Raw genomic sequence first — 57,085 nt, forward strand, 5'->3', positions numbered from 1 at the left:
ATCGCGATTGGCGGCACGGCAATTCTCGCCCGGTTTTCGCGTTCAGCGATGATCGAGGTTCTGGGCCGCCCCTATATCCGCACAGCTTCGGCCAAGGGTGTAAGCTGGCATGATGTGGTGTGGAAACACGCCTTGCCTAACGCCTCTGTGCCCATTGTCACCATTGTGGGCTTCATGGTCGGCTCGCTGATTGCCGGTGCGGTTGTCGTGGAGACCATCTTTTCATGGCCGGGTGTTGGGCGTTTGCTCGTCGTCTCGGTTGCCAATCGTGACCTCGCAGTTGTGCAATGTCTTCTTCTGATGATCGCAAGCTGCATGGTTGTCTCCAATCTCATTGTCGATGTTCTCTACGGTGTTCTTGATCCGCGCCTGAGATCAAAGGCTGCGCATTAAGGGAGGTTGAGGATGACCGACACAGCTCTTCACAGCACGACCGCAATCCGGGCGCCGGGGCTTATTACCCGTCTGCGCAAGTCAGTACCGGCAAGCGTTGCATTCGCGATCCTCTGGCTTGCTTTGATGCTTTTTGTAGTGATTTTTGCCGATCTTCTCCGGCCCTATCCGATCACCAAAATGGATCTGATGGCGCGTCTTGTTCCACTTGGTACGCCCGGTCATTGGCTGGGCACGGACGAGCTTGGTCGCGATGTCTACTCGCGTCTTTTGCAGTCGATCCGTGTTTCCCTAATCATCGCATTTGGTGCGACGATCCTCTCAGCATTTTTTGGAACGCTGCTCGGCTTTCTGGCTGCACGCTTCCGCGGCTGGGTTGAGCAGGTGGTGCTGATGCTGGCCGATTTTCAGGCAGCACTTCCGTTCATGGTGCTGGCACTTGCCGTTCTGGCGTTCTTCGGCAACTCGATGACGCTGCTTATCTGTCTCATGGGGTTTTATGGCTGGGAGCGCTATGCACGCATCGCACGTGGTCTTGCGATTTCCGCCGGTGCCCAGGGTTATGCGAGTGCTGTCGTACAACTGGGGGCGACGCCTTTTCGCGTCTATTTTCACCATATCCTGCCCAATGTCGCCTCCACACTGATCGTGTCGATGACCCTGACGTTCCCGGAAATCATTCTGATGGAATCGGGCCTCTCATTTCTCGGCCTCGGCGTGCAGCCACCCGAAAGCTCACTCGGCAACATGGTTGGCTTTGCGCGTGAATATCTAACGCAGGCACCATGGATCATGCTGGCACCGGCGATGGTCATCGTGCTGACAACCCTCTCAATCTCCCTGCTCGGGGACTGGCTGCGCGACAAGCTGGACCCAACCGTTCAATAGGAATATCGCAATGAAAAAGATCATGGCACATCGCGGCGCACGCAATCTATGGGCTGAAAATTCGCTGACAGGTTTCAGAAATGTGCAGAAACTCGACGTCGATAGCGTCGAGTTCGACCTTCATCTGACAAGTGCCGGTCAGATTCTGGTAATCCATGACAGCACGCTCGAACGCACGACCGATGCGCAGGGCCATGTCCGCGAACTGGATGATGAGACCCGTCGGACCATTCATCTGAAAGACGAACAGGGCGTCATCACCGACGATCATATCCCGACCTTTGAAGAAGTGCTGGATGTGCTCGCAGCCAAGCCTCAACTCGATCTCTATGTTGAGCTGAAGTCTGGCTCAGACGGCAAGCCATATGAAGGACTGGTTGAGAAGGCTGTCGAAATCATCAAGGCACGCGGCATCGAAGAACGTGTCGTTCTGCACTCTTTCGACCGCAGTGTCGTTGAACGCTGTGCCGAAGTTGCTCCACAGATCAGACGTTTGATGTCACTCAACGCTGAATGGGTCGAGCGCAATGGTGGGCTGGAGCATTTCTTCACCAGTGTTGAACCTCTGGTCGATTATGTCGGCGTTCATCACGCGCTGTTTGAAGCCGAATTTGAGCGCATCACCTCGCTTTTCCCCAAGGAACGCCTTGGCGTCTGGACACTGAATGATCGCGCGCTGATTGATCGCTGGATGCAGAGAGACGTCGCTTACATCACGTCTGACAGTCCTGATCTGGTTGTCGCATCGCGACATGCCCTTGCTGAACAACCCGCCTGAAGATCTCAATTCCTCAAATCCATCCAGCCAAACGCAGGAAAAATCCCATGTCTGATCTGCCGCTGCTCGGCGCAGCCGTGCCTTTGTCCTATCTCGAAAACCATCTCGATTTTATCGTTTCTGAAAACCGCGATCTGGAAATCCAGGATTTCTTTGATGTCAGCCTGTTGAAGGGTGATTGGCAAACCCCTGCAAACCGCATCAAAACGCTTCTGGATGGCTATCAGGGACGCCTTGGCATCCATGGTCCGTTCTGGGGACTTAACATGTCGAACGCGGATGAAGACATTCGCAAGATTGTTCGCGAGCGCTACCTGCAGGGTCTCGAAGTCTGTGAATATATCGGCGCGACGCAGATGGTCGTACACAGCCCTTATAATTTCTGGTTCAACAATAATCGCGACAATGTGGCGGGCAGCGCTGAGGACATTGTTGACTATGCCCATGACACACTTGCTTCAGTCGTAAAACGTGCTGAAGAAGTTGGCTGCACGCTTGTGATCGAAAATATCGAAGATATCGATCCAGACCTGCGCCGTATTCTGGCTGATAGTTTCCAGTCGAAGTCTGTAGCCGTTTCCGTTGATACGGGGCACGCGCATTTTGCCTATGGCTCCATGGGCGCGCATCCGGTTGATTATTTCATCAGCCGCGCGGGAAATCGTCTTGAGCATGTTCATCTTCAGGACGCTGACGGCCATGCAGATCGCCATTGGGCGATCGGCGAAGGCACGATCCGCTGGCACGCTGTTTTTGCAGCTTTGTCGAAGCTGGAAAGCAATCCACGCCTTATTCTCGAATTGCGGGATAAGAACAAAATCCAGCAATCGGTTCAATATTTGTTAGCGGCAGGTTTGGCTCGCTAACCGCAACGATTCTGTCTTCTTTTGGCTGCTATGAATGGCAAATGCTTTGCCGCTCATGGCAGCTACTTTTTTATCCTGTCTGTTTTACGCGTCTCTTCAGTGGTTCGCCTATTTTTGATTTTCTGAAGAAAACATAATTAATTCAATGACTAATGAGCTTTGTAATCAACTGGAAAATCTTGTAAATTGCATATCTGATGTCTGATACATCAGATATTGACATATTTAATCAGCTGCTCCAAGATTGCGTAGTAATTTCGGATGACAAGCAGGTGCGCCCTTGCGTGACAGTGTTTCCCCATTTTCACCGATCAAGGTGAAGAGCCTTAGAGATCATGTGCATGACGATCTGCGGGAGGCGATCATTTCGGGTCGGCTGAAGTCCGGCGACAGATTGAATGAGCGACAGTTGGCTGCTGATCTGGGTATCAGCACCAGTCCTTTGAAAGAAGCGCTTCGCCAGTTGGAGGGTGAGGGGCTGGTACGCACGGAAGCGCGACGCGGTACGTTTGTTTCGTTCAATGCGCGACAGGCCGAAGAGATGACGCTGGCGCGTGCAGCGCTTGAAAGCATTATCGCGCGTCAGGCTGCAAAACACGGCGATGAAGAAGCTTTTGCCTTTCTTCGCGCAGTCATTGAGGAAATGCGGGCCGCTGTTGAATCCGGTGATGTGGATGCGCTGATCGAGCTCAATGAGAAATTTCATGATGCCATTCACGAGGCATCGGGATGCGAATATCTGCGACGGCTGCAAAATGCGCAGCGGATGTATGATCATGCGGCACGGGTAACGGTGCTGTCTCGCGAAGATGTGCGTCGACAATCATTTGGCGAACACGAAGCGATCATGCAGGCCATTACGGCCAGAAACGGGGATTTGGCCGAGCGATTGATGCGGGAGCATATCGTGAAAGCGGGGGATACACATATCGAACTGGTCTTCTGACCAGTACCTGGGAGGGTAATATGAATTTAGCGGAATACCGCGGGGTGCTGAGAGGCATCTCGGGCGTGCATGCGACTGCCTATAACACAGATGGCGAGATTGATGCCGCACTAACCACCGAAATTGTTGCACGTATCGCAAAAGCTGGCGTGCATAACATCGTCACCGGCGGCAATACCGGTGAGTTCTACAGCATGACTGTGGATGAAGTGATCCGCCTGCAGGCAATCGCAGTCAAAGCGGCTGATGGCAAAGCTGCGGTAACCGCCGCAGCCGGACGCTCGGTCCGCGATGCGATCAAGGTCTCAAAAGCCGCACAGGCTGAGGGTGCGAATGGCGTGATGATCCATCATCCGCTTGATCCCTTTGCTGCCCCTCATGCACAGGTCGATTACTTTATCGAGATTGCAGAAGCCACCGACCTTCCGATTGTTGCCTATATCCGCTCCGATCTGATCCCGTTGGACGAGATGGTCCGGCTTGCAACCCATCCGAAGGTTGCCGGTGTGAAATTCGCATCGCAGAACACGATGTTGTTCTTTGAATGCTGCCGTGCAACCAAGGGAACCGATGCGACCTGGATTTGCGGTCTCGCCGAAAGCTGGGCACTGCCGTTTTACGCATTAGGCGGACGGGGTTTCACATCCGGTCTCGTTAATGTGGCTCCTGACCGCTCGCTGGCTGTGTGGAACGCGCTGGAAGCTGGCGATTACGCCCGTGCTCGTGCCGTTGTTGAAAGCATCGCCGATTTTGAAACTATGCGGACCAAGTACCGCAATGGTGCAAACGTCACAGTGGTCAAGGAAGCACTGCAAATTCAGGGTCTTGCTGTCGGCGATGTGCGGCTACCGGGCCTGCCTAAACTTGAAACGGCTGACCGCAAGGCGCTCGAAAAGGTCGTTGCGGGTTGGGAGACCGATGCAATTGTCTGAAAAATAGAAAACCGGCGCGTACCGACAGGAGGAAGCGGTGTGTGCGGGACAAGTAAAAAAGGTGGAGGAGAACATGACCAAAGGAATTTCACGCCGCACATTCATGGCGGGGGCCGGACTTGCAACTGGCGCAGGACTTTTGCTGCCCAAGGGTGCTGCATGGGCACAATCGGCAAAGCTGCCATCATCGCCTGTCGCCCTGAATGTCATTGACGCGGCTGGCAATCTCGCGTTGACGCAGCCGATTTTCGACAATTTTGCTTCCGAACAAAAAGCGCTCGTTTCGCGCTTCACGTTCAACAAAGCACCAGCACCGGAACTGCCGGGCAAGATCAAGGCGCAACAGCGCGCCAACCGTATCGATATCGATCTGGTGATTATTGGCCCAGATGCGCTATCGGCAGGGCTTGCTGACGATATCTGGACCGATATCATTGCTCTTCCAGACAATGGCCTGCCAAAATTGCAGGATATCTATCTTGAGCCCGCGTGGCGTATGCAGGAAATGTCAAAGGGCAAAGGCGTTGTGGTTTCCTATTACCCGTCCGGTCCATTGCTTGAATATCACCCTGAGAAGGTCAAGACGCCGCCAAAGACGGCCGAAGAGCTTCTGGCCTGGACCAAGGAAAATCCAAACAAATTCATCTATGCACGCCCGGCAAATTCAGGCCCGGGCCGCACGTTCCTGATGGGCCTGCCTTACCTTCTTGGCGACAGCGATCCGAAAGATCCGGTCAAGGGCTGGGACAAGACCTGGGCCTATCTCAAGGAACTGCACAAGAATATCGAATATTATCCTGCCGGCACCGGAGCTCTGATGAAAGAGCTCGGCGAAGGCACGCGCTATATGACCGCAACTACGACCGGTTGGGATATCAATCCGCGTGCGTTGGGCGTTGTTCCAAAAGAAATGGCAGTCAGCAAACTGGAAGGTTTCCACTGGGTCTGTGACGCGCATTACTTCGCAATTCCGAAAGGCGTTTCCGAAGAAAAGGTCGCGGTCCTGATGGAGTTTATCAAGTTCGCGCTCAAGCCTGATCAGCAGGCCTATTCCTACGATGCGGGCTATTTCTATCCTGGTCCTGCGGTTAAGGATGTCACGATCGAGATGGCACCGAAGGAAAGCCAGGACGTGATTGCCGAGTTTGGTCGTCCGGAATATGCCGACTGGATTGCAAACAATCCGATTGAGTTGCCGCTTGAGCCGGAGGCTCTGGTAGCTGCTTTCCGGCGCTGGGACGAAGACGTCGCAGCCAGCTAAGGCTCCTCCAAAGCGTCAATGGCGGATCATACGGTCCGCCATTAGCCGCCTAAGATCACCACTCAATTTACGGTGCTTGCGTCAATGTCCTTTCAAGAACTTCGGCTTGATCGAATGAGCCGCTCATTTGGAACTTTCAATGCGCTGAGGGAAATCAACCTCACGATTGGAAAAGGTGAGTTCATTGCCCTTCTGGGCCCTTCAGGCTGCGGAAAATCCACGGCGCTTAACTGTATCGCAGGTCTTCTGGGTACGACCGGCGGCGGTATCTATATTGATGAAAAACGCGTCGATCAGCTTAAACCGGAAGATCGCGGTTTCGGCATGGTGTTTCAGAACTATGCCCTGTTTCCACATATGAACGTGCTGCAGAATGTTGGCTTTGGCCTCAAGATGCGCGGTCTTCCCAAAGCCGAAATAGACAAGCGGTCACGAGCAGCGCTGGCACTTGTCAGACTGCAGGGGCAGGAAGCAAAACTCCCCGGCCAGCTTTCTGGCGGGCAACAGCAACGTGTTGCCATTGCGCGCGCTATCGTGATTGAACCGCCTGTCGTGTTGATGGATGAGCCGCTCTCTAATCTTGATGCAAAGCTGCGACTTGAGATGCGCGCTGAGATCAGACGTATTCATAACCAGCTTGGTTCGACGACAATCTATGTGACCCATGATCAGGATGAGGCCTTGTCTCTCGCGGATCGTATTGTGGTGTTGCGTGATGGGGAAATCCGGCAGGTCGGCAAGCCGCATGAGCTTTATGAAGCCCCGCGCTTTCAGGATGTTGCAGCCTTCATGGGCTTCCGCAACGCTTTAAGTGGCAAGGTTGTGCGCGTCGAAGACGGACAGGCAACAATCGACGTATCGGGCAGCGAACTGACAGGGCGCGCGATGGATACGCTGCAGCCTGGAAGTAGCGCCATTATCATGGCGCGCGGAGATGATGTTGTGTCGGGTGAAAAAGGCCGCAACACAATTGCTGCCACTGTCGAGACGATTGAATATCGAGGCCGTGAATATGTCGGCATAGCGCGGACTGAAAGCGGTATGGAAATGGTCTTTCATGGACCGCAGGAAGTTGCGCCGGGCGCAAAGATCACGCTCGGCATCGATGCAGGCCATGCGCTGGTCTTTGCGAGCGAGGCTTAGGCCATGGCGGAAGAACGATTTTCCGAACAGGCTTTGAGCCCCGGCCTGCGTCAAAGGCTCGCCAATCGCGGTTTCGATGGGGTGACACTGCTCATTCTGCCGGCGCTGCTCTTCATTATCGGCGTTTTCATTTACCCGTTTCTCTATGGCCTCGTCCTGTCTTTCAACCCGCTTGATGGCGGCGGAGCACTGGCTAATTATCGCAAGTTCTTCTCTGATCCCTATCTCTATAAAACCATAGGCGCGACACTCTGGCTGGCTATTCCGGTGACGCTTATCAGTGTCCTGTTTGCCGTTCCAATTGCCATGCGCGTGCGGCTGATGCCGCGGCAACGTCTTCTGACGACAATCCTGGTTCTGCCAGTCACTCTGGGAACGGTTCTGATTGCCGAAGGGCTTTTGAATTATCTCGGACCGCAGGGCTGGTTCAGCCGCAGTCTGATTGCCTTTGGCCTGATCGATAATCCGTTGAAGCTCACCAATAATTACTGGGGTGTCTTTGCATCGCTCGTGATTACCGTGTTTCCATTCACTTTCCTGCTGACGCTTTCCTATATTTCCGGCATCGATCCGGCTCTGGAACGTGCGGCAGCAACGCATGGAGCAAACAGCTGGCAGCGCTTCCGCCATGTCATGTTACCGCTTCTGGTGCCGGGGCTTGTGGTGGCCGCATGTCTGACATTCGTGCAGGCTTTTGCGGTATTTCCTTCCGCTGTCCTTCTGGGGGCACCATCCGGCCCCACGCGTGTGATTTCCATTGCCGCGGCGCAGGCAGCTTTCGAGCAATATGATGACTCCATGGCATCATCCATCGCCATGATCATGGCCGCCGTACAGCTGCTTGTGGTGGGTGCTTTGCTCGGCCTTCGTTCGTTCTTCTATCGCGGTTCGACCGCTGGCGGGAAAGGATAGACCATGATCCGCGATACATCTGTCCTTTCAAAGCTCTGGATTACGGTTGTCTGGCTTGTAACGGGCTTCTTCGTTCTCAATGTACTGGCTGTCATTGCCGCGGTTGTCGTCTCGAGTTTTGGCACACGCTGGCTTGGCACATGGCTGCCCGATGCGCTCACAACACGCTGGTATGCCGCCGCATGGGCCGAATTCCAGCTTGATCAGGTGCTGCTGGTTACTTTCCAGGTCGTGTTTGCCGTCGTCATCCTTTCCGGATTTCTCGGGGTGACAGCAGCTTACGCCATGGCGCGTCGGGATTTTCCGGGCAAGAAAATCGTTCTGCTGATTTTCCTTCTGCCGCTTCTGGTTCCGCCCATTACATTTGGCATTCCGCTCGCGACAGTGCTCTACAAGTTTGGCGTTGGTGGAACTTTCTGGGGTGTGGTTCTGGCTAATCTTGTGCCGACGGTCCCCTTTGTCATCCTTGTGATGGTGCCGTTTATCGAACAGATCGATCCCAAGGTTGAAGCAGCAGCGCGGGTCTTTGGTGCGGGCACCTTCAAACTGTTTCTGCATGTTTTGCTGCCAATGCTCACCCCGGGCATTCTTGCAGCCATGCTGCTGGTGCTGGTGCGCACGGTTGCCATGTTCGAACTGACCTTCCTGACGGCTGGCCCGACATCGCAGACGCTGGTGGTCGCGCTTTATTATTCCGTCTTTGCGGCAGGTGTCCGCTCGGTTCAGTCCATTGATGCAATGGCCGTCATCTACATGGTGACATCACTAGTCTGGCTTCTGCTGGCACTGCGCTTTGTCAACCCAACACAGATTGTAGCGCGCAGCCGCCAGCCGTCTGCGCATTGATAGGGCCAAAGGCTTTTAGGCCAGAATTATTCGGAGTGCATGATGAAAATTACGGCCATTGAAACCGTACAACTGCCGCACCTCAACAATATTTTGTGGGTGCAGGTCCATACCGATGAGGGGATCATCGGCCTGGGCGAAACGTTCCGCGGGGCCAATGCGGTTGCTGCCTATATTCACAGCGACATCGCTCCGCAATTGGTGGGCCAGAACCCTCTGGAAATTGATCGCATTTCAAAATTGTTGCTAGAGCCTTATGTCGGCTTCCGTTCTTCGGGTGTGGAGATACGTGCGGCTTCGGCCATTGATATCGCGCTTTGGGATATTTTCGGGCAACTGACCAATCAGCCGATCCATCAGTTGCTTGGTGGTCTCTCTCGTCCCTCTATCCGTACCTATAATACCTGTGCGGGCTATACCTATAACAAGAGCGGCGCCCGTCGTTATATCGGCGATCAGGATGACGCAAAGGAAGGCCCTTACGAAGATCAGCTGGCGTTTCATCGTGATGCCGGAGCGCTTGCGCAAAGCCTGTTGTCGGAAGGTATTACGGCCATGAAAATCTGGCCGTTCGACCCCTTCGCGGTGAGCAGTGGCGGCAATTACATTCACGCCACCGATCTCGACAAGGCGCTGGTTCCATTTCGCCAGATTCGCGATGCGGTGGGCGATCAGATGGAAATCATGGTCGAGTTTCATTCGATGTGGGATCTGACATCGGCACTGACGATTGCGCGTGAACTCAAAGCCTTCAGGCCCTTCTGGTCGGAAGATCCTATCAAGATGATGAACCCGCAGGCGCTGGCCGTTTATGCGCGTCAATCCGGCATTCCCGTCTGCGCCAGTGAAACTATGGCAACTCGTGCGCAGTTTCTCGATGTGCTGCGTGCCGACGCATCCGATTATGTGATGCTTGACATTTCATGGTGCGGCGGGCTTTCCGAAGCAAAGAAGATTGCAACCATGGCCGAGGCGTTCCAGCGCCCCATAGCGCCGCATGATTGTACTGGTCCGGTGGTTTTCGCAGCCTCGATCCATCTTTCTCTCAATGCGCCCAATGCGATTTTTCAGGAATCTGTGCGCGCCTATTACACCTCATGGTATCGCGATCTGGTGACTGTGATGCCACGCATCGAAAAGGGTGTGATCTATCCGTTTGAAGGTGCCGGTCTGGGACTCAAACTCTCTGACTTTGTTCTTGATAACCCCGATGTCGTCCGTCGTAAAACGGGGACTGTGTAATGGCCCATTTTCGCTGCATAGCCGATCTGCGCGGACAACTCACTGAAAGCCCTGTCTGGGATGACAGACGTAAAACGCTGTTTGCATGCGATATCAACGGGCAGAAAGTTTATGAGATTGATTTCGATAAAGGGCCTCTGCGCGAATGGTCTTTCGAGACTGCAGTTCCTTGTCTCGGGCTTGCGGAAAGCGGCCGACTGGTCGTTTCGCTTGCGCGCGAGATTATCCTGTTTGATCCCGAAACATTGGAACGCCAGACTCTTTGGGATGGTTATGACGAACCGGAAACATCGCGCCTGAATGACGGCAAGATTGGACCGGACGGAGCCTTCTGGATCGGGAGCATGGATGCGCGTCCACAGCGTGAAGCCATTTCAAAACTCTATCGTGTGACTGCTGATGGCAAAGCCGAAATCAAGGCGGAAGGCTTTGAGATTTCCAACGGTCTTGCATGGACTGCCGATGCTGCAACGATGTTCCACACAGATTCCCGTGGGCCATGGATTGATCGCTATGATTTTGACGTCGAAACCGGATCGATAAGCAATCCCACCCGCATTGCTGATCTCGATGAAGAGACGGGACGTCCTGATGGTGGTGCCTGCGATAGTGATGGCCATTACTGGAGTGCCGGAGTTTCTGCCGGTGTCCTCAACCGCTTTGATCGCAATGGAAAGCTGCTCGATCGCATAGCGGCTCCTGTTCCTGCACCGACAATGCCATGTTTTTGCGGCCCGGATCTTACGCTTCTTGCCGTCACGTCTCATCGCCTAGGAGCATCTGAAACATTGGAAGCTGCACCGCAATCAGGTGGTATTCACCTCATGCAGGCGCCTGTTGCGGGTGCGAAAATTGCCAGAATGAAGGGAGTCTGAACGGATGAAACGTCTGCTTCTCACCGGCGCGTCAGGCAATCTGGGGCGTATGCTGGCTAAAAGACTGACACAGGCAGGCTATTGGCTGCGCTTGTCCGATATCGCACCGTTTCCCGATGTTATGCCGGAGAATGCCGAGTTCATTCAGGCCGATCTGATGGATGCCGGTGCCATTACCGAGCTTGTGCGCGGTACGGATGCGATTTTGCACTTTGGTGGCATCAGTGTGGAGCAGCCCTATGATGCGGTTGCCAAAGCCAATCTACTTGGTGTTACGCATGTTTTTGAAGCGGCAAGGGCTGAAAAGCAGCGCGTCATTTTCGCTAGCTCCAACCATACGATCGGCTTTTATCCTCGCGACAAGGCGCTTGGCGCGGATGAATCATATAGACCCGACGGCTATTACGGGCTTTCCAAGGCCTATGGTGAACTGCTCGGGCGCATGATGTTTGACAAGCACGGTATTGAAAGCGTGCATCTGCGTATCGGTTCCTGCGTGCCCGAGCCAACAGAAGCGCGGCATCTATCGACATGGCTTTCGCATGATGATCTGGTTCGGCTGCTGATAGCAGCTGTTGAAGCCCCAAAAACAGACGTTGCAATCGTCTGGGGCGTTTCCGCCAATGCCGCGCGCTGGTGGGAGAAGGATGATGCAGCGCTGATTGGTTATGTTCCGCAGGATGATGCTTCCCGCTACGGCGATCTGGCAGAAACCGGCGATGCTGTATCACGCAGATTTCAGGGCGGAACATTCACCGCCCATGACTACTCGCGTGAGGAATGAAGCTGTGGTGCCCATGGTTGTTGAACTCAACGCTTATAATTATCGTTTGAGGCTTGCCCCCCAATATGGTGCAGCTTTGCTTGAGGCAGAGTGGCACCACCCGGATGGCTCATGGGTAGAATTACTTGAGCCACTCGCAACACCCGAAGCGGGCCTGAAAGCGGGGTGTTTCGTGATGGCACCTTTTGCCAATCGTATAGATGGTGGGCGGTTCGCTTTTGAAGGAAAAACTGTTCAGCTGCGGATCAATGCGCCACAGGAAGGCATGGCTATTCATGGCTTTTCGAGGATGCATAGCTGGAAGGTGGTGGAGACCAGCGACAATCGGGTGCATGTGCGGGATGAGGTTCACAGTGACGACCATCCCTACTCATACAGGCTGGATCAAATCATCGATATTGCGCCTGATGGCTTTCGCATATCGCTGAGTATCCAGAATGAAGGCGACAGCGCTCTGCCATTCGGCATTGGCTTGCATCCGTGGTTTTCTAAAACCAACAAGGCAACGCTTGAATTTCAATCCAATGGCGCACCACAGCTTGATACACGCGGATTACCACAAGGTATCCCCGAAGCTATCGACTGGTTTACTCCGGGAAACACAATTGCTCTGTCAAAATTGTCGCTGGTGAATTGCTGTTTCACAGGCTGGAACCGTGAGGCGACAATACGCTGGCCGGAAACATCAACTGGCCTCCGGCTTAAAGGCGAGGGCGCGTTGCGGCATCTCCATGTTTTCAATCCACAGGATCGCGCAGTCTTTTGCGCTGAACCGGTAAGTCACCTGCCGGATGTTATCAATAGGCCAGCGCTTGGTGAGGATGCAGCCATGACAGTTCTCAATCCTGGAGAAGCGCTGACGGGTGCTCTCCTGTTCTCCGCTCATCTTTTGCCAGACAATGCACCTGGCATTTGCAGAAATTTGCGCAGCTCAAATACCGGGAAGGCCCTGAAATGACCAGAAAAGCATATGAAGATCTGCGTTCTGCGCGCTGGATGTTGCCAGATGATCAGCGTTCTTCCGGCCATCGTTCAAGAACCATGCAGATGGGGTATGATCCGGTGGATTGGGAGGGCAAACCAATCATCGCAATCATCAATACCTGGTCGGATGCACAACCTTGTCATGCGCATTTCAAGGATCGTGTTGAGTGGGTGAAGCGCGGCATTCTGCAAGCAGGCGGTTTTCCGCTTGAGCTTCCCGCATTGTCGCTTTCTGAAAGCTATGTGAAGCCAACAACCATGCTCTACCGCAACATGCTGGCGATGGAGACGGAAGAGCTTTTGCGTTCTCATCCGGTTGATGGTGCTGTCCTGATGGGCGGCTGTGACAAGACCACACCGGCACTCATTATGGGCGCCACCAGTGCTGGCTATCCCTTCATCTTCCTGCCTGCAGGCCCCATGCTTCGTGGCAACTATGCTGGAAAGACGCTTGGATCTGGCACGGATATGTTCAAGTTCTGGGATGAACGTCGCGCAGGCACCATTGGTAAGGAAGAATGGCAGGGCATTGAAGGTGGCATTGCCCGCAGCTACGGCCATTGCATGACGATGGGTACGGCATCCACCATGACAGTGATTGCAGAAGCCATGGGGCTGTCGCTGCCTGGTTCATCATCAATTCCTGCGGCTGATGCCAATCATCAGCGCATGTCGACGCAATGCGGTCGCCGCATTGTCGAGATGGTATGGGACGATCTGACGCCAGACCAGATTATCACACCGGCAGCGGTGAAGAATTCGGTTATTGTTGCAATGGCGACCGGTTGTTCCACCAATGCAATCATTCATCTGATTGCGATGGCGCGACGTGCAGGCGTTCCGCTTGAACTGGATGACCTTGATCGTATCGGACGAACAACACCTGTCATCGCCAATATCCGCCCCTCCGGTTCCACCTATCTGATGGAGGATTTTTATTATGCCGGTGGCATTCGCGCGCTGATGCGTCAGCTCGGCGACAAGCTCGATCCTTCAGCCATTACCATTACCGGAAAACCGCTGACCGAGGGGCTGGAAAAAGCGCAGATCTATAATGAGGATGTTATCAGGCCGTTGTCCAATCCGGTGTACCATGAAGGGTCACTGGCCGTCTTGAAGGGCAATCTCTGCCCGGATGGCGCAGTGATCAAGCCCGCTGCCTGCGATCCCAAATTTCATCGGCATACAGGCCCCGCGCTGGTCGCAGACAGCTATCCTGAGCTGAAGAAAATTATCGATGATCCTGATTATCCGCTGACGCCGGACACGGTTCTTGTGCTGCGTAATGCCGGTCCGCAGGGCGGGCCCGGAATGCCCGAATGGGGCATGATCCCGATGCCGAAAGCTCTGCTGAAGCTTGGTCTCAGGGATATGGTGCGAATTTCAGACGCGCGTATGTCAGGGACAAGCTTCGGTGCCTGTGTGCTGCATGTGGCACCAGAATCCTTTATCGGTGGACCGCTGGCCTTGCTGAAAACCGGCGATATGGTCGAGCTCGATATTTCGGCGCGCAGTCTCAACATGCTTGTTTCTGAAGATGAACTGGCTGCCCGCCGTGCAGCTTGGGAAACGCCGGAACCCAAATATGAGCGTGGCTATGGCTTCGTCTTTTCCAAGCATGTCGAGCAGGCCGACAAGGGCTGCGATTTTGATTTCCTGAAAACCGATTTTGGTCGTCCGGTTGACGAGCCGGTCATTTATTAAGAGGCAGACCGATGTCAGACTATATTCTCACCGACGAAACACGCGCAAAATTGAAGAAGGTTTCAACTGCATCTGTTGCCACCGCTCTCTATAAGCGCGGACTGCGCAACCAGTTCATTCAGGGCTCGTTTCAGGTCGCACGTAAACCGGAAAACATGGTCGGTCAGGCTTTTACGCTGCGCTATATTCCAGCGCGCGAAGACCGCAATCCGATCACTGTTTTCCGTAATCCCGATCACAAGCAGCGTGTGGCCATCGAAACCTGTCCTCCGGGCTATGTTCTGGTGATGGATGCGCGCAAGGATGCGCGTGCTGCGACCGCAGGTTCCATTCTGGTGACGCGCCTTGCTTTGCGGGGCGCTGCAGGGATTGTCTCGGATGGCGGTTTTCGTGATGTGACGGGCATTGGTGAACTTGATATGCCCGCTTACTGCGCCAAAGCATCGGCCCCGACAAACCTCACACTACATGAAGCTATCGACATCAATGTTCCGATTTCCTGCGGAGATGCTGCGGTATTTCCGGGTGATGTGCTGGTGGGCGATGCTGACGGTGTCATGGTAATTCCGGCGCATCTTTGCGATGAAATTGCCGATGAATGCGTTGGCATGGAAGTCTTTGAAGATTTCGTTCTGGAAGAAGTGAACAACGGCGCGGCAATTATCGGCCTCTATCCTTGCACCAAGGATGAGTGGGCTAAGAAATTTGAGGGCTGGAAAAACGAAAACAATCGTTAGAGCGCATCTCGAAAAGTGCGAAGCGGTTTTCGAAAAAAGATGCGCGTAAAAATAAACGGATAGAGCATTTCCAATCACTCAATCAAAACAGGAAATGCTCTAGAGCGCCGTGCGCCCTCCTGGGCGCATAAAGGTCGCTCTAACACTCTATATTTACAGCATAATTTTACCTTAAACTGATTCAAGTTTAAGGAATTATGCTGTAGAGCGCATTCATGCCGTGATAAGAAAACACCGCCTCAAACGGGCGGTGTTCCATTGTCGCGGAGAACTTCGCCCGCAAGATAAAGTGAGCCACCGATCAGAATGCGTGGCGGCGCTTCATCATCGAGCCAGCTGTCATGCAAAATCTTGAGTGCGTTCTCGACCGAATGAACAGGCTCAGCCGAAAGCCCGGCCTTCTGTGCACTGATCGCCAGCTCATTATTCGGGATACCCGCATCACTTGATGGGATCGGCACGGTAAAGACATGGCGTGCCATGCCCGTAAAGGCCTCAAAATAGCCGACAGGGTCCTTTGTGTTGATCATGCCGGTGATGAGAAACAACGGTCGTGTAGAGCGTTCCTCGAGATCGCCAAAGGCTTCTGCAATGACAACGCCTGCGCCGGGATTATGTCCGCCATCAAGCCAGATTTCCGATGCAGCAGGCGCGAGATCGAAAAGCTTGCCATGGGTGAGGCGCTGCATCCGCGCAGGCCAGTCCACGACCATCATGGCCTTTTCAGCGGCCTTGTCGGTAATGGTGAAACCAGCCATCTGCACGGCTTCAATGGCAGCGGCAGCATTGGCGAGCTGGTGACGACCCGGCAGACGCGGCAATGGCAGATCGATCAGCCCATCTTCATTCTGGAAGACCATGCGGCCATGTTCCTCGAATGCGAAGAAATCCTGTCCATAGATCGACAGAGGGCAATCCAGGCGATCGGCGGTTGAGATCAGCACTTCGCGCGCCGCGTCAAAGGGCTGGAAGCCGATGACGACCGGGCAATCCTGTTTGATGATGCCAGCTTTTTCAACGGCAATCAGCTCAACACGGTCGCCCAGAAATGCCTGATGATCAACAGAGATCGGCATGATGAGGGATACGGCTGGTTCGGCAATGACGTTGGTCGCATCAAGGCGTCCGCCAAGACCCACTTCCATGATGACGACATCAGCCGGATGCTCGGAAAACAGCACAAAGGCTACGGCGGTCAGGACCTCGAAAACCGTGATGTGTTTGCCGTCATTGGCCTGTTCCACGCGTTCAATGGCATCAGCCAGAACATCGTCGGAAACAAACTTGCCGCCATTCTTGGAGGCGAGGCGATAGCGTTCATGCCAGTTCACAAGATGCGGAGAGGTATGAACGTGAACGCCCAAGCCGCTCGCTTCCAAAAGCGCGCGGCAGAAAGCACTTGCCGATCCTTTGCCATTGGTTCCGGCAATATGGATCACAGGCGGCAGGTTGAGGTGCGGATTGCCGAGCTTTTCCAGAAGACCGCGGATGCGGTCTAAGGAAAGATCAAAACCTTTTGGATGCAATTGCATCAGCCGTTCAATAACGGCATCCGCTTTTCCTGTCACGATTACGCCGCCTTGCTGTCAGCTTCTGGCTTCTTTGGTGAAGGTGCTGCTACCGGAGCATCGGTATTGGCGGGCTGTCTGGTCATGATTTTGAGCAGACGTGCAATGGTTGACTTCAGCTCAAGGCGCGAGACGACCATGTCGACCATGCCATGTTCCATCAGATATTCAGCGCTCTGGAAGCCTTCAGGCAGCTTTTCGCGAATGGTCTGTTCGATCACGCGAGGACCGGCGAAGCCGATCAGTGCGCCCGGCTCTGCAATGTGAATATCACCGAGCATTGCGTAGGAAGCGGTCACACCACCCGTTGTTGGGTTGGTAAGAACGACAATGTAAGGCAGGCCAGCTTCTTTGAGCATTTCCACGGCAACAGTGGTGCGTGGCAGCTGCATGAGCGACAGAATGCCTTCCTGCATACGGGCGCCGCCCGAAGCTGCAAAAAGAACCAGTGGACGCTTTAGCTCAATGGCCTTTTCAAAGCCCTGAATGATGGCTTCGCCAGCACCCATGCCGAGCGAGCCGCCCATGAAGCCGAAATCCTGAACGGTCGCGACAATCGGCAGACCTTCAATCGTGCCAAGACCATTGATGATCGCATCTTCCATACCGGTGCGCGACCGATAGTCCTTGAGGCGATCAATATACTTCTTTTCGTCGCGGAATTTGAGCGGATCGGTTGGAACCTTCGGGCTTTCCAGCGTCGTGTATTCGCCATTGTCGAAGAAGAAACGCAGACGGTCCTTGCCCTTGATGCGCATGTGATGGCCCGAGCCGGGGATCACGAACTGATTGCTCTCAAGGTCTTTATGAAACACCATTTCACCGGTCGATGGATCTTTGATCCAAAGGTTTTCCGGCATCTCGCGACGTCCGAGCATCGAATTGATCTTCGGACGAACGTAGTTGGTGATCCAGTTCATGACGTTTGGTTCCGTTTCTTGTTCTTCAAAAAACTCTAAAGCTCGTCGCGTTTATCGAATTCACACGACGCTCTTTAACTCGTTATCTTAACGCATGTCGTCGCCGGAAAACCGGTTCCCACTTTTGGGGGACATGCTCTAACTTCTTAAATGGACGATTTATTGGGCAGCTTCAAGGCGTGTTGCGCGAACACTTGCTGCCAATGCACTGACAAGTTTGGTGACAGCAGCTGCCGGATCACCCTTCACCTTGCCATTTTCATCGAGTTCGCCCGCGACTGCTTTGACGATAGCGGTGCCGACAACAACGCCGTCAGCAGCCTCAGCAATGGCTGCAGCCTGTTCAGGCGTCTTTACACCAAAGCCCACACAGATCGGCAGATCGGTGCTCTTCTTGATGTGGCGCACAGCATCCGCAACTCGCGCCGTATCGGCAATTGCCGAGCCGGTGATGCCGTTCATCGAGACGTAATAGACGAAACCCGACGAGTTGGTCAGTACCTTTGGAAGACGCTTGTCGTCAGTGGTTGGCGTGGTCAGGCGGATGAAGTTGAGGCCAGCCTCAGTGGCCGGAATGCACAGTTCCTTGTCCATTTCGGACGGCAGATCGACAATGATAAAACCATCAACGCCGGACGTCTTGGCATCAGCAAGGAAACGCTCGACGCCATAGATGTAAATCGGGTTGTAATAACCCATCAGGACGATTGGCGTTGTGTCGTCCTCTTTGCGGAAATCGGCTGCCAGCTGCAGGGTCTTCTTCAGTGTCTGCCCGGCTGCAAGTGAACGCAGGCCAGCAGCTTCAATCGCAGGGCCGTCGGCCATCGGATCGGAGAAAGGCATACCAAGCTCAATCACATCCGAGCCTGCTTTCGGCAAAGCCTTCATGACGGCAAGCGATGTCGCATAATCCGGGTCGCCGCCCATGAAATAAGTGACCAGTGCTGGACGTCCTTCGGACTTGAGCGCTGCAAATTTGGTGTCGATGCGTGTGGTCATACCGTGCCCCGTGGCAAAATGCGCGTAAGATAATCGGCGGTGGATTGACCGGACATAACCGTCTCCATCCAGGCGCGCCGTTCAAAGTCGATGATCCCCAGTTCCCATACGCAGGCCATCAACAAAGGCTGTGCGGGCATGAAGTCAATCTCGTCGCCGAGTTCGGACTGCCAGAGAATCTGTGTTGCGATGCCACCTTCCAGCCACCAGTGCAGAAGAAGCCACAGGCTTTCTTCACCCTGATGCAGAATAGCAAAACCAGCGCCGAGATGCGGCGTATGCTCAAGCTTTTCTGCAACCGATGCGATCTGTCTGCGGGCGATACCACGAGCCGCTTCTGCAAGCGGATTGGAAGGATCGGCTTCAATGATGCTGAGCTTGATTGTTGCCGAACCACACTCCGTCAGTCCGTCGAACCATGCGGCCCGCGGTCTGTAAGCATTTGTGTCGACAACAGCGTGGCTCATGCAATCCTCACATTTCCATGCCGAGCAGCTGCCCGACCGTGTGAACGTCCTTGTCGCCGCGACCGGACAGATTGACGATCATCACCTGATCCTTGCCCATGCTTGGTGCCATCTTCACGGCTTGCGCAATCGCATGAGCGGATTCAAGCGCTGGAATAATACCTTCAACGCGGGTGCAAAGCTGGAAAGCTTCAAGCGCTTCGTCGTCGAGGATCGGCACATAGTCAACGCGGCCGCTGTCTTTGAGCCATGAATGCTCAGGACCAACGCCCGGATAGTCGAGACCTGCGGAAACTGAATGGCCTTCGAGAATCTGGCCATCTTCGTTCTGCAGCAGATAGGTGCGGTTGCCATGCAGAACGCCGGGGCTGCCTGCACTCATCGAGGCACAATGCTCAACGCCATCAAGACCGCGACCGCCAGCTTCAACACCGACGATCTTGACCGATGCGTCGTCAAGGAACGGATGGAACAGGCCAATTGCGTTCGATCCGCCGCCGACGGCAGCAACGATCACATCCGGCAAACGGCCTTCCTGTTCAAGAATCTGCTTACGCGCTTCCACGCCAATCACCGACTGAAAATCGCGCACGAGTTCCGGATAAGGATGCGGACCAGCAGCGGTGCCAATCAGGTAATAGGTGTCTTCAACATTAGTGACCCAGTCGCGAAGTGCTTCGTTCATGGCGTCTTTGAGCGTGCCGTTGCCAGCCGTGACAGGCTTTACTTCGGCACCCAGCAGTTTCATGCGGAAGACGTTTGGCTTCTGACGTTCAACGTCGGTGGCACCCATATAGACCACGCAAGGCAGGCCGAAGCGGGCTGCAACGGTTGCCGATGCAACACCGTGCTGACCAGCGCCGGTTTCAGCGATGATGCGGGTCTTGCCCATGCGCTTGGCAAGCAGGATCTGGCCGAGGCAATTGTTGATCTTGTGGCTGCCGGTATGGTTCAGGTCTTCGCGCTTGAAGTAAATCTTCGCGCCGCCCAAATGTTTGGTCAGGCCTTCAGCATAATAAAGCTTGGAAGGGCGACCGGCATAATAGGTCGAAAGATCGGAAAGCTCGGCCTGAAATTCAGGATCGCTCTTTGCCGTATCATAGGCTTCCTGCAATTCGAGGATCAGCGGCATTAGCGTTTCGGCGACAAAGCGTCCGCCAAAAATGCCGAACATGCCTTCTTCATCCGGGCCTGTCTTATAGGAATTGGGTTCAACCGGCTTGTTCAATGCTGCCACTCCGTCATGTGCAGGCTATTTGTCTGGCATCAGACACAGCCTGAAAGAATTCTCTAATAAGACGCACATCCTTTTCGCCAGGTGCGCGCTCTACGCCGGACGATACATCGATACCCGGCGCACGCGTATTTTGCAGCGCCTCGGCAATGTTGCCCGCGTTCAGTCCACCGGAAAGCATGTAATCGACACTTTCGTCAAGCGCGTCGAGCAATGTCCAGTCAAAGGATACACCATTGCCGCCGGGAAGGTCTGAACCTTTCGGCGGTTTGGCATCAAAGAGAAAGCGATCTACGATACCCTTATAAGGCGCGATCACTTCGAGATCGTGCGCGTCACGAATTGCAAAAGCCTTTATCACCGGCAGGCCATAGCGCTTCTTCACAAAGCCCACGCGTTCAGGCGTTTCATGGCCATGCAGCTGCAACATGTCAGGCTTTAATTCGCGAACGATTTCATCAAGCGTTTCGTCATCCGCATCAACGCTCACAGCAACCACTTTGGCGCGGCCTTTTGCTGCTTCACGCAGACGCCCTGCATCAGCGGGGGTAAGATGGCGTGGGCTCTTTGGAAAGAAGATGAAGCCAATATGCGTCGCTCCGCCATCGAGAGCAGCATCGACTGCTTCAGGCGTTTTGAGACCGCATATTTTTATATCAAAAACCATGGCGTTTCCGTCGCACATATTGCGACGGGACTCAAGCCGTTCCCGGCGCTGTTTCGGCTGGCGCGTCATCATAACCCTGTGCGATCAGGGTATCATACGCTTCCATGACCTCAAGGGGAACTGCCTGCGCAATCTGAAAACCCAGTGCCGGATATTCCAGAATGCGCCGCAAATCGCCTGTCATTTCACGGACCAGCTTTTCGAATCCGTGAGCCGTTGTCGGCTGATCCTCGAAAGATGTAGCGGGTGCTGTGACAAAAGCCTTGGCTTCCGGCCATTGCCGGTCAACCGTTGCACGCACGCGGCGTTGCGTCTGTGGTTTGGTGACGAAAATCGGACTGATGGCACCTGGCACCATCTTTTCGCGCGAAAAAAGGATGTTTTCGCCAATATTGGTCGCTTTTGGCTCGATGATGATGGCGCTTTCCGGCACGCCTTCAGCAATTGCGATTTCCGCAAAGGCTTCGGCCTCCGATGCCTTGTAGAGCCCTTTGGTCCAGTTACCGCTATGGCCAGTGAACATGAGCCAGGTGCCAAGGCCCTGCATGTAGAGATCGGCCGCATGTTTTGCGACGCGGGTATCATAACTGCCTAAGCCGATAATGACATCGGCGGTCTGAAGTTCGTCATAGATGCAATGGTAATCCCATAGCACCCGGGCGGCATTTTGAATATTTGATGTCATGTAAAGTCGATAGCCTGTAATGCGCTGCCATTGCGCTTGAGCCATGCTTTGCAGCGCTCGGTATCGGGGCAAAGCTCTTGGCAGAGTTTCCAGAATTTCGGCCCATGGTTCATCTCGATCAGATGCGCCACTTCGTGGGCGACGAGATAGTTGATGACGGGCGGCGGGGCCATGCCGATGCGCCATGAGAAGGAAAGCACGCCATCGGAAGTACACGATCCCCAGCGGCTTTTGGTATCCTTGAACCGGACCGCCTTGGCTTTGCGGCCCACGGTTGCCGTATGACGGGCAACCAGTTGCTCGATGTCGCGTTTGACTTCGCGCTTGAGGTAATCGGCGACACGCCGCGAAAGATGTGCGGGGTCGCCATGAACGAGCAGAATATTGCCTTCCAGCAAATCCACCGTGCCACGTCCGGGCTGATGGGTGATGAGATGCGGCACACCGCGAATGGGTATTTTCACACCCACACGAAGGCCAGCCTGATCGGGCAATTTTGCAATGCGGCTTTCAATCCAGCCTTCATGGCGGATCAAAAAACTCTGCACTTCGCGGTCGGGCAAACCCGGTGGAATTGTAACACGCAGACCCTTACCGCCGGTCTCGATCCGAAGTGTCAGGCGTTTGGCGCGCGGGTTTTCAAGCACGCGCAAAGGCAATTCACGCCCTGCGACCGCATGAATGCGTTCGCTTCTGACTGTCGCCGACTGTTTAGCCTTCGATGAACGAAATAAGGAAAAGCCCATTCCTTAAAAATAAGTGATTCGCGAAAAAAGCCAGAAATTTTTGACGTTCAAAGCAAAACGACGCGGGACTAACCCGCGTCGTTACAGGTATTACAGCAATAATTTAGCGGTCAAATATCCGTGACATCGTTGCTGTCGGTCTTTGCTGGCGTGCGTTTGCCATTGGCGCGACGCTCATTCATGAAACGCTCGAACTCTTCCTTGTCACGGGCACGGCGAAGTTCCTGCGCATAGGCTTCGAAGTCGGCGCGGGCTTCTTCAAGCTTGCGGCGTTCTTCAGCCAGACGGTCGAGTTCTTCGCGGCGCCAGTCATCGAAAGCGGCATTGCCTGTCGTGCCGCCAAAGCCGAAGCTTTCACTTTTACCGCAGTTGCGGAAAGAGCCGAACATTGAGTCGGTCTTCTCGTTAACTTGGCGTTTGAAATCACCGAGGCGGTCGCCCCAGATAATATAGGCGAGCATGGCGAGGCCAAGCGGCCAGAAGAAGACAAAGCCCAGCACCATCAGCGCAATTGTCGCTGGTGTCCATGCGGGGCGGATCAATGCAGAATTTGTCATGGTCTACTCCGTCAGTTTAAAAGCATTTCCAGCAAAAGTGCGAAGCGGATTTGCGTGGAATAATGCGCCAAAGCAAATAGACAGAGCGGTTTATATCGGTATCTCAGAAATTGGCCGCTCTGAGGGCCGTTCGCTTAGTCTCGCGGCTTGAATTTGACGTGGTAAACCAATTGCGGCTTTTCAAGAATGTTGTGGGCCTGTTCCCGCCATGCGAGAGCTAAGCAATGTGATTATCTCGGAAATTTTTTCCGTAAATGTTCAAGCGTTGCCACTCCAAGACCTGCAATCAATGCCCAGAAGGCTGAGCCGACGCCGAAAAAGGCAATACCGGAGGCGGTGACAGTGAAGGTTACGATAGCAGCCAGCCGTTCTTCTTCATGCTTAAGTGCCAGCGACATTGCATTGATAAACGGTCCCATGAGAGCAAGGCCTGCCACCAGTGCAATCAGCGTTGCAGGCAGAACGGCAAAGATTGCCACCAGCGAAGCGCCGAATAAAGCGAAGACCACATAGAATGCCGCATAAACGGGCCCGGTCATCCAGCGCTTGGTCGGATCGGGATGGGCATCCGGATTGGTGCAAAGGGCGGCTGAAATGGCGGCAAGATTGCTGGTCCCTGCACCAAAGGGGGCGGTCAGCAGAGAGAATATCCCTGTTACCCTTAGGGCGGCGCTGGTTGGTGGCTCATAGCCGGATGCTCGTAATACGGCAAAGCCCGGAAGGTTCTGAGACGCCATCGTCACCAGATAAAGCGGAAGAGCGATGCCGATCATGGCGCCGATGTGAAACTCTGGCCAGATCAGCGTGAGTGTCGAGATCTCTGGCGCAGGCAATTGCGGAATGCGTCCTGTCAACAGCGCATAAGCCATGCCGAGTACGAGCACGGCAATGACGGCGAGTGATGGATTGAACAGGCGGATGATGAAGAAAAGCGCTACCAGCGGCAGAACGAAACTCGGATCAAGCGAGACAGATTTTGCAGCTGCAATGACGAAGCTAAGCAACACTCCGGCCAGCATTCCCGAAGCAACCGATGCCGGAATGCGTGAAACAAGCGTTGAAAGCTGACGGACCAATCCGGTGAGGATCAGCGCAAGAGCTGTTACGATGAAAGCGCCCACGGCTTCAGGCATGGTAAAACCGACACTTGCGCCGATCAGTGCCAGACCGGGTGTGGACCACGCCGCGATGATCGGCATTTTGTAGCGCACACTAAGCCATGCAGATGAACCAGCAATAGCCAGACACACTGCCGTCACCCAGCTTGCTGTTTCGGCCTGCGTTGCGCCCAGCACATTGGCCGCCGCTACAATGAGCGCCAGCGTGCTGCCAAAGCCGACAATGGCAGCAACCGCAGAAGACGCAAAAACCGAAAAGCGCATGACTTAGTCTCCGAAAGATATACGTTCGGCGAGGGCCGAGACGGTGCGGATCAGCAGTTCCAGGTCTTGCGGGCGCGAAAGACGATGGTCGCCATCGCGAACCAGCGTCAGCGTTACATCATCAACCGGCAGATGTTCAACGAGCTTAAGCGCATGTTGGTAAGGCACAGCCACATCCTGCATCCCTTGCAGGATATGCACCGGACAACCGGTCTCGATAATGCCCTTAAGCACAAGATTGTTACGACCGTCTTCAATCAATGCGCGGGTATAGATGTAAGGGTTCGGCGAATATTCTGAAGGCTCTTCAAAATAGCCCTGTTCCATCAGATCTTTTTTCTGTTTGTCGGTCAGCGATGGTTCGACAAGCTCGGCAGTAAAGTCCGGGGCCGGGGCAATCAGAACGATCCCGGCAGGAGACTTGCCTGCTTTCTTCAGTTCCTGCGCCATGCGCAACGCAATCCAGCCGCCCATGGATGATCCGACGAGGATCTGCGGGCCTTCCGCATATTTGTCTAAAACCGTGAGACTTTCATTCAGCCAACGTGAGATTGTGCCCTGATTGAAGTCGCCGCCCGACTCACCATGCCCTGAATAATCAAGACGCAGAGCGGAGTGCCCTGTCTTTTCAGCCCATTCATCAAGAACAACAGCCTTGGTGCCAAGCATGTCAGAGCGATAGCCACCAAGCCAGACAATGCCGGGAGCAACCTGTCCCGCACGGTTGCGGACTGCGATTTTGGCGCCATCGACATCAATAAAATCGGGTTCAGCTGCGCTCATGCTTGGTCTCCTGAATTGGCAGGCACTCTATCAAATTCTTTTCATTTGCCATTTCTGCCCGTCAGAGAAAACCTTTCGACTGGCCACTCCCTTGAAATATTGAGGAATGTGACCGATATGTCGCTTTACACTCCCGAAATACTTCTTTCTTCGTCGGGGGTGATTTTCCCAGTCAAAGATGCTATTGACTTTACCGCTCGCTTGACCACATTTCCGCGTTAAACAGGGGTTTGATGGGGGAATGCCGTCGCGGGCAACGAAATTAAACCGCCTATGACGTTAATAATCAGGAGATAACGACCATTCGCCGACCGTTCAGAGCGACGCCGGTCCAGAAAGACGGACCGCGCTCCAACCGTGATATCCGGGTTCCCCGGGTCCAGCTTATTGATGCCGAAGGCCATAACCACGGCAGTATCCCGACGCAGGACGCCATTGCGATGGCAGAAGAAGCGGGTCTCGATCTCGTTGAGATCGTGCCAAACGCTGAACCACCTGTGTGCAAGATCGTGGATCTCGGCAAGCTGAAGTATCAGAATCAGAAAAAAGCCTCCGAAGCCCGCAAGAAGCAGAAAACGGTCGAAATCAAGGAAATCAAGATGCGACCGAACATCGACACTCATGACTATGAAGTGAAGATGAAGGCTGCACAGCGTTTCTTCGAAGAAGGCGACAAGGTCAAGGTAACACTTCGTTTCCGTGGCCGTGAAATGGCCCACCAGGAGCTCGGAATGAAGCTTCTGCTGCGTGTGAAAGAAGATACCGTCGAAATCGCCAAGGTGGAATCCGAGCCAAAGCTCGAAGGCCGCCAGATGATGATGGTTCTGGCTCCGCGCTGATTGTAAATTCCCGCCTTTGAAAAGCCGCCTTCGGGCGGTTTTTCTTTTTCCAGAATCACCCCACTTTCAGAGAAAACCATGAAAACATTGGGCGAACTGGGCAAATATCAGCAAAGACGCCGTCTTGCGATTGCTCTTCTTATCGGACTTCTTGTTGTCGCACTGTTCTTTGTGCGCTCGCGGTCAATTGGGCATTTGCATGAATATATCGAATCATTCGGCATAAGCTTGATCGTTGCAGCCATTCTCGGACGCATGTGGTGCACGCTTTATATCGGTGGTCGCAAAAGTGCCGAGATCGTGCAGACCGGTCCTTATTCGATGACGCGTAATCCGCTTTATGTGTTCAGCAGCATCGGCGCGATCGGTATCGGCGCGCAGACGGGCAGCATTATCATTGCGTTGGCCTTTGGTGTGCTTTGCTATCTGGCTTTTTCAACTGTCATTCGCACGGAAGAGAAGTTCCTCAAGGCCAACTTCGGCAAACCATACGAGGATTATTGTGCACGCGTGCCGCGATTCTTTCCAAGCTTTTCACTGTTCCGCGATGATGATGAGCTCAGGGTAAAGCCTCATCGACTGTATCGGACCTTTACAGATGGTCTGGTGTTCTTTGTGGCCTATCCGTTCTTTGAATTCATTGAGTACCTTCAGGACATCGGTACATTACCGGTTCTGCTGCGACTTTATTGAGTTTGAGGCACGATTCAGCCTGATTCACGTTGATTCAGGCATTGCGTTTTCTGGCCTTTAAGCCTATAAGGCCGCGTTCGAACCGCCCGGCAGGGCATGCCGTGGCGGTTTCGTATGCTTTTCAGACTTGGTCGGTCTGGAAGTAAAACAGAGTTCCGGTCTTTTGCAGGACGGACGCCTTTTCAAACAAGAGGCGTGGAGTGTTGCAAGCACGACGGGGACTAAACAAAGGAGTAGCAAAATGCCCAAGATGAAGACCAAATCGGCTGCTAAGAAGCGGTTCAAAATTACTGGCACTGGCAAAGTTGTAGCTGCGGCTGCAGGCAAGCGCCATGGCATGATCAAGCGCTCGAACAAGTTCATTCGCGATGCACGCGGCACCATGGTGCTCTCGGACGCAGATGCGAAGATCGTAAAACAGTTCCTGCCTAACGGCCTCTAAGCCGTCTATCCTCTAAGGAGATCATATCATGGCACGTGTAAAACGCGGCGTTACCGCCCACGCCAAGCACAAAAAAGTTCTCGACCAGGCTTCGGGTTTCCGTGGTCGTCGTAAAAATACGATCCGCACTGCTAAGGCTGCTGTAGATCGTTCGAAGCAGTATGCTTACCGCGACCGCAAGAATCGCAAGCGTACGTTCCGCGCTCTCTGGATTCAGCGTATCAACGCTGCTGTTCGTGAACAGGGCCTGACCTATGGTCGTTTCATCGACGGTCTTGCTAAGGCAGGTATCGAAATCGACCGTAAGGTTCTTTCCGACATCGCAATCCATGAACCTGATGCGTTCGGTGCGCTGGTTGCGTCGGCAAAGAAGGCTCTCGAGTACCTCAAGAACACCGAGACGCCAAACGCTTTTGAAGGCGCTGTTCGCTAAGCCAGCCCTTCCCAAGTGATATTTTGAATTTGGGGAACCCGCGCTGGCTCGGCTGGCGCGGGTTTTTCTTTCGTATCTGGCGCCAATGGCGCGACCAAGAGGCGTCGAGTGTCCCCTGGACACGAGAGGGATGTAAACCAAGAGGCGTGGAGCGCGTTCAGCGCGACAGGGATATAGACAATGAGCGATCTCGAACAACTCGAACAAACGATCATGGGCGAAATCGCTGCTGCCAGCGACGAGCAGGCGATTGAAGCGGTGCGCGTTGCAGCACTCGGCAAAAAAGGCACTATCTCTGAAAAGCTGAAGACGCTGGGCAGCATGACACCGGAAGAGCGTCAGGCGCAGGGTCCTGCCATCAACGGCCTGAAGAATCGCGTCACCGAAGCGCTCACTGAACGCAAGACAGAGCTGCGCAAGCAAGCCATTGCAGCGCGCCTTGAGCGTGAGAAAGTCGATGTGACCTTGCCGGTACGCGAAAGCGCCGCATCGCGTGGCCGCATTCACCCAATTTCTCAGGTTATCGATGAAATCACCGCGATTTTCGCGGATATGGGTTTCTCGATTGCCGAAGGTCCGGATATCGAGACCGACTATTACAATTTCACGGCGCTGAACTTCCCTGAAGGCCACCCGGCGCGTGAGATGCACGACACGTTCTTCTTCAATCCAGACGAGAAGGGCGAGCGCAAGCTATTGCGTACGCATACCTCGCCGGTGCAGGTGCACACGATGGAGAAGTTCGCAGCCATTCGCGATAAGGAAGGCCGTGACGAACCGATCCGCATCGTCATTCCGGGCAAGACCTATCGCATGGATTCCGACGCCACTCATTCGCCGATGTTCCATCAGGTCGAAGGTCTGGTCGTCGATAAGTCGGCTAATGTCGCCAATATGAAATGGGTGCTGGAAGAATTCTGCAAGGCTTTCTTTGAAGTGCCAAACGTCACGATGCGCATGCGTCCGAGCTTCTTCCCATTCACCGAGCCATCGGTTGAGGTTGATATTCAGTGCGACCGTTCCGGCCCGCATGTGAAATTCGGCGAAGGCACGGACTGGCTCGAAATTCTCGGCTGCGGCATGGTGCATCCGAATGTGCTGCGCGCTTCGGGTTATGACCCGGACGTCTATCAGGGCTTTGCATGGGGTATGGGTATCGACCGCATCGCCATGCTGAAATACGGAATGCCTGATCTGCGTGCCTTCTTTGATGCCGATGTGCGTTGGATCAACCATTACGGGTTCCGTCCGCTCGATCTGCCAACGCTGTTTGGTGGCCTGAGCGCATGACGCAACTGCCCGAACCTTATCGCGATGCGGTGACTTTTGCCTTTGGCGATTCGCCGGAACTCGCCGATGAGTTGCTTGCGCTCGTACTGGCAGGTCGCAAGACTGCGACCTGTGCCGCGCTTGCCTCGTTCGGTGAAGACAGCGAGCCGATGCCGGTCGTCGGACGTCGTGATGTGGTTCTGGATGGTCTTGGTCAACCTGCCGCGGTGATCGAAACAGTAGAGCTGACGGTCCGCCGCTTCGATGAGGTTGATGCCACATTTGCGGAACAGGAGGGCGAAGGCCCGCTGGAAGAATGGCGAAAGGGGCACGAGGCCTATTTTCGCCGCAACGGCGGCTTCTCCCTTGATATGGAATTGCTTTGCGAGCGCTTTCGCGTGGTCGAAGTGCTTAAACGCTGAAATTTAGGAAAGAACACGATCATGAAATTCACGCTTTCCTGGCTCAAGGATCACCTTGAAACCGATGCGACGCTCGATCAGATCGTCGAAAAGCTGACCGATATTGGTCTGGAAGTGGATGGGGTCGATGACCGCGCTGCTTTCAGGGCCTTCAAAGTTGCCAAGGTTTTGACGGCAGTTCAGCATCCGGATGCCGACAAGCTGCGCGTTCTCTCGGTTGATACGGGCGAAGGCCAGCCGGTTCAGGTTGTTTGTGGTGCTCCGAACGCGCGCGCCGGTCTCGTTGGTGTTCTGGGTCGTCCGGGCGATTACGTTCCGGGCCTTGATGTCACGCTCTCGGTTGGCAAAATCCGTGGCGTTGAGAGCTTTGGCATGATGTGCTCGGAGCGCGAGCTGGAACTTTCTGATGAACATAATGGCATTATCGACCTTCCGGACGATGTTCCGGTCGGCACGAGCTTTGCCGCCTATATGGGTCTTGATGATCCGATTATCGAAATCGGTCTGACGCCAAACCGCGCAGATTGCACTGGTATTCGTGGCATTGCCCGTGATCTGGCAGCCGCGGGCCTCGGCACGCTCAAGAAGCTCGATGCTGAACCTGTAAAGGGCGAAGGCGAGACACCGGTTAAGGTCATTCTCGATCAGGATGCCGAAAACCCGTTCTGCACCGGCTTCGCACTGCGCATGGTCAAGGGTGTCAAGAACGGCCCAAGCCCGAAATGGATGCAGCAGCGCCTGAAGGCTATCGGTCTGCGCCCGATCAATGCACTGGTGGACATCACCAATTATGTGACGTTTGATCAGGGCCGTCCGCTGCATGTTTTCGATGCGGCCAAAGTTAAGGGCAATCTGACAGTGCGCGCGGCAAAGGATGGCGAAACCATTCTCGGCCTCGACCAGCGCGAATATAAGTTCAAGCCGGGCACGTACGTGATCGCCGATGAAAACGGCCCCGAATCGATCGCCGGTATCATGGGCGGTGAGCATTCGGGCTGCGATGAAAACACTGTCGATGTGCTGATCGAATCCGCTCTTTGGGACCCGCGCACAATCGCACGTACGGGCCGCGAACTGGGCATCGTCACCGATGCACGCTATCGCTTTGAGCGTGGCGTCGATCCTGAAATGATGATTCCGGGTGCGGAAATTGCAACCAAGCTGGTGCTCGAACTCTGCGGCGGTCAGCCGACAGTTCTCGACGTGGTTGGTTACACGGCACCGACCGCACGCGTGATCGATTTTCCGGTTACGGAAGTGAAGCGCCTTACCGGCATCGATGTTTCCTATGACGCATCTTTCGACATTTTGAAGCGTCTTGGCTTCGGCGCTGAAGGCGACGGCAAGGTCATCAAGGCAACCGTGCCAACATGGCGTGGTGACGTGGAAGGCAAAGCCGACCTCGTTGAAGAAGTCATGCGTATCCATGGCATCAATCAGATCGAACCACAGCCGTTGCCGGGCCTTGGCACGGTGAATGGCCGTATTCTGACGACATTGCAGATCCGTACGCGTCTGGCACGTCGCACACTTGCTTCGCGCGGCATGATGGAAGCTGTGACCTATTCCTTCATTTCCGAAGCGCAGGCCAAAGCCTTTGGCGGTGGCAAGCCGGAACTGAAGCTGGCGAACCCGATCGCAGCCGATATGTCGGATATGCGCCCATCGCTTCTGCCGGGTCTGCTGTCTGCTGCTCAACGCAATGCGGATCGCGGTTTTGGTGATACGGCACTGTTTGAAGTGTCTGGCATTTATGAAGGTGACAAGCCGGAACAGCAGCGTCGTGTGGCCGGTGGTGTCCGTCGTGGCACGGCTGGTGTTGAAGGCTCGGGCCGTTTCTGGTCTGGCAATGCAGCACCCGTTGGTGTGTTTGATGCCAAGGCTGATGCCCTGGCTGCCCTTGAAGCGGCTGGCGCGCCGGTTGATCGCATCCAGATCGAAGCCGGTGGTCCGGAATGGTTCCATCCGGGTCGGTCGGGCACACTGAAGCTCGGACCGAAGGTGGTTCTGGGTTATTTCGGTGAATTTCACCCTGATACGCTGGAAGCGCTTGATGTTTCAGGCACGCTTTGCGGCTTTGAAGTCTATATTGATGCCATTCCTGAGCCGAAGGCAAAGGCAACCCGCACCAAGCCAGCTCTGAGCCTCTCGCAGTTCCAGAGCCTCAAGCGTGACTTCGCTTTCGTCGTGGATGCAAGCGTTGAAGCCGGTAACGTCGTGAAGGCCGTTTCGTCGGCTGACAAGAAGCTGATTGCCGGCGTGCAGGTGTTTGACGTCTTCACAGGCGCTTCGCTTGGTGAAGGCAAGAAGTCGATTGCGGTTGAAGTGTTGTTGCAGCCACAGGATCGCACGCTGACCGACGAAGATCTGGAAGCACTGGCAAAGCAGGTGATCGCAAATGTCACCAAGCAGACCGGCGGCGTTCTTCGCGGATAAGAATGAAACAAAAAGCCCGGCTTTTAGCGGGGCTTTTTTAACCTCGTAAACCGATACAATTGCCCCATGGGTCTTTGACCTGACACATGCGCATGTCGTCTTGAATATCGAGCGGCCCGCGATAAAGCGTGCCGCCAATGGCAATCAAATGCGCAAGCATTTCATCGAAATCCTCGACGTGCCAATAGACAACACTTCCCGCAGCACCCGATGAAACTTTTTCATCTGCCGGAACAATTTCCAGATCCACATCGCCGATCTGCAGATAGCTGAAATCAAACGCTTCAAGATGTTTGAGAACAGCTTGCGGAAAGGCTTTGAGATACCACTCGATTGCCGTCTCAACATCGCCGACATGGATCAGAACGGCGGATATCGTGCCACTCATGCGGGGACAGCCGCACGCGCAGGCATGGCAAGCATGGCCATGTCGATGATCTTCTGTACAGCTTCGCGGGAATTGCCATCACGGGCTTCAAAAGAAATGCTCTGCTGGATCATGTGATAAAATTCGGTCATTTGCGCGATGTCAGTTTTTTCTGGCAGATCGACTTCTGCAATGGCGCGCTTCAGACGCTGTGAAAGCCGCTCATGATTTGTGTGACGAACACCCTGAAGGAACGCCTTCACATCGGCATTTTCAGGTTTGCACTGGATAGAGCTGACACTGATCATGCATCCGCCAGCAGGACACGCAAAGGCGCTGTCGGCGCTGAGTTCCAGCCATTGCCGCATACCGTCCTGAATGGTGCGCGCATTTTCGAGTGCCTCGAAAGGAGTGGCGCCAATCGTGCGGCTATAATAGTCCACAGCTTCGCGAAACGCCTGCTCCTTGTTGCCAAATGCTGCGTAAAAGCTCGGCGGCGTGATGCTGATCGCCGATGTGAAATCGTTGATCTGGGCGCATTCATAGCCTTTTGCCCAGAAGACTTTCATGACTTTTTCCAGCGCAGTATCGCGGTCGAAACTGCGCGGTCGGCCGCGCGGAACCATTTTTCGCCCTTTCTGTAGTCATCCTTATATAATTTGCTTGACGCTCCGGAGCAAGGCGATATGAATTATGTAGTATTGACTATATAAATAGGATTCGTCCCATGAACGAAGTGTGTGATTCTGCCATCACGGCGGAAGGGGCTTCTGCGTCTTCAAGCGAGGCGCGTGCAATCCCACTGGTGGTTTATTGCCTGACGCTTGGCGTCTTTGCACTGACCACTTCCGAGCTGATGATTTCCGGCATGATGCCAGCACTTCAGGAGGCTTTTGGCCGCTCGATTTCCGATATTGGTAATCTCATCTCGGTCTATGCTCTCGGCATGACGATAGGTGGTCCGCTGGTGACAATGCTATTTCTGGCGCTGAAGATTGAAAATAAGCGCGGGCTGCTATTGCTTCTGATCCTTTATGCTGTGGGGCAAAGTGTGGCTGCCTCAACCAGCAATTTCCATGTGATGTTGGTAGCGCGTGTTTTCACCGGCATGGCAGCGGCGACAAGTTTCGGCCTGATGCTGGCGATCACTGCGCAGCTCGTCGTGCCTGAATTACGTGGTCGTGCATCGTCGCTGGTCTTTGCAGGTCTTATGCTGTGCACTGTTTTGGGTGTGCCGCTGGCAACCGCTATCACCAACGCTTTCGGCTGGCGGGCAAGCTTCTGGGCGATTGTGGTGCTGGTGCTGTTTTGTGCGTTGGTGATTGCGCTCAAAATCGAAGCAAAGCCAAATCATTCGGAAGTAAATCTGCGTTCAGAGCTGAATGAAATGCGCAAGCCACGGTTATGGGCAGCTTATGCAACCAGTGCCCTGGTGATCGGTGCCTCCTTCTCGGTTTATAGCTATCTTTCGCCAATTACTGCGAAACTAGCTGGCTTCCCGGAAGCGCAACTGCCTTATTTGCTGGCGGTTTATGGCGCTGCAAACATCATCGGCAATTACATTGTTGGTCGCTTTGCGGACCGTCATACGATTGCGACTATCTTTATCGGCATTCTGATCATGCTGGCGGCAATGCTGATCTTTGCACTCTTTGCGGAGCTGAAATTTGCAACCATGCTGGCAATCGTCATGATTGGTCTTACGGGCATTGCGCTTAATCCCGCTTTCATTGCCCGCGTCATGCGGATTGCGCATCCGGGCGCGCTGGTCAATGCGATGCACGCATCTGTCATCAACATCGGTCTGGGCCTTGGGCCATGGGCAGGTGGTCTGGCGCTTCAATCCGGATATAGCCTTCATGCGCCGCTGTGGGTGGGCTTTATCATGACGCTTCTTGGTCTGTTGAGTCTCGCGCCCCGCGCGTTGCGTCGGATGTAATTTTCGACCTGCAAATAAAAAAGCCGGGGTTGATGCCCCGGCTTTTTGTATCGGAAGGGATGATTAATCCTTCGAGAAAATGGTTGCGCTCTGCGATGTCGAAACCATGGTGTTGTAATCACTAACAATCCACTGAAGATCAGAAGCGGCATTACCCTTGCGGGCATCGCCCTTGGTCTTTTCCAGTTTTTCCTGGAAATCGCGCAGCTTGCCCAAAAGGCTTGCAGGGCGGGATTCGAAAACATGGAACGAGTTTGGATGCTCGGTTGCGTAATCGTCCATTTCGCGAACGGCGGCCGCGTAAGTGTCCATGGCTTTGCCAAAGGCTTCCATATCGACAACTGGCTTTTCATTTTCCGGCAGCAGTTCAACAACTGCATTGGCACGCATCATGACATTGCGAACCTGCCAGTTGGCCTTCTTGCCTTCGGCCTTTTCAAGCGCATCAAGTTCGGCAAGATCGATTTTGGCCTTTTCCTCGCCTAACAGCGCATCGACATGCTTGCGTTCTTTGGTGAACTCTGGCGCATATTCGGCGATCTGTTTGTGGAATTCCTTCGCACCAGCAAACTTGTCGGACTTATAGTCCTTGCGGTCGTAATATTTGCTCGCCTTTTCAACCACCGGGGCAAGCTTCTGATAGATCGCAATATAGCTCACCATCGCTTCATCAAGCGCAGGGAGTTTTGGGTCTGCCTTTGTGGCTTCTTCGGCTGCTTCAATTTCACTACGAACATCATAAAGCGAGTAAAGGCCGTAGACATTGCGCTCCTTACCGGTCGGGCCCTTCTTCATGTCGACCCAGCTATCATAGCGGTCGAGCGATTCCGAAGCGCGAATGGTGCGGTTGAGAAGCGAAACATAGGCGTTCATCTTTTCAATCGCAGCATTTGGATCGGCCTCATCGGCAGTTTGCGCGAAAGCTGCGGTCGGCAGACTGACCGCGAGAAGCGTGAACAGGATCGCACGAGGCGAGAAGCGTTTCATGTGGTTTTCCCTCATTGAGCACATTCTAAAAACGGTAAAATGATTGCAGTGCATCGATTTTAAAGGCCGGAAGTATGTCCCCGTCCGTCCTAATTATTCTCTGGCCCATCATTGTCTGGCATCGTCAGGGAGCCAGTTGCTCCCGGAGCGATTTCTTATGACGGTGATGATTGTGGTGACGATTGAAAGCACGATCAGATATTCGACAAAACGGAACGGAATCACAAACCAGCCGCTGATCGTGCGTTCGATTGCGCCATAGAGATTAACGATCTGGAACTCGTAATTTACGCCGGTACTACCGCCGCCATGACTGACGATTTCTTTGATTTGAAGATGACTGCCGGGGCTTCCGAACAGCCACACCAAAGGCTGGTTGTAAACAGGGTTGCCGCGGCTGTCGAAAAACATGGCCGTAAACGACATGAATGAAATCATGATGGCTGCTGCTTCGGGCTTTCTCCGGTCAACTTTCGAGAACCAGAATATCGCCGAGCAGACGGCAAGAAGAAAGATGCTCGCGACGCCATCGATAAAGATGACGCCATACATCCCATACATGAGGCCAAGCCCCACGAGGGAGAAGCAAGCAATAGCAGCGGCGGCGATGGCAAATATGCCAAGCACTTTCGTGATGGTTCCTGTTTGCATAGGGCGCAAAAAGCACGCACCCGCAAGAATGACAAGCCTTATTAGATTTTTCTACTTTATGAGGGCGGTCATTTAAATCTTTGCGTTTGTTTTATTCTGTGAACGCGAAAAGGCGGGGCTACCCCGCCTTTTTTTGCATAAAGCCAAAAGCTTTAGAGGCCGGTAGTTGCCAGCAATGCATCGGGATAGCGTTTGCCTGCAATCGTGTCTGAGCTGAAAAGCGTGTTCAGGCGATTTAGCTCGTCACTGCTCAAAGAAACATCTGCGGCCTTTGCATTGTCTTCGAGATGGTTGACCTTACGTGCACCGGGGATCGGTACGATGAAATCGCCCTGATGAAGAACCCAGGCAAGCGCGAGCTGCGCCGGTGTCACCTGCTTTTCACCAGCCATCTCGACAATCAGATCGACCTGCTTGTTGTTGGCTTCAAGGTTGCCGGGCTGGAAGCGCGGCAAGGTTTTGCGGAAATCATCTGCAGCAAAATCCGATTGCGAACGCACCTTGCCGGTCAACATGCCACGACCAAGCGGGCTATAGGGCACGAAGCCGATACCAAGTTCGGCACAAACAGGCAGCACGTCATTTTCAGGATTGCGTTCCCACAGTGAATATTCGCTCTGAAGTGCCGCAATTGGGTGTACGGCATGGGCACGGCGCAGCGTCTTTACACCTGCTTCCGAAAGGCCGATGGTCCGGATCTTACCCTCATCGATCAGATCTTTCATCGTGCCGATGACGTCTTCAATCGGCACATTCGGATCAACGCGATGCTGATAGAAAAGATCAATGGTTTCGATGCCGAGGCGCTTGAGAGAGGCGTCGGCCACGGCGCGAATATTTTCAGGACGACTATCGACGCCAACTGGCTTGCCATCCTCGATCTTGAAGCCGAATTTCGTGGCAATCGTTACTTTATCGCGAACTGATTTGAGTGCCTTGCCCAGCAGCTTTTCATTTTCATAGGGGCCGTAAACTTCAGCCGTATCAAAAAATGTTATGCCAAGATCAAAGGCACGGTGCAAAGTGGCAATGGCATCCTGTTCGTCCTGTCCGCCATAGGCATAGCTCATGCCCATGCAGCCGAGGCCGATTGCGGAGACAGTCAGTTCCTGGCCAAGCTTGCGCGTTTTCATCGGTATTCCTTTCGGGACGAGTTCTCAAATATGGGGAGCTCGGAAACTCTGAAAACACAGGGTTTCCGGTAAGGCCGAAACTAACTCTCGAACAGGCGTTCGATAATACTGATTTATTTTCACGGGTTATTCTATATTTTAGAACAATGAATCGAAATCAGCTTTCCCAACTGGCTGTGTTGGCCGCTGTTGCTGCCCATGGCAGTTTCCGAGGGGCGGCGCGTGAATTGTCGATTGCGCCTTCCGCAGTCAGTCATGCGGTTGCTGCCCTTGAAGACAGTCTTGGCATCCGACTTTTGTCGCGCACCACGCGAAGCGTTGCGCCCACGGATGCCGGACGGCAATTGCTGGAACGGCTTGCTCCGGCGCTCGAGGAAATTCATCAGGCACTGGGTGCAGCAATTGAAGCGCGCGAGCGCCCTGCAGGGACATTGCGTATTACGATGCCGCATATCGCAGCACAATTTGTCATTGCGCCGCGATTGGGTGAATTTGCGGAAGCCTATCCCGACATTACGCTTGATCTGACGGTTGAAAGCGCATTCACCGATATTGTCGCAGCTGGCTTTGATGCCGGTATGCGGCTTGGCGAGAGCCTTGAGGCCGACATGATCTGCGCCCGCCTGACAAGCGATCTGCGTGCGGCGATTGTTGCCTCACCGTCCTATCTCGAAAGGACAACGATCCCCAGACATCCGAATGATCTGATGCAGCATCGTTGTGTGAGGCATCGCTTTGCAAGTGGTCGTATCTATCGCTGGGAGTTTGAAAAGGCGGGTGAAGAGCTGGAGATTGCCATCAACGGCTCACTTATTCTCAATGATGACCGGTTGATTCTCGATGCGATCCTAAACGGCGCTGGTCTCGCTTATCTGTTTGAGGATCACGTTCGGGATGCGCTCGCGGATGGAAGGCTGGTGAGGGTACTTGAAGACTGGTGCCAGCCTTTCGCGGGTCTTTACCTCTATTATCCAAGTCGTCGTCAGATGCGTCCGGCACTGCGCGCATTTATCGATTTCTTTCGCGGATCGTATGAGATGCAGCACCGCTTTCTGGGGGCGTGAACTTGGATCATTTTCGCTATTCTGGCCTCCCGCAATCAGTACAGACAAAACGTTTTTGCAGAATAATCGAAGCTGTTCCAATCCTATCGGCCGCACTGTCGCGCGCGCGCCGTCTCAACCTTCCAGATTGGTGGCTCGTTTCCGGTGCGCTTTATAATTCTGTATGGAATGTGCTGAGCGGACGCCCTCATGGCTATGGCATCAAAGACATCGACATCGCTTACTTCGATGGTTCTGATCTCTCATGGAGTGCGGAAGATTCGGCTATTCAAGCGGGCGCTATGGCTTTTGAAGGCTATACGCTGCCTGTCGAGATACGCAATCAGGCGCGCGTTCATCTATGGTTTGAAGAGCATTTCGGAAAGCCCTATCCGCCGCTTCGTTGCGCATCCGAATCGATTGAGCGTTACGTAGCAATAGCGCATTGCGTGGGCGTGAGATTGGCGAGTGATAACACGCTCAATATTTACGCTCCTTTTGGGCTGGATGACATTTTTTCGTTTCGTATTCGGCCCAATCATGCCATCGATAACCGCGAAACATATGAAATCAAGGCTCGCCGGGCGTTGGAATGCTGGCCTGAATTGACTATTCAGAGCTGGGACAAAGAAGGCTGAGACCATAATGAGCAAAGGGACTGGAATGTTTCGTTGGGGTATTCTTTCCACCGCCAAGATTGGCGTTACGCAGGTTATTCCGGCGCTTTGCGCTTCCGATAACGGCGTGGTCCATGCAATCGCCAGTCGCGATCAGGCGCGTGCGCGTGCTGTTGCCGATCGGTTTGGCGCACCGCTGGCCTTTGGTTCCTATGAAGAATTGCTGGCAAGTGATGAAGTGGATGGTGTCTATATCCCGCTGCCAACCTCGCAGCATATCGAATGGACGCTGAAGGCTGCAGAAGCGGGCAAACATGTTCTCTGCGAAAAGCCGATTGCGTTGAAAGCCGAGGATATCGACCAACTGATTGCCGCGCGCAACAAACATAAGGTGACAATCGCCGAAGCCTTCATGGTCTATTACCACCCGCAATGGATCAAGCTGCGTCACCTTCTTGCTGAGGGCGCGATCGGAACGTTGCGCCATGTGCAGGGCGCATTCAGCTATTTCAACAATGATCCTGGCAATATGCGCAATCAGCCGGAACTTGGCGGTGGCGCGCTACCGGATATTGGCGTGTATCCGACCGTTGTTACGCGTATGGTGACAGAGAAAGAGCCGCTCTCGGTTCAGGCATCGGTCGAGTTCGATCCGAAGTTCGGTACTGATCGTTACGCGAATGTGTCGGCACGATTTGATGGCTTCGACCTTACTTTTTATGTCGCAACACAGCTCGCGGCTCGTCAGACCATGGTTTTCCATGGTGACAAGGGCTTTATCGAAGTTCACGCACCTTTTAACACCGGTAAATATGGTCAGGGCCGCATTACGCTCTATAATGGCGGTCATACGGAAGCGACCGAATGGTCGTTCTCCGATACAAACCACTACCAGCTTCAGGCCGAAAACTTCGTGCGAGCCACGAAAGGCGAAGGCGTGCTGCTGTTTTCTCTGGAAAACTCGAAGGCAAATCAGAAATTCATCGATGCTATATATCGTGCTGGTAAAAGCGACGGCTTCGTGAGTGTCTGATTTGTGTGACTGGAACAACTGTCAGGAAGAAATCTTTCTGTGTCACATAGCTTGTGACTTGCAGTGAAAAACCGCCTTTCTTATATACGCCTCGCACAGGGCTTTGATAAAAGGCCGGGTGGATTGAAAAATCCTTCCCGACATCACACCTTGAAGCAGGCATTGTGAAATCGATAGGAACCGCTAATGGAACGCTCGGTAGAGGTCTTTGCGGTTTGCTGAATGGAGAGAAATATGGCTAAAGTTATTGGTATCGATCTGGGAACGACCAACTCCTGCGTTGCCGTCATGGACGGAAAAAGCGCGAAGGTCATTGAAAATGCTGAAGGTGCTCGCACGACGCCTTCGATTATCGCTTTCAGCGATAGCGACGAACGCCTCGCTGGCCAGCCTGCGAAGCGTCAGGCTGTCACCAACCCTGAAGGCACTCTGTTTGCCGTAAAGCGCCTGATTGGCCGCCGCTTTGATGACCCAATGGTCACAAAGGACAAGGATCTTGTACCTTACAAGATCGTCAAGGGCGACAACGGCGACGCATGGGTCGAAACCCACGGCAAGAAATATTCGCCATCGCAGGTTTCGGCCATGATCCTTCAGAAAATGAAGGAAACCGCTGAATCCTATCTCGGTGAAACTGTTACGCAGGCCGTTATCACGGTTCCAGCATACTTCAACGATGCTCAGCGTCAGGCAACCAAGGATGCCGGTAAGATCGCTGGTCTTGAAGTTCTGCGTATCATCAACGAACCAACTGCTGCAGCTCTCGCCTATGGTCTCGACAAGAGCGAAGGCAAGACGATTGCCGTTTACGATCTTGGCGGCGGTACTTTCGACGTGTCGGTTCTCGAAATCGGCGATGGCGTGTTTGAAGTTAAGTCCACCAACGGTGACACGTTCCTCGGCGGTGAAGACTTTGACATGCGTCTGGTCGAATACCTCGTTACCGAGTTCAAGAAGGAAAGCGGCATCGATCTGAAGAACGACAAGCTTGCTCTGCAGCGTCTTAAGGAAGCTGCTGAAAAGGCAAAGATCGAACTTTCGTCGGCTCAGCAGACCGAAATCAACCTGCCGTTCATCACGGCTGACCAGACCGGTCCTAAGCACCTTGCTATCAAGCTTTCGCGCTCGAAGTTCGAAAGCCTGGTTGACGATCTCGTGCAGCGCACGGTCGAGCCATGCAAGGCAGCGCTCAAGGATGCAGGCCTCAAGGCTGGCGACATCGACGAAGTGGTTCTGGTTGGCGGCATGACCCGTATGCCTAAGATCCAGGAAGTCGTGAAGCAGTTCTTCGGTAAGGAACCGCACAAGGGCGTGAACCCGGACGAAGTTGTTGCCATGGGTGCTGCAATTCAGGGCGGCGTTCTGCAGGGCGACGTCAAGGACGTTCTGCTGCTCGACGTAACCCCGCTTTCGCTCGGCATTGAAACGCTTGGTGGCGTATTCACCCGTCTGATCGATCGCAACACGACGATCCCGACCAAGAAGTCGCAGACCTTCTCGACCGCTGAAGACAATCAGTCGGCTGTGACGATCCGCGTTTTCCAGGGCGAGCGCGAAATGGCTGCCGACAACAAGATCCTCGGCCAGTTCGATCTCGTTGGCATTCCGCCGGCACCACGCGGCGTGCCGCAGGTTGAAGTGACTTTCGACATCGACGCCAACGGTCTCGTCAATGTGTCCGCGAAGGACAAGGGCACCGGCAAGGAACACCAGATCCGCATTCAGGCATCGGGTGGTCTTTCGGATGCCGACATCGAAAAAATGGTCAAGGACGCAGAAGCAAACGCTGAAGCTGACAAGCAGCGTCGTGATGCTGTTGAAGCCAAGAACCAGGGCGAAAGCCTCCTTCATTCGTCTGAAAAGTCGCTGAAGGAATATGGTGACAAGGTTTCGGCTGAAGACAAGCAGGCAATCGAAGGCGCAATCGCAGCCCTTCGTACCTCGCTTGAAGGCGATGATGCTGAAGATATCAAGGCGAAGACGCAGACCCTTGCCGAAGCTTCGATGAAGCTTGGTCAGGCCATGTATGAAGCAGCACAGGCTGCTGAAGAAGGTGGTGCTGCCGGTGGTGAGCAGGCTTCTTCCAACGATGACGTTGTTGACGCCGATTACGAAGAAATCGACGACGACAAGAAAAAGTCGTAAGCCTTGTCCGTAATGCTAAGGCCCGGGACGTCAGTCCCGGGCTTTTGCGAATTTTCGGGACGGTTGCACCGGACGGACAGAAACAACAAGAATAGTCCAGCAGTCATACCACTCGATCAGAGGTGTGATTTGTGTCAAACAGGACCGTGGAGACGCTACCGTAAAGACGGATGCGATCCAGCCGTCGGGATAACGAACTAATGAAGATCGATTACTACGAAGCTCTAGGTGTTGAGAGAACAGCAGACGATAAGGTGTTGAAGACTGCCTTTCGTAAGCTTGCCATGGAGTATCATCCGGATCGTAATCCGAACAATCCGGATGCTGAACGCAAGTTCAAGGAAATCGGCGAGGCCTATGAAACGCTGAAGGACCCGCAGAAGCGTGCAGCTTACGACCGCTTCGGTCATGCAGCCTTTGAAAATGGCGGCATGGGTGGCGGTGGTTTCGGCGGCGGCTTTGGTGGCGCCGGCGGTTTTTCCGATATTTTCGAAGACATCTTTGGCGAGATGATGGGTGGCGGTCGCCGCCGCTCGAATGGCGGACGCGAACGCGGCGCCGATCTTCGCTACAATATGGAAGTAAGTCTGGAAGAAGCTTTTTCCGGCAAGGCCGCACAGATCCGTGTGCCGACTTCCATCACCTGTGATGAATGCTCAGGTACGGGCGCAAAAGCCGGTTCGCAGCCGACCACCTGTACCATGTGCTCCGGTTCGGGCCGCGTGCGCGCAGCACAGGGCTTCTTCTCGGTTGAGCGGACCTGTCCGACCTGTAACGGTCGCGGTCAGATCATCAAGGATCCTTGCGGCAAGTGCCATGGTCAGGGCCGTGTTACGCAGGAGCGTTCGCTTTCGGTCAATATCCCGGCTGGTATCGAAGACGGTACTCGTATTCGTCTGGCTGGCGAAGGTGAAGCCGGAACGCGTGGCGGGCCATCGGGCGATCTTTATATCTTCCTGTCGGTTAAGCCGCATGAGTTCTTCCAGCGTGATGGGGCTGATCTTTACTGCAAGGTTCCAATCTCGATGACGACGGCAGCACTGGGTGGAGATTTTGAAGTTTCCACGCTTGATAGCACCCAGACTCGCGTGAAGGTGCCGGAAGGTACACAAAACGCCAAGCAATTCCGCCTCAAAGGCAAGGGTATGCCGGTTTTGCGTCAGCAGGCAGTGGGTGATCTTTATATCCAGATTGATATTGAGACGCCGCAGAACCTTTCCAAGCGGCAACGCGAGTTGCTTGAGGAATTTGAACAACTCTCATCCAAGGAGAACAGCCCGAAATCGGCAGGCTTCTTCTCCCGGATGAAGGAGTTTTTCGAAGGTATAGGTGAGTGATGAAAAGGGAGCCGTTTGGCTCCCTTTTTTTATACTTTCCTTATTGTCGCCTTGCCTAACCAATCCAATGCGGCATAAACTTGTCTGATAACGACAATGGGAGCAGTGAGAATGGCAGGACAGCTCGGCAGGAAACTGGCCGCTAAGTTCGATGAGGAAATCCGTTTTTTCAAAGGCTGGATAGACGGACCGAAGGCGGTGGGCGCTATATTGCCGACAAGTTCGATTACAGCGCGACGCATGGCGAGTGTTATCGATACGAAATCAGGCCTGCCTGTTCTGGAGCTCGGACCGGGAACAGGTGTTATCACCAAGGCTATTCTTGCGCATGGCGTGAAGCCTTCCGATCTCTACTGCGTTGAATACTCCTCAGATTTTGTCGAACATCTCGACCGGACTTTCCCCGATGTGAACATAATCCAGGGCGATGTATTCGATCTGGATAGCGCTTTGGGCAATATGAAAGATCAGAAATTCGACAGCATTGTTTCAGCCGTTCCGATGCTGAATTTCCCAATGCCAAGCCGCATTCAGCTGATGGAAGATCTTTTGTCCCGAATTCCACGCGGCCGTCCTCTCATACAGATTACTTATGGTCCACGTCCGCCAGTGCCAGCTGGCAAAGGCAATTACACTGTGCAGCATTACGATTTCGTCGTGCGCAATGTTCCGCCCGCACAGCTCTGGGTCTATCGTAGTCCGCTCGTCTGACCTTTTACGGAGTATATTAATCAATGACGGCAAAGATCATGATCTTTGCGGGTTCTACCCGCAAAGGCGCTTTTTCAGGCCATATGGCAGAGGCGGCTTCCAAAGAGCTGGCTGCACAAGGTGCGAGCGTCACGCATATTTCGCTGGCTGATTATCCGCTTCCCTTCATGAATGAAGATCTGGAAGCTGAAGAGGGTATTCCTGAAAACGCCATGAAGCTTGGTCGTCTATTTGCCGCGCATGACGGGCTGATGATCTGTTCTCCGGAATATAACGCATCGATCCCGGCGCTTCTCAAAAACACGATCGACTGGGTCAGCCGTATTTCGAAGGATGGCGATAAGCCGCTCAAGCCCTATGCGGGTTTGACTGTCGGGCTTTGCTCGACTTCCAACGGTGCTTTCGCCGGTGTGCGTGGGCTTTATCACCTGCGCGCCGTTCTGATGAATGTCGGCACGCATATCGTGACTGAGCAGTGTTCCGTTAGCGGTGCCGCCGATGCTTTCAACGATGATGACACGCTCAAAAATGAGCGTCAGGCAAAGATGCTGAGCGCTGTATGTGCGAGCCTGATTAAGCACTCGGTCAATCCGGGGCGCTGATAATTGGCACTATCTGCACATTTCAGGGCGCGGTATCTTTCGTACCGCGCCCTGTTGTGCGAATAGCATAATCCGACCTGAGCGGAGCGAGGATCGATAAGATTATGCTTCAAGTAAAAGACTTTAGAGCGCCGATCTGATTAAATCCGATCGAAACGCGCTCTAAAACTAAAAATCACAGCGGAGATTACCATGACGACCACAGATTTGCGCGATCAGCTGATCGTGGGCCTCGACGTGCCAACCGTTGCTGAAGCGGAAAAGGTAGTTGAAGAGCTTGGCGATGCGGCCACTTTCTACAAGATCGGCTACCAGCTTGTGTTTGCAGGCGGTCTTGATTTCGCCAAGAGTCTGATTGCGGCAAAGAAAAAAGTCTTTCTCGACATGAAGCTCCTCGACATCGACAATACCATTGCCAAGGGCGTGGAAAATGTCGCGAAGATGGGCGTTTCCATGCTTACCCTTCATGCTTATCCAAAGGCCATGCGTTCGGCTGTGGAAGCGGCCAAAGGCTCTGATCTTTGCCTGCTTGGCGTGACTGTTCTGACCTCGATGGATGATGCTGATCTGAAAGAGGCGGGTTATTCCGATACGCCGGAAGCACTGGTGCTCAAGCGTGCGCAACAGGCGCGGGACGCGGGCATGGGCGGGATTGTTGCGTCGGCTGCCGAAGCTTTTGCCATTCGTCAGGCCATTGGCCCCGAGATGGCCGTCGTTACTCCAGGAATTCGTCCGGCGGGAGCCGAGAAGGGCGACCAGAAGCGGGTCATGACACCAGCCGATGCGTTAGAAGCCGGTGCAAGCCATCTCGTCGTTGCGCGACCAATTGTCGGCGCAAGCGATCGCAGGGCTTCAGCCCTTGCCATCCTGGAAGAAATGCGCTCGGTTGCCTAATCAGTTTCTGAGGAGGATGATATGACCAAAGCCTATTGGATCGCCCGCGTGGATGCCCGTGATACGGAGCGCTACAAGGATTATGTCTCGACCGCCAAGCCTGCTTTCGAGCGCTATGGTGCGAAGTTTATCGCTCGTGGCGGTAAAGCCGAAGCCGTTGAGGGTCAGGGCCGCGCCCGCAATGTCATCATCGAATTTGAAACGATGCAGCACGCGCTTGATTGCTACAACTCGCCGGAATATCAGGCTGCAAAAGCCATCCGCCAGACTGTGGCGGACGGCGAAATCGTCATCGTCGAAGGTGTATAAGCATGTCTCCCAAAAGTGGGAACCGGTTTTGGGTTAAAGACATGCGAAAGACAAGGAACTAAAGCGTGTTACGTTTTAATTATAGCTTGACCGGCGGATCATGACGTCCGCTGATCGAAAGATCTAGCAATATGACCTTGCCCGCATGTGGATCAGCATTGCGGGCATTTTCATTCATGCCTTCATGAGCGCTGGTGACGATCAGCACAGAGGCGTCTGCGCCGATAAAGGCTGGGCAGGTTGGCTGGCTAACAGGAAGCTTGATCGAGCGTATCAAACGGCCCTGCGGCGAGTAGGCATTGAGCGCACTGCCACCCCAGCAAGCATTCCACAGTGTTCCTTCTGCATCCACCACCGAGCCATCAACGCCACCATCTTCCACGCGATGATGGAACACACTTTTTTCCGAGACCGGCAGCCCGGTTTCGGGATCAGTATCGACCCGCCAGATGATATTGCGGTCGGTATCGGCAAAATAAGCGATCTTGCCATCCGGCGAAAAGCAGATCGAGTTGGTGATCGTGATGCCAGAGAAAAGCTTTTTGACTTGCCCCGCGCGATACCACCAGATTGAGCCAGCATCCTTCTCGGCTTTCTTGCCCATGGTCCCGATCCAGAAGGAACCTGACGGATGCACACGCGCATCATTGGAGCGTGTGACGTCATTATCGGCTTCCAGCGGATGGTGCAGCGCCAGGCGTCCACTGGCGCGCTCGCGCACAAACAGACCATGTTCGCTGACGATCAGCTGCCGCTCACGATCAATGACTGCAAGCGCGCTGGCTTTCATGCCCAGATCGTGCGTGCGGACTTCACCACCATCATCTTTTTCGATCAGTCTCTGACCCAGAATATCGAACCACCAGCATTGAGCGGTCAGTGGATCATAGCCCGGACCTTCTCCCAGTTCCGCGATATGTTCGGCAAATATGGTTGTGTTGACTGCGCTCACCTGTTCCTCCCGGGCTTTGCCGTTTCAACATAATGAAGGGCGGGGCGGCGATCCAGTTGCAAATATTTAAGTGATCAGAAAGTTCTATGTCGCTTGGCGAAACCGTTTTAAGTTCCGGCAACTGAGAATCGCGAGGAAATCATGTCGCTAAAAGTTGCGGTCCAGATGGACCATATCAGCACGGTCAATATTACAGGTGACACCACTTTTGCTCTGTCGCTTGAAGCGCAGAAGCGCGGCCATGAGCTGTATCATTACACGCCTGATCGTCTTTCCATGCGTGATGGCGTTGTTACAGCGCGGCTTGAGAAGCTCGAAGTGCGCGACATCAAGGGCGATCATTTCACGCTCGGTGAGCCGGTTCGCCGCAATATGCTGGACATGGATGTGGTGCTGCTGCGCCAGGACCCACCATTCGACATGAACTACATCACCAATACGCATCTGCTGGAGCGCATCCATCCAAAGACGCTGGTGGTCAATGATCCGGCCTGGGTTCGCAACAGTCCGGAAAAGATTTTCGTCACCGAATTTCCTGACCTGATGCCGGAAACGCTTATCACCAAGGATCCACAAGAGGTTCTGGAATTCCGCCGTGAATTTGGCGATATCATTCTGAAGCCGCTTTACGGTAATGGCGGCGCAGGCGTGTTTCATCTCGCTGATGGTGACCGTAACCTGACCTCGCTTCTGGAAATGTTCGGTCAGCTCTTCAAGGAGCCGTTTATTGCGCAGCGTTACCTCAAGGATGTGCGTGCCGGTGACAAGCGCATCATCCTGATCGATGGTGAACCAGTTGGCGCGATCAATCGCGTGCCTTCGGAAACCGATGCGCGCTCCAACATGCATGTCGGTGGCCGTGCTGAACAAAGCAAGCTGACACCGCGTGAGCAGGAAATCTGCGCCCGCATCGGACCGTCGCTTAAAGAACGTGGTTTCATTCTCGTCGGTATCGACGTGATCGGTGACTACATGACTGAGATCAATGTGACTTCCCCAACGGGTATCCGCGAGATCGAACGCTTTGATGGCACCAATATTGCCGCCCTGTTCTGGGATGCAGTTGAAGCCAAGCGCAAGTAACACGCGTCTCTTCGGTGAAAAATTCATAGGGTCGGTCTGAAACAATCAGATCGGCCCTTTCTCTTGATTGCAACTATCGAAAATGCTTAAATCCTATGGTTGTATTTAAGCATTTTCTCACGTTTGAGATGTGCTGCGTGTTATGCGGGGGCATATGGTAGCGCGGGTGGGAACGGTTGCCTTCCAGGGCATAGAGGCGGTGCCTGTCGATGTGCAGGTGATGGTGGCACCGGGCAAGATGGGTATGTCAACCGTCGGCCTGCCCGACAAGGCGGTAGCTGAAAGTCGGGAGCGGGTACAGGCAGCGCTCCACGCTTCCGGTCTGTCGATGCCGACAAAGCGGGTGACAGTTAATCTGGCACCCGCCGATCTACCCAAAGAAGGTTCGCATTACGATTTGCCAATTGCGGTCGGGCTGATGGCTGCCATTGGTGCTATTCCGGCGGATGCCATCCAATCATACATGGTGCTGGGCGAATTGTCGCTTGATGGCACGATCACGGCAGTTGCTGGCGTACTGCCCGCAGCAATCAGTGCGAACCGCGAGGACAAGGGGCTGATTTGCCCACATGCCTGCGGCTCGGAAGCGGCATGGGCGGGTGCAGATGTTGATATTCTCGCGCCACGCAGCCTGATCGCGCTGGCCAATCATTTCAAGGGAACGCAGGTGCTGACACCGCCCGAACCCTCCATGCGTGTTTCAAGCGAAATGCAGCCTGATCTGGCGGATATCAAAGGGCAGGAGACTGCTAAGCGTGCGCTGGAGATTGCAGCCGCAGGCAATCACAATTTGCTGCTGGTCGGCCCGCCGGGATCAGGCAAATCCATGCTGGCGCAGCGACTGCCGTCGATCCTGCCAAAACTCAGCCCACGCGAGCTGCTTGATGTGTCGATGATTGCATCTATCGCTGGTGAATTGTCGGGCGGAAAGCTTTCTGACCGCAGACCGTTTCGTGCGTCGCATCATTCCGCATCCATGGCAGCAATGGTGGGCGGCGGTTTGCGGGCAAGACCGGGCGAGGTGTCTCTCGCACATAATGGCGTACTATTTCTCGATGAGTTTCCTGAATTCTCGCCGCAGGTGCTCGATTCGCTCCGCCAGCCGCTGGAAACAGGCGAATGCATGATCGCCCGTGTCAATCATCGCACGAGCTATCCGGCGCGGTTTCAGCTGATTGCGGCAATGAACCCATGCCGATGCGGTATGGCAGGAGAGCCGGGACATACATGCGCGCGTGGACCGCGTTGCCAGAGTGATTATCAGGCACGAATTTCCGGCCCCTTGCTGGATCGCATCGACCTGCGCGTTGATATGCCGGCTGTCTCGGCGCTTGATCTCATACAGCCATCGCAGTCTGAACGAAGTGAAAGTGTGGCCAAGCGCGTGGCGCGGGCGCGTGCGATCCAGAGTGCACGCTATACGGCACTTGGCCTTGATGCATCAATTACCAATGCCAATTGCTCGGCAAATCTGATCGAGGAAGTGGCAAGACCCGACCCCGCTGGTGTTAAATTGCTGCGTGACGCCAGCGAACAGATGCGCTTTTCCGCGCGCGCATATCATCGTATTCTGAAAGTCGCACGCACGCTGGCTGACCTTGACGGTGTGGATCAGATCAGCCGTATCCATCTTGCCGGTGCGATTTCCTATCGTATGGGAGCAGAGAGGCTGTCTTCTGTGGCGTGAAAACCGCCACAGAAGTCCTGATCCTCATTGGTTCAGTTTGCGTGAAGTGTCACGGTGCCATTGTTGAGAAAATAGGCTTTGCTGAACAATGACAGATCAAGTGGATTGGGAAGGCGTACGTCGCTTAAATCCGGGCAAGTTTTGATCTCGGCATCAAACGAGCGGTCGATCTGCGAAATGCAGAGAATGGTCATGCCTTTGTCGCGTGCAAAAGCCTCTAACGCTTGGATCTGCGCCATCAGCTCCGGCTTCTCACGCTTCTGATCCAGGAGTTGAAGATAATCGATGACGATGCAGGTGCCATGCGGTTCGTCTTGCGCCTGACCGATTATGTAATCAGCGCTGATTGCCTCAGATGTGTCGAACACGAACAGATCATTGAAGTCGCGATCATCGACACCAAGCATGTCAAATCGCTTGGCAATGTCTTTTCGTGTGTAATCGAGAGAGTAGAACAGACCGCGCTGCCCCTTTCTCATCGCCTCAATGAGGATTTCAAGACTGAGCAGTGTTTTGCCATGGCCCGGGCGTGCGCCCACCAGAACCAGATTGCCGGGATGCAGGCGCGCATATAGCGCTGCTGCTGAAACCGCGCCTGATTGTTTGTGTGTCAGCATACTCCAGCTTTTGAAGCCTTCGCGCGCTGCAATGCGATCCAATGCAGCATAAAGCGGTATATTCTCATCCCGCGACATAAGTTTCGCACGGCGTTTCAAGTGATAGATGGGAGCCGATAATTTCATCAAAACCTCCTATGCGAGCCATAATAGCAATCCCTCCTTATGCTTTCGCCCGAACAGTTGGTTCGATGGTTAGATTTCCCGCATGAATAATGCTTTCCCGATTGGAGGGGGGAGGCTTGGAAGCAGCCAGAATCAGAGCTTAATCCAGTTTGATTTTGCAGGAAATAGTTCAACGACAGACATGCGTTAAAAAGAAAGGGCCGGAGAGTAAAACACTCTCCGGCCCTGCGTTTGATACGATGTTCGTCTGCTTACTTAACCGAGCCAACCAGCAGATTGTCCTGAGATTCGATTGTGACCCAGCGACCGGTATTGTTTGCGGCCTGACGCTTCAGATAGGTGTAGTCGGTTTCATCCCAACGAAGAACTTCGTCAGTCAGATTGTCGAGAACGAAATCGCCACGATCTGTGCGAACGGTCAGAACCGCATGGCCTTCGCCGTCTGGCTTGCGAACAACCGTGATCAGTAGGTCAGTCATCGGAATGCCAGCCTTGGCCAGTTCACGCTGCTTGAGCAGAACATAGTCTTCGCAATCGCCAACAGTGGTCGGGTAAGCCCAATATTCCTCTACACCGTAGATTTCCATATCGGTCATCGGCTTGATGCGCTCATTAACCGAGAGATTGACGGTCTGAATATTCTGCCAGTTAGCGTTGTTGAGCAGAAGCGGACGGGTATCGCGGCTCACGATGTTGCATTCAGCAGCTTCACGCTTGCAGAACTCGTAATGACCGATTGGCTGTGAGGTCAGTTTACCTGTCTGCATATAGGCTCCCGATGCAGCCTGAGCACCAAAGCTCGAGACGAGAGCAGCAATGCCAATGCTGGCAGCAGCGATAAACTTAATGCTCGAGCGAACTACGCAAAACATACTCAAAGCCCTTTTCACAGCCCGCACTGGGCATTTATTAACGAAAAGTTAAAATATGAAACATGGTCTGAGTCAATTGAGACTGTGGCGTCTTCGCCCAACATCTTAATTAATGGTTAACGCGGGTATGTATCTGAAAACACATCTATAAATTGTATCTATGGGTGCAAAAAACCGCCGCTTGGAAGGCGGCTGTTAGGAAATTACTCATATAAAATATAGGCTTATGCGAAATCTGCCGCCGAAATGGAACAGCTTTTAAATAGGGGCTGGAGAAGGACAGCCATCCTCATGTGATTGCTAAAGTGGTGTGAAACAGACGTTTGTGTGTCCTGCACCCACAAAACCAAGGCGCTGAGCCGCTCCCTTGGAAAGATCGAGAACGCGCCCCTTAATGAACGGACCGCGATCATTGATACGGACGACAAGCGACTTGCCGTTTCTCTGGTTGGTCACTTTTACCTTGGTGCCAAGCGGCAGTGTTTTGTGAGCCGCGGTCAGACCAGCTGGGTTCATGCGTTCGCCCGATGCCGTGCGGGAGGTGAGTGCATACCAGGAAGCACCGCCACAGCGCGCAGCCTGAGCTTCCATTGCGGTGATCGAGAAAAGACCTGTGGTCGCAACGGCGAGCATAGCCATACGAATTTTGAAGTTCATACTGATTCCAAGAGTCGTTTCGAAGTGCCTTCACAGTCTTGACTGAGAAAGGCCGACGGGAACTGGAATCTAAATGTGGCGATGGCGTGATATTATTGAGAGTATTATGAGGTAATTGATTCAGAAGATTGTGCGGAAAATGATCCTATACTATGCGTTGTTTATTTGATGATTCAAGAAAAACTCAGGAATATTTTGAATTGAATCGCGTTGTTTCTGTAAAATCGCTTACGATTCGTTAAGATTCGACCGCCTGCTTCGCAGAGCCATGTTTTCAAGCGCGGGACTCAAGAAAAGCTGCTTTGGCTGAGAGGGGTATTTAGCCGCGACAATACAATTTTTATTTGTATTCCTAGTTTTCGATCCATCACCGCAAGATGACAAAATCTGGCCTTTTATGGGCAAAATACAACCAATGGGTGTTGTCTGGCCGGTAAAGTTTACCGCAACATCTGTAACTTTTGTTGAAATCCGGCGCGATGACACAGTTTTGACCGCTGGCCAGATGCATTCAAAAGCCAAAATCCTGCTATAAGCGCTCAGCTTCAGAATGGAATATGATGCAGGATAATTCGCAAGAGGACGATCAGGACACCGCGCGCCCCGCCGTCTCGGCTGGCAAGCGCGTTGTCTATCTATGCCTTGGCTTTCTCATGCTGGCACTTGGCATCATTGGTGCCATTCTGCCGGTGATGCCAACCACCATTTTCATCATCCTTGCGGCATGGTTTTTTGCGCGTTCGTCACCGAAATTCGAGGCGCGTCTGCTGGCCGATCCGCGTTTTGGCCCGATGATCATCAAATGGCGTGATCGTGGAGCCATTCCACCAAGGGCAAAACTCTATGCATGTCTTGGTATGACGTTTGGCTACGGCATGTTCTGGTGGGGCGCACAGCCTGGCCCCTTGCTTGCCGTTTCAGTTACGGTTTTTATGCTTGGTTCTGCGGCTTATGTCCTGTCGCGCCCGAGCGAATAGCGACAATATCAGAAGGGGGAGTTTCTGATGCCTTTGCCCATCATCAATCCGCTTATCGATAAGCTCTCTGCGCCACCCATCCCAGCCGTTCAGGCGTGGGCGCGTGAATATGATGGCGCGCATGGACCTCTGATCGATCTGTCGCAAGCCGTACCCGGCTACCCACCGCATCCTGATATGCTGCGCTTTCTCGGCGAAGCTGCAAGCTCGGTCGCTTACGCGGGCTATGGCCCGATTGAGGGAGAAATTTTTCTGCGGGAAGCCTATGCCCGGCATGTCGGCAATCTTTATGGCGCGGAGATCAAGGCTGGCAATATTCATATAACGTCGGGCTGCAATCAGGCGTTCATTGCGGCAATCATGTGCGTTGCTCAAAGCGGAGATACGGTTCTCGCCACCGATCCATTCTATTTCAATCACCGGTCATCGTTGGAAATGCTGGGAATTCGCTCGGAAACGATGCTTTGCCGCGCCGAAAATGGCTTCGTGCCGGATATAGAGGATGTGCGGGCCGCATTGCATAAAGGCGTGCGTGCGCTGGTGTTGGTTTCTCCCAACAATCCAACCGGTGCTATTTATCCGCCGCAGCTACTGGCGCAAATCTATGCGGCCTGCCGTGACAATGGAACATGGCTCCTGCTGGATGAAACCTATCGCGATTTTCTCAGTGACGCTGATCAGGCGCCCCATGATCTCTTTAAAGAAGTCGATTGGCCGTCGCATTTGATCCAGCTTTATAGCTTCTCGAAATCCTTCTGCATTCCCGGTCACAGGCTAGGCGCAATCGTAGCGGGTGCTGACATGGTGGCGAATGTTACCAAGGTCATGGACAATCTGCAGATCTGTGCAACTCGCGCGCCACAGATTGCGGTCAGTCGGGCTATCGAGCCGCTACAGTCCTGGCGTGATGACAATCGCAAGGAGATTGCACGACGGGCAGAGGCTTTACGTGTCTCGATGAGCAATGTCGCCGGTTGGCATGTTGAGGCGGTGGGTGCCTATTTCGCTTTTGTGCGGCATCCTTATGATGGTTTGTCTTCTGTCGCGGTTGCCGAGAGGCTTGCCAAAACGACTGGCATCATTACCTTGCCCGGCAGCTTCTTTGGTGAAAGCCAGGATGCTTTCCTGCGCTTTGCTTTCGCCAATGTCGATGTCGCAGGCATTGAGGCGACTGCTGCACGATTGTCATGTTTTAAAATGTGAAGCAGCAGGCCCGCGTGGAAAACCCCACAAAACCGCGGGCAAAGGCGATTGATACAAAGCTGTTACACTACTGTCATATGACTGTTATATAGAGCGCGTAGACGGCTGGTGACGCTTTCACGTCATGTGTCTTTTACAACAGGGGCTGGTGCTCATGAACAAGATGATTTCCTCGACCGCAGCGCTCGCAATTGCTGCAGTATTGTCGGTTTCCGCTGCGAATGCGCGCGATCAGATTCAGGTTTCCGGTTCCTCGACCGTTCTGCCTTATGCCAAGATCGTTGCTGAAACCTTTGGCGAAACCTATCCTAACTTCAAGACGCCGGTCATTGAATCGGGCGGCTCCGGCGCAGGCATCAAAGAATTCTGTAAGGGTGTGGGTGAAAACACCATCGATATCGCCAATGCATCGCGCGCCATGAAGGGCACCGAACTCAAGTCCTGCATCGACGCTGGCGTCAAGGAAGTTCAGGAAGTTCGTTTCGGTTATGACGGCATCGTCTTCGCAACCGACGCAAACGGCCCAGACTGGAAGCTCGCTCCAGTTGATGTTTACAAGGCACTTGCTGCCAAGCTCGTCGTAGATGGCAAGCTCGTAGACAATCCAAATACCAAGTGGAATCAGGTCAATGCAGACCTGCCGGATTGGGACATCACCGCTTACATTCCTGGCGAAAAGCACGGCACCCGTGAAGTTTTTGAAGAAAAGCTTCTTGCTGACGGCTGCAAGGAATCGGGCGCTCTCGACGAAATCAAGAAGACTGGCCTCGACGACAAGGCTTCGGCTGCTGCCTGTATCGCTGTTCGTAAGGACGGCAAGGCAGTCGACATCGATGGCGACTACAGCGAAACGCTGGCTCGCATCGACTCCAACAAGCAGGGCGTTGGTGTTTTCGGTCTCTACTTCTTCGAAAACAACGCTGACAAGCTGAAGGTTGCAACCGTCAGCGGCGTCAAGCCATCGGCTGAAACTGTTGCTTCGGGCGAATATCCAGTTTCGCGCCCACTGTTCTTCTACGTGAAGAAGGCTCACCTGGGCGTTATCCCAGGCCTGAAGGAATATGTTGACTTCTTCCTGTCCGAACAGATGGTTGGCCCAGAAGGCCCGCTTGCTGAATACGGTCTGGTTCCAGCGCCAGATGCAGAGCGTGAAGCTCAGCGTACTGCCTTCACTGAAGGCAAGGTAATGGAAGCTAAGTAAGCTTTGATCTGTGGAATGTGGGGAGAACCTCTCCCCACATTCTTCTTCTTTTGCGCATGTCGTTTAGGACGAGCGCATTCGCATGGACATTGTTGTGCTGGTTCACAGCATTTGTCTTAGTTTTGGGGCAACCGGGGAAATTGAATGTCCTTCTTTCTGGTTCTCGTCAGTGTTGTTGCAATCGGACTGATCGGCTTTTTCATTGGCCGTCAACGCGCCGTTGCACTCAATAAGGCGCAACCTGCAGCCGGATCAGGCGCAGGGGTAGAGAAAATGCATTCCCGCCCGCATTATCATGGCTGGTGGGTTTTCCTCGTTTCGGCTCTGCCCGCAATTCTGTTTCTCGCGGTTTGGGCGGTCGGCACGTCGGCTTATCTTGATCATACGGCAACTGCCCGTATGCCTGAGGCTGTTGAGGATGGCTCCTATTCAGAGCGCAGCTTGCAGCTCGGTATGATCCGCAGCCTTGCCGACGGTATCGTAAAGCTGACACCCGCCGAAATCGAAAGCTTCCCGCAGACCTATAAGGATGCGCGCGAAGTTCTCGGCTCAAAGGGCGTAGTACTTGCTACTGAAGGTCAGGACTATATGGTCCCGATCGCTCTCTTCCTTGAGCACGCCAACAAGATTTCTCACACGGTCGGCAGCGTTATTGCGCTGGTGATTGCCATAGCAGGCCTCGTTTTTGGTCTGTCGGGGATCAAACGTCGCACGCGCGCCCGTAATAATGTCGAGCGCATCGTGCTGTGGGGGCTCGTTGCCTCCTCCGGTATCGCGATCCTGACGACCATCGGCATTGTTTTCTCCGTTCTGTTCCAGACGGTTACTTTCTTCCAGTCGATCGCACCGATGGATTTCTTCTTCGGTACGGTTTGGGACCCACGCTTTGCAGCTGCAGGTTCTGGCGGTGAAGTTGGTCAGTTTGGTCTTATCCCGCTTCTGGCCGGTACGCTCTACATTGCTTTCGTGGCCATGCTGTTTGCAGTGCCCGTCGGTCTGTTCTCCGCGATCTACATGGCCGAATATGCGTCGCCGAGAGTCCGTACCGTTGTTAAGCCGCTGCTTGAACTTCTGGCTGGTATCCCGACCATCGTTTACGGCTTCTTCGCGTTGATTACGGTAGGCCCGTTCCTGCGTGATCTCTCGGCTGCCATTGCAGGCGGTCAGGGTTTCATCATGGCGCAGAGCGTGCTGACGGCAGGTCTCGTCATGGGTGTGATGCTCATCCCGTTCGTTTCGTCGCTGTCTGACGACATCATCACATCGGTTCCGCGCTCGCTGCGTGACGGTTCGCTCGGTCTTGGTGCAACGCGTTCGGAAACGATCAAGCGTGTTGTTCTTCCCGCTGCACTTCCAGGCATCGTCGGTGCCCTTCTGATGACGGCATCGCGTGCAATCGGTGAAACGATGATTGTGGTTCTCGCAGCCGGTGTTGCAGCGCGTCTTACGGCCAATCCGTTTGAAGCCATGACCACCATTACGGTCAAGATCGTCAACCAGCTGACCGGCGACCTTGAATTCGACTCGCCGCAGACACTTGTTGCCTTTGCGCTGGGTATCACTCTTTTCGTCCTGACGCTGATCATGAATATCTTTGCGCTCTACATCGTTCGCAAGTACCGGGAGCAGTACGAATAATGACCGATTCAACTTTCAATGCTGCTGGGAATGCCGTGGCAACACCCCAGCGCCGCGATATCGGAATCAAGCGTCGCTACGCTGCTGAACGCCGCTTCCGCCTCTATGGCATCGTTGCCATTGCGATTGGTGTGTTCTTCCTTTGCGCGCTTCTGTTCTCGGTTTTCTCGAAGGGCTACACGGCGTTCGGACAGACGACGATCTATCTGCCGGTTAAGCTTGACGAGCAGGTTATTGATCCGGGCAACAAGCGCGCGACCGATCCGAATGTGCTGATTACCGCAAACTACCCGCTTCTGGTCCGCAACGCGCTGGCTGAGAAACTCGGTGTGGCATCGACAGATCGCGCGCAATTGCGTGAGGTTGGCCGTTTCTTCTCTGACGGTGTTCGCGTTCAGCTTCGCCAGATGGTGATGGATAATCCATCGCTTATCGGGACTACGCAGACGGTTCCGGTTCTTGCTGCTGCTG

Annotated in this window: 60 protein-coding genes (2 of these 60 only partly in view); 40 read left to right on the top strand and 20 right to left on the bottom strand. The window is 53.9% G+C overall.

The window, feature by feature from the left end; genetic code table 11:
- The 16 genes from KMS41_10950 to KMS41_11025 form a co-directional block, all read left to right on the top strand.
- On the top strand, window positions 1-393 hold the 3' end of the coding sequence (locus tag KMS41_10950; GenBank protein QWK77581.1) for an ABC transporter permease. It extends 534 nt beyond the left edge of the window; the window shows 393 of its 927 coding nt (coding positions 535-927); the start codon falls outside the window, past its left edge; the stop codon is at window positions 391-393.
- A 12-nt stretch (window positions 394-405) separates the two neighbouring features.
- On the top strand, window positions 406-1,281 hold the full coding sequence (locus tag KMS41_10955; GenBank protein ID QWK77582.1) for an ABC transporter permease: 876 nt from the start codon (window positions 406-408) through the stop codon (window positions 1,279-1,281).
- Window positions 1,282-1,291: 10 nt separating this feature from the next.
- A complete protein-coding gene (locus tag KMS41_10960; GenBank protein QWK77583.1) occupies window positions 1,292-2,059 on the top strand; it encodes a glycerophosphodiester phosphodiesterase in 768 nt (255 codons plus the stop codon).
- A 47-nt stretch (window positions 2,060-2,106) separates the two neighbouring features.
- Window positions 2,107-2,925, top strand: a complete 819-nt coding sequence (locus KMS41_10965) for a sugar phosphate isomerase/epimerase (protein QWK77584.1) — start codon at window positions 2,107-2,109, stop codon at window positions 2,923-2,925.
- Window positions 2,926-3,262: 337 nt separating this feature from the next.
- Window positions 3,263-3,871, top strand: a complete 609-nt coding sequence (locus tag KMS41_10970; GenBank protein QWK78853.1) for a GntR family transcriptional regulator — start codon at window positions 3,263-3,265, stop codon at window positions 3,869-3,871.
- Window positions 3,872-3,891: 20 nt separating this feature from the next.
- The gene (locus KMS41_10975; protein QWK77585.1) at window positions 3,892-4,803 is read left to right on the top strand and encodes a dihydrodipicolinate synthase family protein; all 912 of its coding nucleotides are present in this window, start codon (window positions 3,892-3,894) and stop codon (window positions 4,801-4,803) included.
- Window positions 4,804-4,876: 73 nt separating this feature from the next.
- A complete protein-coding gene (locus tag KMS41_10980) occupies window positions 4,877-6,064 on the top strand; it encodes an extracellular solute-binding protein (protein QWK77586.1) in 1,188 nt (395 codons plus the stop codon).
- Between the two features lie 84 nt (window positions 6,065-6,148).
- Window positions 6,149-7,207 carry an ABC transporter ATP-binding protein gene (locus tag KMS41_10985; protein ID QWK77587.1) on the top strand — a complete coding sequence of 353 codons (1,059 nt, stop codon included), beginning with the start codon at window positions 6,149-6,151 and terminating at the stop codon, window positions 7,205-7,207.
- Window positions 7,208-7,210: 3 nt separating this feature from the next.
- Window positions 7,211-8,119, top strand: a complete 909-nt coding sequence (locus KMS41_10990; protein ID QWK77588.1) for a sugar ABC transporter permease — start codon at window positions 7,211-7,213, stop codon at window positions 8,117-8,119.
- 3 nt (window positions 8,120-8,122) lie between these two features.
- Window positions 8,123-8,965 (top strand): ABC transporter permease subunit, encoded by an 843-nt coding sequence (locus tag KMS41_10995; protein ID QWK77589.1) that lies wholly within the window; start codon window positions 8,123-8,125, stop codon window positions 8,963-8,965.
- A 42-nt stretch (window positions 8,966-9,007) separates the two neighbouring features.
- Window positions 9,008-10,207, top strand: a complete 1,200-nt coding sequence (locus KMS41_11000) for a mandelate racemase/muconate lactonizing enzyme family protein (protein ID QWK78854.1) — start codon at window positions 9,008-9,010, stop codon at window positions 10,205-10,207.
- The gene (locus KMS41_11005) at window positions 10,207-11,082 is read left to right on the top strand and encodes an SMP-30/gluconolactonase/LRE family protein (GenBank protein QWK77590.1); all 876 of its coding nucleotides are present in this window, start codon (window positions 10,207-10,209) and stop codon (window positions 11,080-11,082) included. The genes KMS41_11000 and KMS41_11005 overlap by 1 nt, the downstream gene beginning before the upstream one ends.
- Window positions 11,083-11,086: 4 nt before the next feature.
- On the top strand, window positions 11,087-11,866 hold the full coding sequence (locus tag KMS41_11010) for an NAD(P)-dependent oxidoreductase (GenBank protein ID QWK77591.1): 780 nt from the start codon (window positions 11,087-11,089) through the stop codon (window positions 11,864-11,866).
- Entirely contained in the window at window positions 11,844-12,824 is a 981-nt protein-coding gene (locus KMS41_11015; GenBank protein QWK77592.1) for a hypothetical protein, read from the top strand. Before KMS41_11010 ends, KMS41_11015 begins: the two co-directional genes overlap by 23 nt.
- A complete protein-coding gene (locus KMS41_11020; protein QWK77593.1) occupies window positions 12,821-14,554 on the top strand; it encodes a dihydroxy-acid dehydratase in 1,734 nt (577 codons plus the stop codon). The genes KMS41_11015 and KMS41_11020 overlap by 4 nt, the downstream gene beginning before the upstream one ends.
- Window positions 14,555-14,565: 11 nt before the next feature.
- On the top strand, window positions 14,566-15,291 hold the full coding sequence (locus KMS41_11025) for a ribonuclease activity regulator RraA (GenBank protein QWK77594.1): 726 nt from the start codon (window positions 14,566-14,568) through the stop codon (window positions 15,289-15,291).
- Window positions 15,292-15,530: 239 nt separating this feature from the next.
- Here the strand turns inward: KMS41_11025 and KMS41_11030 are convergent, their stop codons facing one another.
- The 11 genes from KMS41_11030 to KMS41_11080 all read right to left on the bottom strand — a co-directional run bounded on the left by KMS41_11030 (window position 15,531) and on the right by KMS41_11080 (window position 25,299).
- A complete protein-coding gene (locus KMS41_11030; protein QWK78855.1) occupies window positions 15,531-16,823 on the bottom strand; it encodes a bifunctional folylpolyglutamate synthase/dihydrofolate synthase in 1,293 nt (430 codons plus the stop codon).
- A gap of 38 nt (window positions 16,824-16,861) precedes the next feature.
- Window positions 16,862-17,779, bottom strand: a complete 918-nt coding sequence (gene accD / locus KMS41_11035) for an acetyl-CoA carboxylase, carboxyltransferase subunit beta (GenBank protein QWK77595.1) — start codon at window positions 17,777-17,779, stop codon at window positions 16,862-16,864.
- Window positions 17,780-17,938: 159 nt separating this feature from the next.
- Window positions 17,939-18,778: a tryptophan synthase subunit alpha gene (gene trpA / locus KMS41_11040; protein ID QWK77596.1), complete on the bottom strand. Its 840-nt coding sequence runs from the start codon at window positions 18,776-18,778 to the stop codon at window positions 17,939-17,941.
- Window positions 18,775-19,245, bottom strand: a complete 471-nt coding sequence (locus KMS41_11045; protein ID QWK77597.1) for a hypothetical protein — start codon at window positions 19,243-19,245, stop codon at window positions 18,775-18,777. The genes trpA and KMS41_11045 overlap by 4 nt, the downstream gene beginning before the upstream one ends.
- 7 nt (window positions 19,246-19,252) lie before the next feature.
- Entirely contained in the window at window positions 19,253-20,473 is a 1,221-nt protein-coding gene (gene trpB, locus KMS41_11050) for a tryptophan synthase subunit beta (protein QWK77598.1), read from the bottom strand.
- 13 nt (window positions 20,474-20,486) lie between these two features.
- Entirely contained in the window at window positions 20,487-21,146 is a 660-nt protein-coding gene (locus KMS41_11055; protein ID QWK77599.1) for a phosphoribosylanthranilate isomerase, read from the bottom strand.
- Between the two features lie 31 nt (window positions 21,147-21,177).
- Window positions 21,178-21,831, bottom strand: coding sequence for a YdcF family protein (locus KMS41_11060; protein ID QWK77600.1), 654 nt, complete (start codon window positions 21,829-21,831; stop codon window positions 21,178-21,180).
- Window positions 21,828-22,577 carry a M48 family metallopeptidase gene (locus tag KMS41_11065; protein ID QWK77601.1) on the bottom strand — a complete coding sequence of 250 codons (750 nt, stop codon included), beginning with the start codon at window positions 22,575-22,577 and terminating at the stop codon, window positions 21,828-21,830. The genes KMS41_11060 and KMS41_11065 overlap by 4 nt, the downstream gene beginning before the upstream one ends.
- Window positions 22,578-22,687: 110 nt before the next feature.
- Window positions 22,688-23,134, bottom strand: coding sequence for a DUF2852 domain-containing protein (locus tag KMS41_11070; GenBank protein QWK77602.1), 447 nt, complete (start codon window positions 23,132-23,134; stop codon window positions 22,688-22,690).
- Window positions 23,135-23,364: 230 nt separating this feature from the next.
- Entirely contained in the window at window positions 23,365-24,516 is a 1,152-nt protein-coding gene (locus KMS41_11075) for a benzoate/H(+) symporter BenE family transporter (protein ID QWK77603.1), read from the bottom strand.
- A 3-nt stretch (window positions 24,517-24,519) separates the two neighbouring features.
- Entirely contained in the window at window positions 24,520-25,299 is a 780-nt protein-coding gene (locus tag KMS41_11080) for an alpha/beta hydrolase (GenBank protein ID QWK77604.1), read from the bottom strand.
- A gap of 302 nt (window positions 25,300-25,601) precedes the next feature.
- Here KMS41_11080 and infC point away from each other — a divergent pair, with 302 nt between their 5' ends.
- The 7 genes from infC (at window position 25,602) to pheT (ending at window position 31,833) form a co-directional block, all read left to right on the top strand.
- Entirely contained in the window at window positions 25,602-26,138 is a 537-nt protein-coding gene (gene infC / locus KMS41_11085; protein QWK78856.1) for a translation initiation factor IF-3, read from the top strand.
- A gap of 78 nt (window positions 26,139-26,216) precedes the next feature.
- Window positions 26,217-26,831, top strand: a complete 615-nt coding sequence (locus tag KMS41_11090) for an isoprenylcysteine carboxylmethyltransferase family protein (protein ID QWK77605.1) — start codon at window positions 26,217-26,219, stop codon at window positions 26,829-26,831.
- Window positions 26,832-27,072: 241 nt separating this feature from the next.
- Window positions 27,073-27,273 (top strand): 50S ribosomal protein L35, encoded by a 201-nt coding sequence (gene rpmI, locus KMS41_11095; GenBank protein QWK77606.1) that lies wholly within the window; start codon window positions 27,073-27,075, stop codon window positions 27,271-27,273.
- Between the two features lie 28 nt (window positions 27,274-27,301).
- Complete coding sequence (rplT, locus tag KMS41_11100; GenBank protein ID QWK77607.1) at window positions 27,302-27,706, top strand: 50S ribosomal protein L20; 405 nt, start codon at window positions 27,302-27,304, stop codon at window positions 27,704-27,706.
- A 180-nt stretch (window positions 27,707-27,886) separates the two neighbouring features.
- Window positions 27,887-28,996, top strand: a complete 1,110-nt coding sequence (pheS, locus tag KMS41_11105) for a phenylalanine--tRNA ligase subunit alpha (protein ID QWK77608.1) — start codon at window positions 27,887-27,889, stop codon at window positions 28,994-28,996.
- On the top strand, window positions 28,993-29,397 hold the full coding sequence (locus KMS41_11110; GenBank protein QWK77609.1) for an ASCH domain-containing protein: 405 nt from the start codon (window positions 28,993-28,995) through the stop codon (window positions 29,395-29,397). Before pheS ends, KMS41_11110 begins: the two co-directional genes overlap by 4 nt.
- 21 nt (window positions 29,398-29,418) lie before the next feature.
- Entirely contained in the window at window positions 29,419-31,833 is a 2,415-nt protein-coding gene (gene pheT, locus KMS41_11115; protein ID QWK77610.1) for a phenylalanine--tRNA ligase subunit beta, read from the top strand.
- Between the two features lie 37 nt (window positions 31,834-31,870).
- On the opposite strand, the gene KMS41_11120 is transcribed toward pheT, so the two are convergent.
- Window positions 31,871-32,221, bottom strand: a complete 351-nt coding sequence (locus tag KMS41_11120; GenBank protein ID QWK77611.1) for a glyoxalase/bleomycin resistance/dioxygenase family protein — start codon at window positions 32,219-32,221, stop codon at window positions 31,871-31,873.
- A complete protein-coding gene (locus tag KMS41_11125) occupies window positions 32,218-32,826 on the bottom strand; it encodes a TetR/AcrR family transcriptional regulator (protein QWK77612.1) in 609 nt (202 codons plus the stop codon). The genes KMS41_11120 and KMS41_11125 overlap by 4 nt, the downstream gene beginning before the upstream one ends.
- A gap of 101 nt (window positions 32,827-32,927) precedes the next feature.
- Here KMS41_11125 and KMS41_11130 point away from each other — a divergent pair, with 101 nt between their 5' ends.
- Window positions 32,928-34,139, top strand: a complete 1,212-nt coding sequence (locus KMS41_11130) for an MFS transporter (protein ID QWK77613.1) — start codon at window positions 32,928-32,930, stop codon at window positions 34,137-34,139.
- Between the two features lie 63 nt (window positions 34,140-34,202).
- On the opposite strand, the gene KMS41_11135 is transcribed toward KMS41_11130, so the two are convergent.
- From KMS41_11135 to KMS41_11145, 3 genes are all read right to left on the bottom strand, one after another.
- Window positions 34,203-35,126 (bottom strand): YiiG family protein, encoded by a 924-nt coding sequence (locus KMS41_11135; protein ID QWK77614.1) that lies wholly within the window; start codon window positions 35,124-35,126, stop codon window positions 34,203-34,205.
- 108 nt (window positions 35,127-35,234) lie between these two features.
- Window positions 35,235-35,777: a hypothetical protein gene (locus KMS41_11140; GenBank protein QWK78857.1), complete on the bottom strand. Its 543-nt coding sequence runs from the start codon at window positions 35,775-35,777 to the stop codon at window positions 35,235-35,237.
- A gap of 152 nt (window positions 35,778-35,929) precedes the next feature.
- Window positions 35,930-36,910: an aldo/keto reductase gene (locus KMS41_11145; protein ID QWK77615.1), complete on the bottom strand. Its 981-nt coding sequence runs from the start codon at window positions 36,908-36,910 to the stop codon at window positions 35,930-35,932.
- Between the two features lie 146 nt (window positions 36,911-37,056).
- On the opposite strand from KMS41_11145, the gene KMS41_11150 reads away from it, so the two are divergent.
- The 9 genes from KMS41_11150 to KMS41_11190 all read left to right on the top strand — a co-directional run bounded on the left by KMS41_11150 (window position 37,057) and on the right by KMS41_11190 (window position 45,601).
- On the top strand, window positions 37,057-37,974 hold the full coding sequence (locus KMS41_11150) for a LysR family transcriptional regulator (protein ID QWK77616.1): 918 nt from the start codon (window positions 37,057-37,059) through the stop codon (window positions 37,972-37,974).
- 2 nt (window positions 37,975-37,976) lie between these two features.
- On the top strand, window positions 37,977-38,591 hold the full coding sequence (locus KMS41_11155; GenBank protein QWK77617.1) for a nucleotidyltransferase family protein: 615 nt from the start codon (window positions 37,977-37,979) through the stop codon (window positions 38,589-38,591).
- A gap of 25 nt (window positions 38,592-38,616) precedes the next feature.
- Entirely contained in the window at window positions 38,617-39,603 is a 987-nt protein-coding gene (locus KMS41_11160; GenBank protein QWK78858.1) for a Gfo/Idh/MocA family oxidoreductase, read from the top strand.
- A 234-nt stretch (window positions 39,604-39,837) separates the two neighbouring features.
- Window positions 39,838-41,748, top strand: a complete 1,911-nt coding sequence (gene dnaK / locus KMS41_11165) for a molecular chaperone DnaK (GenBank protein ID QWK77618.1) — start codon at window positions 39,838-39,840, stop codon at window positions 41,746-41,748.
- Between the two features lie 200 nt (window positions 41,749-41,948).
- Complete coding sequence (gene dnaJ, locus KMS41_11170; protein ID QWK77619.1) at window positions 41,949-43,085, top strand: molecular chaperone DnaJ; 1,137 nt, start codon at window positions 41,949-41,951, stop codon at window positions 43,083-43,085.
- 111 nt (window positions 43,086-43,196) lie between these two features.
- Window positions 43,197-43,796 (top strand): methyltransferase domain-containing protein, encoded by a 600-nt coding sequence (locus KMS41_11175; protein ID QWK77620.1) that lies wholly within the window; start codon window positions 43,197-43,199, stop codon window positions 43,794-43,796.
- A gap of 23 nt (window positions 43,797-43,819) precedes the next feature.
- Window positions 43,820-44,398: an NAD(P)H-dependent oxidoreductase gene (locus KMS41_11180; protein QWK77621.1), complete on the top strand. Its 579-nt coding sequence runs from the start codon at window positions 43,820-43,822 to the stop codon at window positions 44,396-44,398.
- Window positions 44,399-44,590: 192 nt separating this feature from the next.
- On the top strand, window positions 44,591-45,292 hold the full coding sequence (pyrF, locus tag KMS41_11185; GenBank protein QWK77622.1) for an orotidine-5'-phosphate decarboxylase: 702 nt from the start codon (window positions 44,591-44,593) through the stop codon (window positions 45,290-45,292).
- 21 nt (window positions 45,293-45,313) lie between these two features.
- Entirely contained in the window at window positions 45,314-45,601 is a 288-nt protein-coding gene (locus KMS41_11190) for a DUF1330 domain-containing protein (protein QWK77623.1), read from the top strand.
- 79 nt (window positions 45,602-45,680) lie between these two features.
- On the opposite strand, the gene KMS41_11195 is transcribed toward KMS41_11190, so the two are convergent.
- The gene (locus KMS41_11195; protein QWK77624.1) at window positions 45,681-46,553 is read right to left on the bottom strand and encodes an SMP-30/gluconolactonase/LRE family protein; all 873 of its coding nucleotides are present in this window, start codon (window positions 46,551-46,553) and stop codon (window positions 45,681-45,683) included.
- A 141-nt stretch (window positions 46,554-46,694) separates the two neighbouring features.
- On the opposite strand from KMS41_11195, the gene gshB reads away from it, so the two are divergent.
- Both gshB and KMS41_11205 read left to right on the top strand, forming a co-directional pair.
- A complete protein-coding gene (gshB, locus tag KMS41_11200) occupies window positions 46,695-47,636 on the top strand; it encodes a glutathione synthase (protein QWK77625.1) in 942 nt (313 codons plus the stop codon).
- Between the two features lie 154 nt (window positions 47,637-47,790).
- Window positions 47,791-49,323, top strand: coding sequence for a YifB family Mg chelatase-like AAA ATPase (locus tag KMS41_11205; GenBank protein QWK77626.1), 1,533 nt, complete (start codon window positions 47,791-47,793; stop codon window positions 49,321-49,323).
- 32 nt (window positions 49,324-49,355) lie between these two features.
- Here KMS41_11205 and KMS41_11210 read toward each other — a convergent pair whose 3' ends face one another.
- The 3 genes from KMS41_11210 to KMS41_11220 form a co-directional block, all read right to left on the bottom strand.
- Window positions 49,356-50,066, bottom strand: a complete 711-nt coding sequence (locus KMS41_11210) for a replicative DNA helicase (protein QWK77627.1) — start codon at window positions 50,064-50,066, stop codon at window positions 49,356-49,358.
- 251 nt (window positions 50,067-50,317) lie between these two features.
- Window positions 50,318-50,938, bottom strand: coding sequence for a transglutaminase-like cysteine peptidase (locus KMS41_11215; GenBank protein QWK77628.1), 621 nt, complete (start codon window positions 50,936-50,938; stop codon window positions 50,318-50,320).
- A gap of 300 nt (window positions 50,939-51,238) precedes the next feature.
- Window positions 51,239-51,595, bottom strand: coding sequence for a septal ring lytic transglycosylase RlpA family protein (locus KMS41_11220; protein QWK77629.1), 357 nt, complete (start codon window positions 51,593-51,595; stop codon window positions 51,239-51,241).
- Window positions 51,596-52,155: 560 nt separating this feature from the next.
- Between KMS41_11220 and KMS41_11225 the strand changes: the two genes are divergently transcribed.
- From KMS41_11225 to pstA, 5 genes are all read left to right on the top strand, one after another.
- Complete coding sequence (locus tag KMS41_11225) at window positions 52,156-52,572, top strand: YbaN family protein (GenBank protein ID QWK78859.1); 417 nt, start codon at window positions 52,156-52,158, stop codon at window positions 52,570-52,572.
- 33 nt (window positions 52,573-52,605) lie between these two features.
- A complete protein-coding gene (locus tag KMS41_11230; GenBank protein QWK78860.1) occupies window positions 52,606-53,775 on the top strand; it encodes an aminotransferase in 1,170 nt (389 codons plus the stop codon).
- Between the two features lie 154 nt (window positions 53,776-53,929).
- Window positions 53,930-54,976, top strand: coding sequence for a substrate-binding domain-containing protein (locus KMS41_11235; protein QWK77630.1), 1,047 nt, complete (start codon window positions 53,930-53,932; stop codon window positions 54,974-54,976).
- Window positions 54,977-55,120: 144 nt separating this feature from the next.
- A complete protein-coding gene (gene pstC, locus KMS41_11240) occupies window positions 55,121-56,614 on the top strand; it encodes a phosphate ABC transporter permease subunit PstC (GenBank protein QWK77631.1) in 1,494 nt (497 codons plus the stop codon).
- A protein-coding gene (gene pstA / locus KMS41_11245) for a phosphate ABC transporter permease PstA (protein QWK77632.1) crosses the window boundary here: on the top strand, window positions 56,614-57,085 show its 5' portion. Its footprint extends 848 nt past the window's final position; 472 of the gene's 1,320 nt are visible here — the first part of the coding sequence; it begins with the start codon at window positions 56,614-56,616; its stop codon lies beyond the right edge, outside the window. Before pstC ends, pstA begins: the two co-directional genes overlap by 1 nt.

Source organism: Ochrobactrum sp. BTU1 (assembly GCA_018798825.1).
GTDB lineage: Bacteria > Pseudomonadota > Alphaproteobacteria > Rhizobiales > Rhizobiaceae > Brucella.

Excerpts from the sequence above, each read along its gene's own strand:
- KMS41_10955 (QWK77582.1), top strand. The coding sequence starts at position 406 with ATGACCGACACAGCTCTTCACAGCACGACCGCAATCCGGGCGCCGGGG.
- KMS41_10960 (QWK77583.1), top strand. The coding sequence starts at position 1,292 with ATGAAAAAGATCATGGCACATCGCGGCGCACGCAATCTATGGGCTGAA.
- KMS41_10965 (QWK77584.1), top strand. The coding sequence starts at position 2,107 with ATGTCTGATCTGCCGCTGCTCGGCGCAGCCGTGCCTTTGTCCTATCTC.
- KMS41_10975 (QWK77585.1), top strand. The coding sequence starts at position 3,892 with ATGAATTTAGCGGAATACCGCGGGGTGCTGAGAGGCATCTCGGGCGTG.
- KMS41_10980 (QWK77586.1), top strand. The coding sequence starts at position 4,877 with ATGACCAAAGGAATTTCACGCCGCACATTCATGGCGGGGGCCGGACTT.
- KMS41_10985 (QWK77587.1), top strand. The coding sequence starts at position 6,149 with ATGTCCTTTCAAGAACTTCGGCTTGATCGAATGAGCCGCTCATTTGGA.
- KMS41_10990 (QWK77588.1), top strand. The coding sequence starts at position 7,211 with ATGGCGGAAGAACGATTTTCCGAACAGGCTTTGAGCCCCGGCCTGCGT.
- KMS41_10995 (QWK77589.1), top strand. The coding sequence starts at position 8,123 with ATGATCCGCGATACATCTGTCCTTTCAAAGCTCTGGATTACGGTTGTC.
- KMS41_11000 (QWK78854.1), top strand. The coding sequence starts at position 9,008 with ATGAAAATTACGGCCATTGAAACCGTACAACTGCCGCACCTCAACAAT.
- KMS41_11005 (QWK77590.1), top strand. The coding sequence starts at position 10,207 with ATGGCCCATTTTCGCTGCATAGCCGATCTGCGCGGACAACTCACTGAA.
- KMS41_11010 (QWK77591.1), top strand. The coding sequence starts at position 11,087 with ATGAAACGTCTGCTTCTCACCGGCGCGTCAGGCAATCTGGGGCGTATG.
- KMS41_11015 (QWK77592.1), top strand. The coding sequence starts at position 11,844 with ATGACTACTCGCGTGAGGAATGAAGCTGTGGTGCCCATGGTTGTTGAA.
- KMS41_11020 (QWK77593.1), top strand. The coding sequence starts at position 12,821 with ATGACCAGAAAAGCATATGAAGATCTGCGTTCTGCGCGCTGGATGTTG.
- KMS41_11025 (QWK77594.1), top strand. The coding sequence starts at position 14,566 with ATGTCAGACTATATTCTCACCGACGAAACACGCGCAAAATTGAAGAAG.
- KMS41_11030 (QWK78855.1), bottom strand. The coding sequence starts at position 16,823 with ATGCAATTGCATCCAAAAGGTTTTGATCTTTCCTTAGACCGCATCCGC.
- accD (QWK77595.1), bottom strand. The coding sequence starts at position 17,779 with ATGAACTGGATCACCAACTACGTTCGTCCGAAGATCAATTCGATGCTC.
- trpA (QWK77596.1), bottom strand. The coding sequence starts at position 18,778 with ATGACCACACGCATCGACACCAAATTTGCAGCGCTCAAGTCCGAAGGA.
- KMS41_11045 (QWK77597.1), bottom strand. The coding sequence starts at position 19,245 with ATGAGCCACGCTGTTGTCGACACAAATGCTTACAGACCGCGGGCCGCA.
- KMS41_11055 (QWK77599.1), bottom strand. The coding sequence starts at position 21,146 with ATGGTTTTTGATATAAAAATATGCGGTCTCAAAACGCCTGAAGCAGTC.
- KMS41_11060 (QWK77600.1), bottom strand. The coding sequence starts at position 21,831 with ATGACATCAAATATTCAAAATGCCGCCCGGGTGCTATGGGATTACCAT.
- KMS41_11065 (QWK77601.1), bottom strand. The coding sequence starts at position 22,577 with ATGGGCTTTTCCTTATTTCGTTCATCGAAGGCTAAACAGTCGGCGACA.
- KMS41_11070 (QWK77602.1), bottom strand. The coding sequence starts at position 23,134 with ATGACAAATTCTGCATTGATCCGCCCCGCATGGACACCAGCGACAATT.
- KMS41_11075 (QWK77603.1), bottom strand. The coding sequence starts at position 24,516 with ATGCGCTTTTCGGTTTTTGCGTCTTCTGCGGTTGCTGCCATTGTCGGC.
- KMS41_11080 (QWK77604.1), bottom strand. The coding sequence starts at position 25,299 with ATGAGCGCAGCTGAACCCGATTTTATTGATGTCGATGGCGCCAAAATC.
- KMS41_11090 (QWK77605.1), top strand. The coding sequence starts at position 26,217 with ATGAAAACATTGGGCGAACTGGGCAAATATCAGCAAAGACGCCGTCTT.
- rpmI (QWK77606.1), top strand. The coding sequence starts at position 27,073 with ATGCCCAAGATGAAGACCAAATCGGCTGCTAAGAAGCGGTTCAAAATT.
- rplT (QWK77607.1), top strand. The coding sequence starts at position 27,302 with ATGGCACGTGTAAAACGCGGCGTTACCGCCCACGCCAAGCACAAAAAA.
- pheS (QWK77608.1), top strand. The coding sequence starts at position 27,887 with ATGAGCGATCTCGAACAACTCGAACAAACGATCATGGGCGAAATCGCT.
- KMS41_11110 (QWK77609.1), top strand. The coding sequence starts at position 28,993 with ATGACGCAACTGCCCGAACCTTATCGCGATGCGGTGACTTTTGCCTTT.
- pheT (QWK77610.1), top strand. The coding sequence starts at position 29,419 with ATGAAATTCACGCTTTCCTGGCTCAAGGATCACCTTGAAACCGATGCG.
- KMS41_11120 (QWK77611.1), bottom strand. The coding sequence starts at position 32,221 with ATGAGTGGCACGATATCCGCCGTTCTGATCCATGTCGGCGATGTTGAG.
- KMS41_11125 (QWK77612.1), bottom strand. The coding sequence starts at position 32,826 with ATGGTTCCGCGCGGCCGACCGCGCAGTTTCGACCGCGATACTGCGCTG.
- KMS41_11130 (QWK77613.1), top strand. The coding sequence starts at position 32,928 with ATGAACGAAGTGTGTGATTCTGCCATCACGGCGGAAGGGGCTTCTGCG.
- KMS41_11135 (QWK77614.1), bottom strand. The coding sequence starts at position 35,126 with ATGAAACGCTTCTCGCCTCGTGCGATCCTGTTCACGCTTCTCGCGGTC.
- KMS41_11140 (QWK78857.1), bottom strand. The coding sequence starts at position 35,777 with ATGCAAACAGGAACCATCACGAAAGTGCTTGGCATATTTGCCATCGCC.
- KMS41_11145 (QWK77615.1), bottom strand. The coding sequence starts at position 36,910 with ATGAAAACGCGCAAGCTTGGCCAGGAACTGACTGTCTCCGCAATCGGC.
- KMS41_11150 (QWK77616.1), top strand. The coding sequence starts at position 37,057 with ATGAATCGAAATCAGCTTTCCCAACTGGCTGTGTTGGCCGCTGTTGCT.
- KMS41_11160 (QWK78858.1), top strand. The coding sequence starts at position 38,617 with ATGTTTCGTTGGGGTATTCTTTCCACCGCCAAGATTGGCGTTACGCAG.
- dnaK (QWK77618.1), top strand. The coding sequence starts at position 39,838 with ATGGCTAAAGTTATTGGTATCGATCTGGGAACGACCAACTCCTGCGTT.
- dnaJ (QWK77619.1), top strand. The coding sequence starts at position 41,949 with ATGAAGATCGATTACTACGAAGCTCTAGGTGTTGAGAGAACAGCAGAC.
- KMS41_11175 (QWK77620.1), top strand. The coding sequence starts at position 43,197 with ATGGCAGGACAGCTCGGCAGGAAACTGGCCGCTAAGTTCGATGAGGAA.
- KMS41_11180 (QWK77621.1), top strand. The coding sequence starts at position 43,820 with ATGACGGCAAAGATCATGATCTTTGCGGGTTCTACCCGCAAAGGCGCT.
- pyrF (QWK77622.1), top strand. The coding sequence starts at position 44,591 with ATGACGACCACAGATTTGCGCGATCAGCTGATCGTGGGCCTCGACGTG.
- KMS41_11190 (QWK77623.1), top strand. The coding sequence starts at position 45,314 with ATGACCAAAGCCTATTGGATCGCCCGCGTGGATGCCCGTGATACGGAG.
- gshB (QWK77625.1), top strand. The coding sequence starts at position 46,695 with ATGTCGCTAAAAGTTGCGGTCCAGATGGACCATATCAGCACGGTCAAT.
- KMS41_11205 (QWK77626.1), top strand. The coding sequence starts at position 47,791 with ATGGTAGCGCGGGTGGGAACGGTTGCCTTCCAGGGCATAGAGGCGGTG.
- KMS41_11210 (QWK77627.1), bottom strand. The coding sequence starts at position 50,066 with ATGAAATTATCGGCTCCCATCTATCACTTGAAACGCCGTGCGAAACTT.
- KMS41_11215 (QWK77628.1), bottom strand. The coding sequence starts at position 50,938 with ATGTTTTGCGTAGTTCGCTCGAGCATTAAGTTTATCGCTGCTGCCAGC.
- KMS41_11220 (QWK77629.1), bottom strand. The coding sequence starts at position 51,595 with ATGAACTTCAAAATTCGTATGGCTATGCTCGCCGTTGCGACCACAGGT.
- KMS41_11225 (QWK78859.1), top strand. The coding sequence starts at position 52,156 with ATGCAGGATAATTCGCAAGAGGACGATCAGGACACCGCGCGCCCCGCC.
- KMS41_11235 (QWK77630.1), top strand. The coding sequence starts at position 53,930 with ATGAACAAGATGATTTCCTCGACCGCAGCGCTCGCAATTGCTGCAGTA.
- pstC (QWK77631.1), top strand. The coding sequence starts at position 55,121 with ATGTCCTTCTTTCTGGTTCTCGTCAGTGTTGTTGCAATCGGACTGATC.